Origin of the sequence: Hyphomonas jannaschiana VP2 (genome assembly GCF_000685215.1) — a bacterium.
Classification (GTDB): Bacteria; Pseudomonadota; Alphaproteobacteria; order Caulobacterales; family Hyphomonadaceae; genus Hyphomonas; species Hyphomonas jannaschiana.
In genome coordinates, this window is record NZ_ARYJ01000011.1 from 56,521 (window position 1) to 107,433 (window position 50,913).

Consider the following 50,913-nt stretch of genomic DNA (forward strand, 5'->3'; position numbering starts at 1 on the left):
AAAGATGTCTGGAGCGATCCGACAGATCCGGACTTCCTGAAGAAGTATCTGGACCTTCTGAACCTTCCCAACGTCAACCATGAACCGGGCCTTCCGAACGAGAAAGCCCGGGAGCTGATGGGCAAGTCGCACTTCACGCTGTTGCCGACTTTTGAGGATACGTTTGGATTCTCGGCGATTGAATCCATGGCGGAGTACACGCCGGTTATCGGCACCAGCGTCTGCGCGCTGCCGGAAGTGATCTATCATGGCCGGAACGGTTACCTGCTTCACCTTGATCAGGATGAGCTTGGTGAGTGGGTCCGCCCGGACAAGACGGAACGCCACACCGAGGCCTATACCCGGATCTATCACGACACGATCGAAATGCTTGCCGATGAGGCGCTCGAATATCTCAAACCACTGATCGGAAATCCGGAGGCTCTGGCGGCGATGCGGGCCGATGCCAGGTACACCGCCGAACAAATGTTCAGCGCTGAAGTTGCAGGTCCGCGCTGGGATGATCTGTATGAGCGCGTTTCGCGTGAATCGGTCCGGACACCTGCCGTTTGTGACCCGGTACTGGATCAGTCTTCACCGGAATCACCAGCATTCCTCTTCGAAGACCGGCCTGTCGGCGGCATTTAGATGACGGCTTTACGTCTGATTTGACTGGCGGGCGGCCCAGGCTGACCGGTCAAAGGTGATTTGCGTTCAGATATTATGTGAGGCCTTCTGGCAGAATACGCCGGAGGAAGCCTCATGAATACCTTGCCTTACGCTGCAGCTGTCCTTTGCCTTTCCGCCTGCATGAGCAGTCCGGAAGTGTCTTCCGCCGCTGCCGCACCGGCCGCCTGTGATGCGCCGGTTTATCATCAGTTTGATTTCTGGATTGGAGAGTGGGCCGTTTACGACCCGGCCGGGAATCTCGCCGGAACCAATTCGATCCAGCCCGAAGAAAGCGGGTGTCTGCTGGTGGAGCGCTGGACGAATACGGCGGGTGGAACGGGACAGAGCTATAATTTCTACGATCCCGGCATCGGGAAATGGCGGCAGATCTGGGTGAACGCAGCAGGCGTCATCGACTATGCCGGTGGCTTGACCGAGACAGGTGCCATGTATCTGGAAGGGGAAATCCGAAATCGCGGGGCGGCTTCCGCACCGTTCACCGGAGAGTGGACTGCGAATGCGGATGGATCAGTGACCCAGCATTTCCGGCAACAGAATCCTGAGACCGGAGAATGGTCGGACTGGTTTGTCGGGCGCTACGTTCGCAAGTCTGTAGAGTGACTTAGGCCTGTAGATCGATGCGGTAGCTTTCGATCACCGTGTTGGCGAGCAGCTTCTCGCACATCTCTTTGACGCGGGCATTGGCGTCAGCTTCGCTAAGGCCGTCTTCCAGGTCGAGTTCGATCACCTTGCCGATACGGGCGCTCTCGACTTCCTTGTAGCCCATGCGCGCCAGCGTGTCGGCAACTGCTTTGCCCTGCGGGTCGAGTACGCCGTTCTTGAGGGCAACATGCACGATGGCTTTCATCCGGTGATCTCCTGGAAGGGGGACGAGTCGCGTTCCCTCTAGCGTAATTGCCTGGCTATTGGAACATTCTCAGCAGCATTGGTGCGGTGTGATTTACTTGCCGCTGTTGATGCTGACGACATTATCGGTTTCGCCGGATTCCTTGATGATCCCGAGGCGGCGGGCGACTTCGGCATACGCTTCAGTAACGCCACCGAGATCCCGGCGGAAGCGATCCTTGTCGAGCTTCTCACCGGACTCGAAATCCCACAGTCGGCAGGAATCGGGGCTGATCTCATCTGCCAGAAGAATCCGTGGAATTTCGGCATCGCCTTCGAAATATCGGCCAAACTCCAGCTTGAAGTCGATCAGGCGGATGCCGACAGCGGCAAACAGGCCGGACATGAAATCATTTACGCGAAGAGCGAGCGAGATGAGGTCGTCATACTCCTGGGGGCCGGCCCAGCCGAAGGCGGCAATATGCTCTTCTGTCACGAGGGGATCATGCAGCGCATCGTCCTTGTAATAGAACTCGACGATCGGGCGGGGCAGAACCTGGCCTTCTTCGATGCCAAGGCGCTTGGCAAGCGAGCCGGCGGCAACGTTTCGCACGACGACTTCCAGCGGAATGATCTCGACCTTCTTGATCAGCTGCTCGCGCATATTAAGGCGGCGGATGAAGTGGGTCGGGATTCCTACGCCAGCCAGGCGGGTCATCATGAATTCGCTGATGCGGTTGTTCAGGACGCCTTTGCCATCCAGCACGGCGCGCTTCTGGGCATCAAAAGCCGTCGTATCATCCTTGAAATACTGAATAAGGGTGCCCGGCTCCGGACCCTCATAAAGGATCTTGGCCTTGCCTTCATAAACGACACGCCGTTTGCTCATGGATAAACCCCTTTCATGGGCCCCTGTATGGGGACCGGGACGGCTTCATCCGGCAGGAATCGCCGCAGCCCCCTCCGCTAGCGGCTCCTGTTACGCCAATCCGTCGCGGGAAACAATTATTGCACACACCTTGCCGGGGACTCTATATGCCGCCAAGGTCTACTTATGGGAAAGGTCCTGAGATGAGCACATTCAACGATCGGGAGCGCGCGGAAGAAGCGCGGTTTGCGCTCACCGAGGAGCAACAGTTCAAAGTCATGAACCGCCGCAACAAGCTTCTGGGCTTGTGGGCTGCCGGCCTCATGGGCATGGGCGAAGACGACGCGGAAGCCTATGCGAAAACCGTGGTCCTCTCTGACCTGGAAGAGGCTGGCGATGAGGATGTGTTCCGGAAGGTGCGCGCAGACCTCGACAAGGCCAAAACCGGCACGAGCGACGCGGAAATCCGCGAGCAGATGGCTGTCCTGATCCCTGAAGCCCGTTCGCAGGTCATCGACGAATAGCCTGATTGGGAATACGTTTTCAGTTAAAGCGGCGCTGTCCCAATTGGGGTGGCGCCGTTTTTGTTGTGATCTGCCGAAAAAGGATCAATCGAGCGGTGCCGGGAACTGAGCGCCCTCTTTGAATATGTCTGCGCACCGGCGCGTATTTTCGCCCAGCGGCGTGAATGAGATACAGGAATAGTAGGCCGACCCACGATCTCCGAAATCCGGATCGCCGTGCCACTGGCGAAGCTCTTTTTTGCCGGTCCAGTTGCTGATGACGAGGCGGCCCGGATTGTCCGGAATGAAGGGGTCATTTTCCGGGGTTTGGTAGATCAGCTTGCCGTCGACATACCAGCTGATGCCTTCCGGCATCCAGTCAAAGGCATAAAGGTGGTCTTCTTCTGATGCATCAAAGGGAAGCTTGATGCGCGCGCTGCTGCCGGTCTTGCCGTTGTGGAAGTAGTTCAGCTCGACAATGCTCGTGTCCTTGCCGACAAACTCGATGTCGATTTCATCATGTGGTTTGCCGAAATAGGGGCCGGTATAAGTGAAGAAGGCAGACACGAGACCGGAGCCTTTCGCCGGGCGCATGATGGTTTCGTAGCGGCCGTAGCCATAGGTGCCGATGACCTGGACCTCAGCCAGCGCATAAGGCTTCTTCGGATCGCCTGTGGGTGTCACGTCAAGCCGGAGGCCGTCCGGTCCGGTTGAGACGTTTTCCGGAACCCAGTCGCCGCCCTGAAAGCCTTTGTCGTTGCTGTGCTTTGATATGTAGAACCGTTCCGGTGACAGGCCATTTCCAAGCACTGACACAAACGCGCCATCCGATTCCAGCATCGGGGCGTCCGGTCTGAGTGTGTAAGGGCCTTCCCGGTGTTCTAGAACTTCCGGGACGGGGTTAACCGTACGCACCGGGTTCCATGGCATCACAGGCGACATGTCTGCGACCAGAGGTGCGGCGGACTTCGCCTCCGGACCAGTCTGCATATGGCGCGGGGCTCTTACAGCGGCATAAAGGGCCACGCACAAGGCAAAGACCAGCACCGCCACGATAACGACGGAGCCCGGTTGCCAGTCCTGCAAGTGTTTCTTCAGGCTGTGATCTGTAGTGTCTGTTGCCATTCAATGGTCCGATCTCATTTCGGACCATCGCAAGAAACAGGCCATTAACCTTGTTTCAAAGCAGCCATGTTGCGCATCATGAACAGGGGGATCGAGCCAGCCGGAGTGATTGCCCAGTCGAGTGGTTGATCGTGCGGTTCTGCTGGTACGTCCTCAATCTGTTGAGCGGCATACGCAACGGCGCAGGCAAAGGCCCGTCCCTCGGACCTTAACGATTGCAGCGCCAAATCGTAGTGGCCTTTACCATACCCCAGACGATTGCCCTTTGCGTCAAACGCAAGAAGCGGTGTCAGGATCAGGGTTGGGTGCGCTTCCGGGGCATCCTCTACCGGCTCGCTGAGACCGAAGGGGCGGCGCTCCAGCGGTTCGCCGAAGCTCCACAGGCGCCAGGATATACCCCCTTCAGGTAGCATGCGTGGCAGGCACAATTCAGCCCCGGCGTCCGCAAGCCGCTTCATCAGCGGCATCGGATCCAGTTCCTCATTGATCGGGACATAGCCCGACACGACTGGCCCGTAGCGCTCCAGCAGCTTCATCGGGAACAGGTCCGCGATTTTCTCTGCGGCATCAGGGTCGCGTGCGGCGGCTTCCGCGCGGATGGTGCGCATCCTGTGGCGCAGCTGAATCTTGTCGGGAGGAGGCGTTGTCATGCAGGCAGCCTTAATCAGGTCCGGCCGCGGCGTCACGTCTCTTAAAGCGCCAACGGGGCTGAGTGTGCACAAGAACCGCGAGCGCCGCAGGGCATATTCACTCCCGTCAACCTAGAGACTAGGTGGGTGCCAGGTGAGACAGGGCCACGGCCCCATCCAGATTGCCAGCTCCCTGACGGTAAGTAAGGTCGCCGGAGATCAGTCCCTTCGCGCACGCCGCAGCCCTTGTGCAGGATCAGATGTAGGCGCGAATGCGCCGGATTGTAAGCGGGATTATTCTGACGTGACTGCAATGTCGAAAGCGAGCAGGAGCGTGCGCTGCTGCGGATTGAAATTGTCGTCGGAGATGATCCAGACACGCGCGACGCCGTTTCCAAGGTCCTGCACCGTAATGCCCTCGTAGTTATCAACGGCCAGGGGGCGGGTCAGTTCGATTGCCTTCGCGCCGTCCTGCCAGCTGACCACATTCCGGTTTCCGCGGATGGGGTCGTAGCTGCGAAAGAGCCAGAACGTCTCGTCAGTGTCGCCGATCCGGGCAGCGTCGAAACCCACAAAGGCGTAGCCGGCCGGGTTGGGGGCCATTTCGTCCGTCCAGCCAGCAGAATTGAGGCCTGTCACGGCTCCGATGGGGGACCGGCCGCGCTCGACAGTTTCATAGCCAAACAGGATGTTGCCCTCGGGCGTGATGGCGAGGGCCTCGGCGCCGCGATTTTCGTCGATGAGCCGACCGGCATATGTGGAAGGCAGCCGGCTGATCGGCGCCTCACGGGCCGCGGCACCGCAGGTTTCCAGGGCAAACGCCGAGATGCGATGCGTGCGCTCAAAGCTGACTATGGCCAGACTATTCCGGACTACCAGCCCCTCAGCGTCGCCCATCGACTTGCCTTGAAGGAGCTGTCCGTCTTCTCCCAGCATATAGGTCAGATCGCCTGAACCGTCGGGAGCACCGTCCGCCATGCCGATGCGGACAAATGCACCGTCGTCGACGACGGCGAGCAGGTCGCCGTCGGTGTCGACTGCGAGGTCAGATAAACCGCCGAAGCTGGCATTGTCGGCCGTCAGCTCCCAGCCGCCCGCAAACACCGCGCCTTCCGGCAAACGGCGGGCAACGTCATCGGCTGGGCCGAGATCGATGGCCTGTGCTGTAATTGCGAGCGGAACAGAGGGGACTGCGGCGGTTCCGGCCGGGCAGGAGGTATCTGCAAGTTCTGCCGATATTGTGTCGAAGGTCCAGGCAGCGTCCGCCGCGGGCATGGTGACGCGTGGGGCTTCCGGCATCTCGGCAGTGCCGGCGCATGTCGCAAGCAGAATCAGGGATGCGAACTGTATGGTGCGGCGTAGCATCGGAACCTCAGTGTTCTGGAGTATCTTCCGGTCCCATGCGGCAAAAACGTGAAGGCTTCGCGAACAAGTCTGGATTTCAAATGCGAACCCATTCAGGAGTCAGGGCATGACGCAGATTCCTCTCGCCCGCCGTTCGCCGGTCCAACCGGATGCCTGCAATCTTGCAAAAGCCATTGATGTGGTCGGGGACCGCTGGACGTTGCTCATCCTGCGGGCCGCGCTTTACGGTGTCCGTCGGTTTGACGATTTCCAGGCCGAGCTTGGTTGCCCCAGAACCGTGCTGTCGGGCCGGCTCAAAAAACTGGTTGATGACGGCCTGCTGTCCAAACGCTCTTACAAATCGCCCGGCAAGCGCGCCCGCCCGGAATATGTTCTCTCGCCGATGGGGCTGTCGCTGAGACCGATTCTGATCGGGCTTACACAATGGGGGGATGCCTGGCTGGGACAGGGGGAACCACCGCCCATCAGTTTCACCCGTGCTGGCTCCAAATCGGCCATCCGGGCGGCATTTGTCGATATTGAAGGACGGGAAGTCCGGCCGGATCAGATCCGTCCTGTGCTTCGCGGCTGATTTGTGCAGTGAGGCAGAAATTCGGCCTTGCAAAGCCGTTCGCTATGCGCTTAATCACGCCTCTCGGCAGCCCCGGTTGCCGGATACCCTATAGGACGCGGGCGTAGCTCAGGGGTAGAGCACAACCTTGCCAAGGTTGGGGTCGTGAGTTCGAATCTCATCGCCCGCTCCATTATATTTACAGAGAAATCTGGTCACGAGGGTGACTGCGACGCGCAGTCACTTCGGTGTGTGCCGGTTATGTAAACCGGAAATACAGACTCTGGCTTCAGGATGTGGCTAGAATAAAGGCTCTTGTATCGAATTACCCAGTGAGGCCTTCGGCGATGCCGGACATTCCACTTCCAAATCGGTCTGACGCGATGGCTGACGAACTCACGCAGGAAGACATTTCGGGCTTCGTCGATCAATCACCGGTCCCGACCATGGCGATCGACCGGGACCTCCGGTACATCTATGCCAATCAGGCTTACTGCCAGGCGATTGGTCGGCCGATTGATGAAGTGCTTGGGAAATATGTGTTCGATATTTATCAGGCACCGTCGGATCATGAGCTGTCCTTCAGGCGCAAATGCAGCTTGAGTTTCCAGGGAGAAGTGACGCGCTCGGAAGTCCAGACCAGCGTGTTCACGGACGATGAAGGGCGGTCCAGGACGGTTTATTGGCAAACGACTCAGGAGCCCTTTTTCGGGCGGGACGGACAGGTCCGGTGTGTTGTTCAGCGTGTGGAAGACGTGACCCACCTGGTGGAGCTCCAGAAAAGTCACGATGTGATTGTAACAGAGCTGGACCATCGGGTTAAGAATTTCGTGTCCGTAATCCTGGCAACTGCTAGGATTACAAGTCTGTCCGCTGATTCTGTTGAACAGTATACGGAAGACTTCTGCTCGCGTGTGGACTCAATGGCTCGTATTTACAGCCGCATGTCAGCAGACGGGCTAAAGGGGCTCTCGCTCCGCAGTGTGTTTGAAGATGAGTTGGCGCAGGTGGCTGCCAGGAAGAGTATTCAGTATAGTCTGAAGGGGGACGATGTTCAGTTGACTGTGAAGTCGTCCAAGGACGGCGGTATGGTTATCCACGAATTTGTGACGAATGCCGTCCGCCATGGGTGCTTTTCGCGTCCTGAAGGACGGCTTGATGTCGAATGGGCTGTCGTCGGCAATGAATTGCGGGTCCTGTGGGTGGAGTCAGGGCTGACCGGAATAAAGCCGCCCGACAAGAAGGGGTTCGGAACCCGTCTGACGGACATGTTACCGAATGCAAGAGTGACGCGAACCTATCATGATACGGGCCTTACCATTGAATATATTGTGCCGGTGGAGATCATCACTGATGACGGCGGTCAGGATGAGAACTGGCTGGCAGGCGATCAATAGGCCGATTGCGTCAACAAGGCCTGACTGATCACCGTTTTCACATGATCGGCCCGGAATGGCTTTGGAATGAGAAAAGCGGGTTCATTGGTCCGGCCAGCCAGCAGGCGTTCAGGATACGCCGTGATAACAATGCTGGGCACTTGATGGAACTTCATGATCTCATCCATGGCATCAAGGCCGGATGAGCCGTCTGCAAGCTGGATGTCGACCAGTAGCAATCCAGGTTTCTTCGTGCGCGCTTCTTTCACGGCTTCTTCACGGGTCTGAGCCCTTGCAACCAGCTCGTGTCCGAGGCTCTCGATGATTTCCTTCAGCTGGAATGCGATCATCGGCTCATCTTCAATAATCAGCACATCGGTCGCGAGCGAAGAGGCGAGATCCCGCTCGGCATTCTTCAGCGTGTCTTCCAGTTCCTCCAGCGCGATTCCCAAAATCTGAGCCGCAGCGTCTTTCTCGAATTGTTCGACAGCCGTCAGAAAGAGCGCTCGCCGCGATAGCGAGGAAAGGTTGCCAAGCGAGGGCAGGGGCGAGTCCAGCTCCGGGTGCCGCGCCGGATCAGCAATGATCGAGTCGAGGAGGCCGAATAGGGTTGTGCGGTCTGCCGGAAGCGGAGCGTCTGCAGGCTGAGGTTTGAGAACATGCTCCTGCAGCATGGTTTCAACGCAAAGATCGCCAGCCATCTGATCGCCTGTCATAGCGCGAGCATAGCGGCGCATGAACGGCAATTCCTTGGTTATCAATTCGTAGAGCACGCAGGCGTCCTTTGCCGGTAATTTATTTTATCTTAGATTCCATAAGATACCAAAACGAGAATGGAACCATTTTGTTCCGTTGCGGTGAATGAATCCTGGATTTTACGAACGTATTCTTAACCTCGAACCGTCAAGAATCAGGCAATTGATCGACCAACAGGTGCTCGGGTAGGCTCCCGGTCGATAGAGGCAAATTGTGGGGACAGTTGTTTTGGGGAAGTTGGCAAGGTCGCGGGAGGCGGCAGAGAGGTCGTTCATATGTACGACACCGGAAAAACTCTCACGAGGAGCGCTGGAAGGCGCGATAGGCGACGCTCTGCGCGAGAGCTTTGCGCCGGTTGTCGACGAGCCGATGCCAGAGAAGTTGCAGGACTTGCTGAGCCAGTTACGCGCTGCGGAACAACAGAGGAAGGGACGCTGATTTGACCAGAAAGAACCCGGTTCGTCAGGATGAACTACCGGATTCTGTGAATGAATGGTCGTTTGTTGATGAGCTTGAACGGCTGATTCCGGAGTTGCGAGCGTTCGCCCGCAGTTTGTGCCGCGAGCGGGAGCTTGCGGATGATCTTGTTCAGGACACCTGCCTGAAGGCTTGGCAGGCAGTTGATTCCTTTGATCCGACCGCCCCGATGCGGCCCTGGCTGTTCCGCATTTTGCGGAATGAATTCTATCAGTATTCCCGGCGTTCCTGGCGCTCTGCGCCGCTGGATCAGGAAGTCGCTGAAAATACGCTGGTTGCTCCGGCCAATCTTGATGCCAGGATCGACTTCCGGGTCCTTCAGGCGGCCATGACCGATCTGCCGGATGTGCAGCGTGAAGCGCTTATCCTGGTTGTCGCTGCCGGTTATACTTATGAGGAAGCGGGTGAAATCTGTAATTGTTCTGCAGGCACGATCAAAAGCCGTGTCAGCCGTGCGCGCGAAGCCGTCGTGTACAAGATGGAGCGAGCGGATGTTGGCCAGATTGGCGGCTCGACACGCGATGAGAGCCGCACAGAGAACGGTCATATCGACCTGATTGCTCAGATCGAGTCGATTGCGCGCGGACTGTTTAACGCAGCCTGACGGCACTCAGCCCACGTTCTCCGATCCTTCAAACTGATCAAAAGCCTGATCGGCGCGTGCCAGCCGCTCACGGGCGCGGTCGCGGATATGTTTGACCGCTTCCGTTGGCGGCAGCAGTCCGGCCTCCGCAGCAGCATCTTTCAGCGACGCATAGGCGCGGGACTTTCTGGAACTCGGCGCGCTGGTGCGCCGTCCGAACAGGGAGAACTTGATCGCCATAACCCAATCTCCTTGCATCCCGGCAAAACAGACCATTCGGCATGTCTCGCCTGGGTGAGCAGGCCGCTGTCTCGGGAATGCCCGGGGCTGTCGCGCCGCCCTGCCGCTCTTTTTGAGCTGGCAGCTTAACTTACCCCGAAGAGGCGAGTTTGACGAATTATATTTTGCTCAGATTCCCTGAGGAGGCGAGATCGAGGTTAAATGTTGCGCCGCACAAAGTGCGCTTAGCGCCGGCGTCCCGTGGGGTTATCCGGCGTGATCTCGTCGGAATTTGGCAGGCGCACATTGCCGACCGTGCCAAAGATCTGCTCCCAAAGACCGAGTTCGCGGCCACGGGTCGGCGTCTCGCGGGACGCGTAATTGATCACCTGGCCATCGTCGGCGGAATATTCCAGAATTTCTTCCACCTTGTCGTCCGTGCCGAAGCTGATGGCCGTGATTTTCCGTGTTTTCACTTTGGGGCGGTAGAAGGCAATCCGTTCCTGAAGCTCGGACATATAGATCCAGGTATTGTCGTCGAACAGGCTTTTGGTTGACGGCGATCCCAGCTGTGCCAGCACGGTGGACCGGGTGTCCTCTCCGGGCTGGATGTCTTCCGGCTGCGTTTCGTCCGCCACATAGCCGTGATAGTCGCGGCTGGGTGTCAGGCATGCGGTCAGCGGAAGGGCCATGAGGCCTGCGGCCAGAATTGCGCGTCGCGCCATCGGCAAACTCCTGATAGTGGTCCGCTTCAGACCTAGCGGTAGCGGGACGGTTTTGGCAAGCACGCGCGTGCAGGAGGACAAGTATTGGCAGGATTCTGGAACCTCTTTCGCGGCGGGGCTCAACAGAAGCAGCGGGCGGAATCGCTCTATCGTGGCCTTATGTCGGCAGCGCTGGCGCCTGAAGCCTATGCTGCGAGCGTCGTTGCCGATGATCTTGACCACCGCGTCCAGATGGTAAGCCTGCATGCGGCGGTTCTGGTCTGGCAACTGACGCGCCGTCCGGAAACCCAGCTGAAGCGCCTGCCTCAGCATATCCACACCCGCGTTTTCGACGGTTTCGATGCGTCCTTGCGGGAAACGGGTGTCGGCGATGCCTCGATCGCGCGGAAGGTTCGCAAGATGGGGGAGCATTATTACGGGCTCGGCACGGCCACGGCTGCTTGCTTGTCAGGACCGGAAAGCGAGCGGATCCCGGCCCTTTCGGACTTGCTGAAACGCAATGGCGTCGCGATTCCCGGGCGTGAAGCGGACCTTGCCGGCCATCTTGCTGCGCTGGCGGATGCCTTTGAGGCTGCGCCTTCTGATGCATTTCTTGACGGGCAGGCGCCCTGGGCTGCTTTCCCTGCGACAAACACACCCGGCGTTGCCAAGGTCTGAGGCGCGCCTTAAACAGCCCGGACGGCTCCAGGCAGAGCCCGAATCCGGAAGGCGCAATGACTCGCGGAACGATCCTGTCAGTTGATGCAATGGGAGGGGATCACGCACCGGGCGTGATCGTCGATGGCGTGGCCGTGTTCGTTCGCGAGCGTCCGGATACGCGCATCCTGCTGTTTGGCGACGAGGCGGCGCTGACACCATTGGTGGCGGCGCATACCGGCTTGTCCGACCGCTGTGAAATCATCCACTGTGATCACAAGATTACCAGCGACATGAAACCCAGCCAGGCGCTGCGCCGGGGCAAGGGGTCTTCCATGTGGAACGCTTTGGAGGCGGTGAAGGAAGGCCGGGCCAATGCGTCTGTGTCGGCGGGCAATACTGGCGCGCTGATGGCGATCTCCATGCTGGTACTCCGCAAAATGGATGGCGTTCACCGCCCTGCAATGACCGCGATGTGGCCGACCCTGGCAGGGCGATCGGTTGTCCTTGATGTCGGGGCGAACGTTGAGGCCGATGCTGCCCAGCTGGTGTCCTTCGCGATCATGGGTGAGGCCTATGCCCGCGCCACGCTCGGCAAGGAGCGGCCGACGATTGGCCTCCTGAACATCGGCTCGGAAGAAATGAAGGGGCATGACGAAGTGCGCGAAGCGCATGAAATCCTCCGCACGTCAGGGCTGGATCTCGACTATCGCGGCTTTGTGGAGGGCGATGACATCTCCATGGGCGCTGTCGATGTCGTTGTGACGGATGGCTTCACGGGCAATGTGGCTCTGAAAACAGGTGAGGGCGTGGCCCGCATGCTCGGGACCCGCGTGCGCGAGGCGTTGATGAAGAATCTGTCTACGAAGGCAGGCGCCGTTCTGGCCGCCTCAGGGCTTAAACAGCTCCGTGAGCAGATGAATCCGAGTAACGCCAATGGCGGGGTGCTGCTGGGCCTTGGTGGCGTCTCCGTAAAAAGCCATGGCGGAACCGACGCACAGGGGTTTGCAACTGCTTGCCGTCTGGCCGCTGACCTTGCCACGAGTCATTATCCGGAAGAAGTTGCTGCAAACCTCGCACGCATCCAGAAGAAAGGGGCGGCGGCAGGCTGACTTGGCCGCTCTGTAAGGGATTTAGCATGGCACGGCGTAGTTTCATCCGCGGGACAGGTGGTTATCTTCCCGAGAAAGTTCTGACCAATGATGACATTTCGGCAATGGTCGATACGTCGGATGAGTGGATTCAGGAACGGACCGGCATCAAGCGCCGGCATGTCGCCGCCGAAGGTGAGCTGACATCGGATATTGCGACCGCCGCAGCGCGGTCTGCGCTTGAGGCGGCCGGGATCCCTGTTTCCGAAGTCGACCTGATCGTGCTGGCGACAACCACCCCCGATCAGACCTTCCCGGCGACTGCGACCGCGGTTCAGGCCAAGCTCGGCATGACGGGCGGCGCCGCATTTGACGTGCAGGCTGTGTGTTCCGGTTTTCTCTTTGCCCTGGCGACAGCGGACTCGATGTTGCGGCAGGGCCTGTTCAACACTGCTCTGGTAATCGGTGCGGAAACGTTCACACGGATTCTCGACTGGTCGGACCGGGGGACGTGCGTCCTGTTCGGCGATGGCGGCGGGGCTGCCGTGCTTCAGGCTGAAGACTGGACAGGTGATGAGCTCGCCGGTGTCATCACGCACCACATCCGCACTGACGGCACCAAGTCAGACCTGCTCTATGTCGATGGCGGCGTCAGCTCCACGGGCACGATCGGACATGTGCGCATGGAAGGGAACCGCGTGTTCCGCCATGCCGTCACCAATATTTCTTCGGCCATTCAGGCGATTTATGACGAAACCGGCCTGACCGGTAACGACATTGACTGGTTCGTGCCGCACCAGGCCAATAAGCGCATTCTCGATGGCGTGGCGAAGAAGATGAACATCGCCGAGGAAAAGGTGATCGTCACGGTCCAGGAGCACGCCAACACGTCGGCGGCCTCCATCCCGCTTGCGCTGAACCATGCGGTTCGGTCTGGCCGGGCGAAACCGGGCGACCTGATCCTGTCAGAAGCGATGGGCGGCGGCTTTTCATGGGGCGCGAGCCTGTTCCGCCTTTAAAATCAGGCGACAAGCGCCATTATTTCACGGATATTGGCTGACGGATGCGCTAGTAATCCGTTAACAATCCTTGGCTACATCTTAACCAGATCGGGAGAATCCCATGTCCAACCAGACCATCACCCGCGCCGAAGTGACCGACAAGATCGTCAGCGAAGTCGGTCTGACGCGGCAGGAATCGTCGGACTTGCTCGACCGGACGCTCGATATGATCGGTGCGGCTCTGGAGCATGAAGATGAGGTGAAACTCTCCCGGTTTGGCAATTTCGTGGTGCGGTCCAAAGCTGCGCGCGAGGGCCGTAATCCGAAAACCGGGGAGGAGGCCACGATCGCAGCACGGCGCGTTGTCACCTTCCGCCCTTCGCCGATGCTGAAGGCACAGGTCGACAACAAATAACGATCCAGGAAGGAAATGACATGAGCGCCAGCCGGGCCCGAATCGAAAAATCCGCAACCGCATTCCGGTCTATCGGGGAAGCCGCTTCGGAACTCGGCATCGAGACGCATGTCATCCGCTACTGGGAAAGCAAGTTTCCGCGGGAAGTCCGTCCGGTAAAACGCCCGGATGGCCGCCGCATGTTCCGTCCGCAGGACGTGGATGCACTGCGGGCTATCCAGATCCTGGTGCATGAGCGCGGCATGACGCTGAAGGGCGCGAAGGCGCTGATCGCGGAGCAGGGCATGGCCGCTGTGCTCTCTGGCGAGGCAACGCTCGGCGCCGGTGCCCCCGCCGGCAGCAGCCCGGCGCGTGACCTTCAGGAGACCGTGGCGAAGGCCTTCACCGAAGCGACGCCGGAAGGCCTCACAGATGCGCGCCGCGCCCGTCTGGAAGGCGCACTGTCGGAACTTACGGACATCAAATCCCGTATCGATACTGCCCTTGGGCGGCGCGCAGCCTGAACCCACATAATTCATTGCACACATGGGGCGGCTTGGTTACAAGCCGCTCTCGTCGGAGCGTGGCGCAGTCCGGTTAGCGCACTAGTCTGGGGGACTAGGGGTCGTGGGTTCGAATCCCGCCGCTCCGACCATTTCATTCCGGTCCGGCTTTGCCGGACTTTTTTGATCCAGGGGATCAAAAGGAGGAATGAAATGCCCGAAGCGCAAGCGAGGGCGTGACTCTTCCCGATCAGTCTTTCGACAAATCCACATCTTCCACCTGGCCAACAGCGGCGAGGGCGAAGGCGTATTCCGTGGCAACTTCCTTCAGGCCTTCAAAACGGCCGGAGGCGCCGCCATGGCCGGCTTCCATATTGATCTTGAGGAAATAGGGGCCGCCTTCCGGCGCCTCGTGGCGCAGCTTCGCGGCCCATTTGCTCGGTTCCCAATAGGTCACGCGCGGGTCTGACAGGCCGCCGGTGATGAACATGGCCGGGTAGGCCTGGTTCGTGACATTGTCATAGGGGCTGTAAGCGGCGATCCGGTCGTAATCTTCAGCGCTGATGAGCGGGTTGCCCCATTCGGGCCATTCCGGCGGCGTCAGCGGCAGGCTCTCGTCCGACATGGTGTTGATCACATCCACGAAGGGGACCGCCGCAATGATGCCGGCGAACAGATCCGGATCCATGTTCGCGACAGCGCCCATCAAGAGCCCCCCCGCGGAGCCGCCCATGGCGACCACCTTGTCCGGTGCGGCATAGCCCTTGTCGACGAGATAGTGCCCGGCAGCCACGAAGTCCTTGAAGGTGTTTTCCTTCTTCTCGAGCTTGCCATCGAGATACCACTGGTAGCCCTTCGCCATGCTGCCGCGCGGATGCACGATGGCATAGACGAAGCCGCGATCGACGAGGCTCAGGCGGCTGGTGCGGAAGTCTGCCGGGATGGTGATACCGTAGGAACCATAGCCATAGAGCAGCATCGGGGCTGTCCCGTCGATCGGCGTGTCCTTGCGGTGCAGCAGGGTGACTGGCACCTCCACACCGTCCCAGCTGGGCGCCATGACCCGTTCGGCGACATAGTCGTCCGGGTTGTGGCCAGAGGGCACTTCACGCGTCTTGCGCAGGATGCGCTCATGCGTGTTTAGGTCATAGTCGTAGACCTGATCAGGTGTTGTGGGCGAGGCATAGTCGAAGCGCAGCATCGGCACGTCGTAATCGTAGCCGGAATCGAGGCCCAGATCGTAGGCGGCTTCGTCGAAGCTGATCTCGTGCTCGGCGCCATCGGCGCGGGCGCGCACCACAATGCGAGGCAGGCCATTCTCGCGTTCCATGCGGGAAAGGTAGTCTTTCTGCGCCTGCAGCCCGAGGATCAGCGTGCCGGGGCGGTGGGCAATGACCTCTTCCCACTCATCCCGCGATGTCGCCTCGAAGGGCGCGCGCATGACCTTGAAGTCAACTGCGCCACCGGAATTTGTCGTGATGTAGAACTGGCCGTCCCAGACAACGACCGAATACTCTATGCCGTCTTCGCGCGGGGCAATCGTATGCAGCGTCGGGGCGTGTTCGCGCGAATCAAACCAGTGCCACTCGGATGTTGTGTGGTTCGAGGAGGTCACGAAGATCTTCTCGCGATTAGCGGATTTGGAGACGCCGACAAAGAAGCCGGGGTCCTTCTCCTCATAGATCAGTTTATCTTCCCCGGTTTCCAGATCGCGTTCGTAGACGGCATCCGGCCGGGCGTTTTCGTCCCGGTGGACCCAGAAAATGGACTTGCCGTCTTCGCTCCACTCAAACGAGCCATAGCTGTCGGAGATCGGCGCACCGGCAGGCTCGCCCGTTTCGATATTGGTGATGGTGACCGTATAGAATTCGCTGCCCTGCGTATCGAGGGCATAGGCGATGACGGCATGATCCGGTGAGGTATCAATGCTGCCGAAGGCGAAATAGTCGGTGCCTTCCGCCATCTTGTCGCCGTCGAGCAGAATGGTTTCCTTGGCATCCGGCGAGAAGGCATCGGTCGCGTTCCGGCGGGCGACGATCGGATATTCGCCACCCTCGCGGTATCGGGAATAGTAGGCGAACGGGCCGTCGATCTCGGGAACGGTAGAGTCATCTTCCTTGATCCGGCCCTTCATCTCCTGGAACAGCGCCTCGCGCAGTTCCGTCGTCGGCACCTCGAGATTGGCTTTGGTGTAGGCGTTTTCGGCCTCGAGGTATTCTCGGATGTCGGCGCGCAGGACGGACGGGTCTCGCATTACCTCCTGCCAGCCATCGTCCTTCATCCAGTGATAGGGATCGACCCGTGTGCGTCCGACCTGTGTAATCTCGAAATCGACGCGCTTGGCCACCGGCGTATCGGAAGCTGTTTCGGGGGCCTGCGCGGCCGGGGCAGAGGCCAGGTCAGTTTTCTCGGTCATTGTACATCCTGAGAGAATGGCTGCTGCGGCGGCGCCCGCAAGCAGGAGTGAATTTCGCATGTTTGGCTCCGGTCCAGGGTAATCCTACCTCAGTCGGGAATGGACCAGCGGGAGAGGGGCCTGTCCAGACCTATTCGGCGGGTCGGAAGTCCAGAACGATGCCATTGATGCACCAGCGCTCGCCAGTCGGCGGCGGGCCATCCTTGAAGACGTGTCCCATATGAAGCCCGCAGGTGGCGCAGTGGCATTCGGTGCGCGGGATAATCATCTTGAAGTCGGTCTTGGTGGCTACGGCGCCGGGGGTAATCGGCTGCCAGTAGCTCGGCCAGCCGGTGCCGGAGTCGAACTTGTGTTCCGAAGACCAGAGCGGGGTATCGCAGCCCTTGCAGTGATAGGTGCCGGCCCGCTTTTCGTCATTGTAGTTGCCGGGCGTGAAGGCGCGTTCGGTGCCTTCTTTGACGCCGACACGGTATTCCTCTTCGGTCAGCAGTTCCCGCCACTCGCGGTCCGAACGGTCGATGCGCTGGGTCATGTTGGGTCTCCTTGGCCGGTCAGGAAAATATAGGCGTGGCAGCGGCGTTTTTCACCAGTGCCAGAAGCAGAACGGCCGCCCCGAACACCGGAGCGGCCGAAAAAACGTCACGTCTTCAGTGTCTTACGCGTAGAGGACCGTGATGGACTCTGCGACGAGGGCCGGGCGCTCCTGGCCTTCGATCTCGACTGTGGCCTCCATTTTCATCTGCTTGCCGCCAGCCTTCGGCTCAACCGACAGGCATTTCTGGCGCAGGCGAACCTTGGAGCCGACCGGCACCATGTTCGTGAAGCGGACCTTGTCGGAGCCGTAATTGATGCCGCGGGTCGTGCCGGTCACGCGCATGACTTCGGCGCCCAGCATCGGCAGCAGGGACAGGGTGAGGAAGCCGTGGGCGATCGGGCCGCCCATGGCCTTGGTGGCTTTCTCGACGTCGACGTGGATCCACTGATGGTCGCCGGTTGCGTCGGCGAACAGGTTGACGCGGTCCTGGTCGATCAGGTGCCAGTCGGAGACGCCGACCTCCTGACCTGCAATGGATTCAAGGTCATCGAAGGCGACGACGCGTGGGTTAGCCATGGAGTCCTCCTTAAAAAGTGCTGGCTTGTTTTGGCGCGTCGGCGACGGCGGGGCAAGCCTGACGGTAGGGTAATTGCGGCCGCGAGCCCGGCGATTACGCCATGACTATACCGGACCAGGCCGGACTATGCCGGATCAGGCCATGACGTCAGCCTGCCAGATGATGACCAAGTCTTGCGATAAAATGCTCCACATCGCCGTCGCTGGTGAAGAGGTGCTGGGTGATGCGCAGACGGTCACCCCGGCGCGAGACGAAGATGCCGTCTTCCTTCAGCCGGGCGGTCAGGTCGGCCGGAACACTGTCCGGCAGGCGCGGGCAGAGATAGTGCGCGCCGCGCTCGGCAGCGGGCGGGCATTCGAGCCCGATCCCGGCGAGCTGTTCGGCCAGTGCCGCGTTCCGCGCGCCGAGCGTTTCCTGGATGTTGCCGACACCCCAGTCGAGGATCGTCCGGATTGCCGACTCGAAGGCGGGCAGGAGCGCAAAGTTCGACCGCTCGCCCATGTCGAAGCGCTGGGCGCCGGGGCCGTAATTGTCGGTATAGTCGATCAGGCGCGCAAAATTCGTCGAGCCTTCCCGCGTGATCCAGTTCTGCTCCAGCGGCGTGCCGTTCCGGTGCTGCGGGGCGACATAGAGGAAGCCGGTGGCGTAGGGGGCGAGCAGCCATTTGTAGGCGGCGACCGCCACGAAGTCCGGCTGCACGTCCTTCACGTCGAAGGCCAGCGCGCCGCAGCTCTGTGTCAGGTCCAGCACCAGCGCGGCGCCAACTTCGCGGCACCGCTTGCCGATGGCGGCGAGGTCCAGGATCGCCCCGTCCGTCCAGCGGACATTGGCACAGGCAACGAGACCCGTCTGCGGCCCGATGGCGCCAAGCAGGGCATCCGACAGGGTTTCGTTTCCGTGGGCGCCGCCGGACACGCCCACAGTGCGGATCGTGGCGCCGGTTTCCTTCGCCAGCTGGCGCCAGGTGTAGACGTTGGAGGGGAACTGATCCTCCAGCAGCAGGATTTCCTGATCCTTGGACAGGGGCAGGTTCCGCGCTGCTGTGGCAAGCGAATAGCTGACGGAAGGCGAAAAGGCGATGCCGTCTGTATCGGAGCCGATCAGGTCTGCCAGCAACGGGCGCAGGCGCTCGGTGTCTGCGAAGAACTCCGTATCCGGAATTGTCCAGGGGTGCAGCTTTCGCGCGAGGCCTTTCTGGCCTGCCTCAACGGAGGCTTTCGTCATCGGCCCCATCGTGGCGGTGTTGAAATAGGCGACACCCTCAGGGATGTCGAACAGGTGGCGCTGGTTCGGAATCTGGGTCATGCATCAGGGCTAGCGCGGGCGAGCGCTGCAAGGAAGTGGTAAGATGCCTTCGGCGTGCGTACCTGCGTTGCATAATCGACATGGACGATGCCAAAGCGTGGACCATAGCCCATCGCCCACTCGAAATTGTCGAGCATCGACCAGACGAGATAGCCCCTTATGTCGGCGCCTTCGGCCCGTGCTTCGAGAAGGGCGCCAAGATAACGGTCGAGGTAGGAAATCCGGGCGTCGTCCTTCACTTGGCCCTGGTTGTCCGGTTCGACATCATCAGCCATGCCGTTTTCGGTGACATAGACCGGAACGCTGTAGCGTTTCGAAGTCTCAACCAGAATGTCCCGGAATGCATCCGGCGCCACATGCCAGCCCATGAGGGTTTTCTCTGCGCCTTCTGGCGGGTCCATGGAGCGGAAACCGAACGCGTTTGCACGGGCGGCGGCGTAGTGAGGCGAATAGTGGTTGAGCCCCAGCCAGTCGAGCGGCTCATAGATGGCCGCTTCGTCATCCGGTCGTATCCGGTCGCCCATCCATTCGCGCGTTAGCGGATCGTATTTGCCGAGGAATACGGGATCGGCCGTTGCCCGGTTCATCACGGCGTCCATCCTCGCGGCAGCTTCTCTGTCCTGGTCATTGTCAGAGGCCGGCCGCACGGGTTGCAGGTTCGGAACGGATCCGATCTGAGCGCCGCCGGGTAGCTGGTCGCGCAGGCGCCGTACGGCGGCGCCATGGGACAGGTTCACATGATGGACCGCATCCAGCCAGCGGTCCCGGTCCCTGATGCCCGGCGCATGCACACCGGCGCCATAGCCCAGCATGGTGAACATGTTCGGCTCATTGAAAGTGGCCCAATGCGTGACCCGGTCGCCCAGCCTGTCTGCGAGCAGGCCGGCATAGTCTGCGAATAACGGCACAATTTCCCGGCTGGTCCAGCCAAGCCCGTTTTCGTGGAGGGCGAGCGGAAGGTCCCAGTGATAGAGACAAAGCCAGGGAGCGATGTTGTTGGCCAGCAATTCGTCGACCAGCCGGTCGTAGAAGTCGAGCCCCGCCGCGTTCACCGCGCCGTGCCCTTCAGGCATGATGCGGCTCCATGAAACGGAAAAGCGATAGGCGGTAAAGCCCGCCTGCCGCATCAGGGCGACGTCTTCCTTGTACCGATGGTAATGGTCGCACGCGACATCTCCGGTCGCCCCGCCAATGACTTTTCCAGGCGTATGACTGAAGGCGTCCCAGATGCTTGGTGCGCGGCCGTCTTCATCATGTGCGCCTTCAATCTGGTAGGATGCGGTGGACGCGCCCCACACAAAGTCTTCCGGAAAATCGGAACGTGTGACCATGGCTTTCTCCCCTGAGTTTGCGCCTCTTGGCGTCTCTCAGGGGATGTTGCGCTGCCTTGAGGGCGGCGGCAAGCCTGCGCGATACGCGTGTATCAGACGATGCGGCTGTCTTTCTTGCCCCAGTAGCGGTCGCGGATGAGGCGCTTGTAGAGCTTGCCGGTCGGATGGCGCGGCAGTTCAGGGTCGAAGTCGATGCTTTTCGGGCATTTGAGTTTCGACAAATTCGCCTGCGCAAATTCCATCAGCTCAGCGACAAGTTCCTCGGACGGCGCAATGCCTGGCATCGGCTGGACCACGGCTTTCACGGACTCGCCGAACTCATCGTCCGGCACGCCGATCACGGCAACGTCGGCCACTTTCGGGTGGGTGATGAGGACGTTTTCGGTTTCCTGCGGGTAGATGTTCACGCCGCCGGAGATGATCATGAAGGCTTTGCGGTCCGTCAGGTAGAGATAGCCATCTTCGTCCAGCTTGCCGACATCGCCGAGGGACGACCAGTCCTTGTGCTTCGGATTGAGGGCTGCTTCGTTCTTGTCCGGCGAGTTGTGGTAGTTCGGCGGCGTCGTACCAGCGAAATAGACCTGGCCTTCCTCGCCAACGGGGACTTCGTCTCCGTTCTCGTCGCAGATCTTCACCTCACCATAAACGGCCTTGCCGACGGTGCCCTTGTGGGTCAGCCATTCCGGGCTCTTCGCCCAGGTCATGCCATTGCCTTCGGATCCGGCATAGTATTCGTCGATGATGGGCCCCCACCAGTCGATCATCTGCTCCTTGACCGGGATCGGGCACGGCGCCGCGGCGTGGACAACCCATTTCAGGCTGGACACGTCGTATTTCTTCCGAACCTCTTCAGGCAGCTTGAGCAGCTTCACGAACATGGTCGGCACCATCTGAATGTGGGTGACCTTGTGCTTCTCGATATTGGCGAGCAGTGATTCCGCGTCGAACTTTTCCATGATGACCAGCGTGGCGCCAAGCTTCATGAAGGTCATGCAGTAGCGCAGCGGGGCGGCATGGTAGAGCGGGGCGGGCGACAGGTAGACGCTGTCCGTACCCGCGCCGGAGAAGGCTTGCAGGATCTGGATAAGCACATTCGTGTCATCGATCGGTGTGTCGGGCTCAAGCGGCGGACGGATGCCTTTCGGGCGGCCGGTGGTGCCGGAAGAATAGAGCATATCCGTGCCGGCGGTCTGGTCCGCGATCGGCGTAGCCGGGAACTCGCCCCGAAGCTGTTCCAGCGGTGCGAAGCCGGGCATCGGACCGTCGATGGACCAGTAATGCTCGAGGTTCGTAAGGGCCTTCACCTCTTCCGCGACCGCGCGCTTGGACGCGCCAGCGATGAAGAGTTTCGCGCCGGAGTCCGACAGGATGTATTCCACTTCCGGTGCCGTCAGGCGCGAGGAGATGGCGACATAGTAGAGCCCCGCACGCTGGGCGCCCCAGCAGATCTCGAAATAGCGCGGGGAGTTCTCCGCAAACAGGGCAATCGTGTCACCCGGCTTGCAGCCGGCGGCGCGCAGCGCATGTGCGACCTGGTTCGAACGTGCCTCGAGCTGTCCATAGGTGACCGTCTCGCCAGAGCCGGCCATGATATAGGCGGGCTTGTCCGGATTGGTCTTGGCGTGGTGATGGGGATGCATTCCAGTGTCTCCTCACGAATTCCGGGGGCGCCTGTGCCCGGCCCCTTCGGAATAGTCAGGCGTGACCATACTCACACTGGCGGTGGCGTCCACCGGAGACGTAGCGGAAAGCGTCAGAACTGCCGCAGCCAGTAAGCCATCGGGTGATTGATCTCCGGTCCGCCAGCCTGTTCGGGCCAGGCGAAGTGCGCGGTCACGCCGGGCAGTTTGTGGTAGCCCCGGGCCTGCCAGAAGGTGTCGAGCGGGGCGTAGTCTGATGGCCGTTGCGGATGGTCCTCCGGCCGCTCCACGGCGCAGAAGCAGGCCCGCTTGTAGCTGTGGGCAATGGCATGGGCTTCGCGGGCGTCGAAGAAGGCGTGCCCGATCCCCTTGCCGCGATGCTCCGGCAACAGGACAGACTCCCCGAAATAGAAGGTCGTCGGCAGGTCATAGCCGGCCGTCAGAAGCGGCTGGGAGAATTCGGCATGCTGGTCGTCCATGCCGGAGCCGGTGGCGCAGCCGACGATTTCGCCATCGTCCGTCTCCGCTGCGACGATGAAGGCATCCTTTGCGCGCGCCAGCTTCTGCAGATAGGTCTCCTCATAGGCAAGGGAGCCTTCATAGAGGTAGGGCCAGGCGCGGAAGACATGGATGCGCAGGCGGGCAAGCGCGGGCAGGGCCGCGTCGAGGTCTGCGCCGGAAAGCGGGCGGATCTTCACGAGACCTGCCGGATCCATTCGCTGAGATTGTAGTAGGTCGTCACACGGCGGATGAAGCCGTCCTCGACCTCGAAGAACGCCCCTGCGGGAAGACGGTAGCGCTGCCCATGCGCGGGTGGCAAATCCCCGTCGGTCGTCCTGTAGATGCCGTTGACGATGAACTCGGCCGCCGCGCGTCTCCCATTCCGGGAGACCATGATGGCCATATCGGTCAGCTGCTCGCTGTAGCAGGTGTCCATATGTTCCATGAAAGCGCGGAACTTGTCCTTGCCGCCGCGGGCCGTGCCTTCGTTCACGTCATGGCGGACATCATCCGCCAGGCAGGCCAGCATGCCTTCCCGGTCTCCGGCATTGAAGGCCTCATAATAGCGCTCGATGAGGGCTTCCGTTTTGGTCATCTGGGGAGTCCTGGTTTGCCGGCCTGGTCCGGGTGGGTGTCGACATAAGCCTGTTTCAGCTCGACGGAGCGGCTGTGGTGGCCATCGGGGCTCCAGCCCGGGGCGTTGATCATGCGGCCGAACCATTTGTCCGGGCGCAGACCATCGTTGGCGCAGTCCTTCATCAGGGCGAAGAATTCGTGGAAGGCGACCGTGAAGGGATTGTAGGAGCCGACCGGTTTGACGATGCCATAGACCGGCTTGTCCTCGTCCAGTTCCGGCACAAACGTTCCGAACATCTTGTCCCAGATGATGAAGACACCGGCATAATTGGTGTCGAGGTAACGCGGGTTGGTGGCGTGGTGCACGCGGTGGTGCGACGGCGTGTTCATCACCGCCTCGAACCATTTCGGCATCCTGTTGATGGCCTCGGTGTGGATCCAGAACTGGTAGAGCAGGTTCCAGCCCGCTGCGAAGCCGATCAGGTAAGGGTGGAAGCCGAGTATCACCATCGGAAGGCCGAGAATGTAGAGCCCGGTGAAGGGGCCGAACCAGGGCTGGCGCAGGGCGGTGGTCAGATTGTAGTGCTCGGAAGAGTGGTGCGTGACATGCTCCATCCACCACCAGCGCGCGCGGTGGGCGAAACGGTGCTTCCAGTAATAGATGAAGTCGTAGAGCACGAAACAGGCAAGGAAGCTCCACCAGGTATAGGGCAGGGTGAGTACCCGGTAGGGCCAGGCAATGATCAGCAGCCAGAAGAACAGTGTCGCGGTTGCCGTGTTCACGACGACATTACCGATGCCCATGGCCAGCGAGGTGAAGGCGTCTTTCGTTTCATACCGCCCGTGCAGACGGCCGGATTTGACGCCCCACCATTCCAGGGCGACGGACAACACGAAGAAGGGCGCCGCATAGGTCGTGACGGGGGGGAAGTCGTGGAATTCCATGGGATACCGCCGGACTAGAGCGCGTCGCCCTGGGCTTTTCCGCCAACCTTGTAGACAACGCCTTCCTTCATCACGAAGTCCACATCACTGAGGATGGAGATGTCTTCCAGCGGATCGCCTTTGACAGCCACGAAATCAGCCGAGCAACCGACATCCACACAACCGACGACTCCCGCTTTGCCGAGAGCGTCGGCGGCATTCACCGTCGCGGCCTGCAGTGCCTGCATCGGCGTCATGCCGAAGGTGACCATGCGGGAGAACTGGTTGCCGTTCAGCCCGTGCGGATAAACCCCGGAATCCGAGCCGAACACCATCTTCACCCCGGCATCCACGGCGCGGGTGAAACTGTCACGCTGGATTTTGGAGATGGCGCGCTCCTTGTTGAGCGACTCTTCCAGCACGCCGTTCTTTTCGCCTTCGGAGAGGGTGTATTCGGTGTTGTAGATGTCCATGGACAGCCAGACGCCGCGGTCTTTCGCCAGCTGGATCGTCTCGTCATCGAGGATCGACGCATGTTCGATCGTGTCGATACCGGCCAGGATCGCGTTGCGTATGCCGATCGTGCCATGGGCATGGCTGGCGATCTTCAGGCCGCGGGCATGCGCCTCTTCGGCTGCGGCTGTCAGCTCTTCCAGCGTTCCCTGAGCCGCGCCAAGCGCAGTGCCTTTGGAGAACACGCCGCCGGTGGAGCAGGTCTTGATGAGGTCGACCCCGTATTTGATGTTCTCGCGCACTTTCTCGCGGAACTCCCACGGGCCGGTCGCGACGCCTTCGCCTGAGAGGGCGTATTCCGATGGCAGGAGATTGTTGTCGGAACAGTGTCCGCCGACGATCCCCACCGGCGGGCCGGAGACATACATGCGCGGGCCGGGCACCTCGCCGGCATTAATGGAATCGCGCAGGGCGACATCCCCATAGGAGTCCGCACCGACATTGCGCACGGTGGTAAACCCGGCCAGCAGGGTCAGACGGGCATTCTTCGCGCCTTTCAGGACCTTGCGCTCATCCGACAGGCTGAGGGAGTAATAGGGGCCGTCTGTCGGGTCGCCCGTCAGGTGGACGTGCATGTCGATAAAGCCGGGCATCATCGTCGATCCGCTGCCGAATTCGATGATGTTGCCGCTTTTCGGGGCCTTCAGGGTGGATTTCGTGCCCCTGGCCGTGATCTTGCCATCCGTAATCATGAACGCTGCGTTCCGGATAACTTTGCCATCTGCCGGATCGATGAAGCGGTCTGCCGAGACATATGTGGTTTCGGCCAGGGCCGGGGCAGTCATGGCCGAAGCGATAGCAAGCGCGGCGAAGGCGGGCGTCAGTCTCATGAGGGGCGTCCTGTGCTGGCGAACTGGAAATCAACCGGACTATCCTGTCCGTTCATGCGCCGCGTCAAGCGGATGACGCGGCGGCGCCTGTCGGCCCGGCCGGTCGATTGCGCGCCCTGACCGCTTGACGAACCCTGCGGAACCCCGCCTCACTGGCCGCTGAAGCAAAAGGGAGATCGGCCATGGCCGCAACGTCGCTCAAGACTTTCGAGGAAATCAAGCTGGAGAAGGAAGACGGCATCGCCATCCTGACCCTTCACCGGCCAGACAAGATGAACGCCTTCACCGGCAAGATGATGCAGGAAATGATCGAGGCCTTCGACATCACCGATGCGGATGACGATGTGCGCGTGGTGATCGTGACGGGACATGGCGACCGGGCCTTCTGTGCCGGGGCTGACCTGTCGGCCGGCGCAAAGACGTTCGATTATGACAAGCGCGCCGGTGACGGCGAGGCGGGCCGTACGGCCAGTGAGGACATCCAGCGCGACGGCGGTGGCCGCGTGACGCTCCGCATCTTTGACAGCCTGAAGCCGGTAATTGGTGCCATCAATGGCGCGGCCGTTGGTATCGGCGTGACCATGCAGCTGCCGATGGACATCCGCCTGGCCGCCGATAACGCCCGTTTCGGTTTTGTCTTCAACCGCCGGGGAATCAACCCGGAGGCGGCATCTTCCTACTTCCTGCCGCGGCTCGTCGGCATCCAGCAGGCGCTGGACTGGTGCTACACCGGCCGGATCTTCCCGGCGCAGGAAGCACTCGATGCGGGCTTCGTGAAAGCGGTCTATCCGCAGGCAGAGCTTCTGGACAAAGCGAAAGAACTGGCCCGCGAGATCGCTGACAACACGGCGGCTGTCTCCACCACGCTGACCCGTCACATGATGTGGCGCATGCTGGGCGCGAGCCATCCGATGGAAGCGCACATTGTCGACAGCGCCGCCATCTATTCGCGCGGCAAGACCGAAGATGCCCGCGAGGGCGTGATGAGCTTCCTCGAGAAGCGCAAGCCGACCTATCCGGTGAAAGTCTCCGACGGCATGCCGAACTTCTTCCCGTGGTGGGAAGAACCGGAGTTCAAATGGATTGGCGGTGACGGTTCGTGAGCGATCAGCATTTCGAGTTCGTAAAGACAAATGGCGTCACGCTTCGCGTGGCGACCGCCGGGGACGGGCCGCTTGTCGTGCTCGTCCACGGTTTCCCCGAAAGCTGGTATTCCTGGCGCCACCAGATCAGGGCGCTGAGTGAGGCCGGCTATCGCGTCGCCGCGCCGGATGTCCGTGGCTATGGCGAGTCCGACCGGCCGGAACCGGTGGAGGCCTATGACCTCGAAAGCCTGACGGGCGACATTGCCGGTCTGGCAGAAGCCTTGTCACCGGGGGAGAAAGCGGTCGTCGTCGGCCATGACTGGGGCGCGCCGATTGCCTGGAACACAGCCCGTCTTCATGCGGACAAGTTCCGGGCGGTGGCAGGCCTTTCTGTGCCCTACCTGCCGATGGGCGATGTGATGTTCCTGGACATGGTGCACAAAGTGTTCACCGAGCGCGGCCTGTTCTTCTATCAGGTCTACTTTCAGGACATTGGCCCGCCGGAAGCGGAGCTCGAAGCGGATCCCGCGGCAACGATCCGGAAGTTCTACTATGCGATCTCCGGCGATGCGCCGGACGGCACATGGCCGACGGACAAGAAGCATGGCGACACGCTGCTGCACCGCTTGCCGGAACCGCCGATGCCGCTTCCGTGGCTGAGCGAGGAAGACGTTGCCTATTACGACAGCCAGTTCCGCAAATCCGGCTTCCGTGGGCCGCTGAACCGCTACCGCAATCATGCGCGCGATTATGCGTTCCTGAAGAGCCATCTGGCCAATCCGGTGATCCAGCAGCCATCGCTGTTCGTTGGGGGGACGAAGGACCTGGTGCTGAAAATGTTCCAGGGCGACATCGTTGCGGCGATGAAACCGAACCTGGCGGACCTGCGCGGCTGCCACCTGCTGGAGGGCTGTGGCCACTGGACCCAGCAGGAGCGTCCGGACGCGGTGAACCGCTATCTGATCGACTGGCTGGGCGGGCTGTAAGGCCCGCCTGCCGGCACGATCCGGACGTCCTTCAGAAGTTCACGCGATTGGAGACGGCGCCGTCCACGATCAGGTTCACGCCTGTCGTGTAGGATGAGGCGGGGCTGGCGAGGAATACGGCCGCATTGGCGATCTCCTGCGGTGTTGCACAGCGCCCGGTCGGATTGCGGGAATTGGCCTGTTTGAAGAATTCCGGCTGGTTGGTCTCGATCATGTGCCAGATGCCACCCTCGAAATAGACCATGCCCGGCGAGACGACATTCACGCGCAGGCGCTTGGCCGCATTTTCGCGGGCGAGCCCTTTGGCGAAGTGGATGAGCGACGCTTTGACCGGTCCATAGGAGTCCGCCCGGTCGGCCTGAGCCGCCGACACGGACGCGATGATGACGAAGGCTGCGTCGCCATGCGACTTTGCGGCCTTGTCGAGGAAGGGCTCCGCGGCATTGAACGCGTTCACAGCGCCCAGCACGTCCAGCTGGAAATTCTGGGTCCAGGCTTCCGGCGTGTTGCCCTGTGCCATGGCACCGGCGTTGGAAACGAGAATGTCGATACCCCCCAGCTCGACCCCGGCCTTGCGGATCCAGGATTTCAGGGCATCGGCGTCAGTAATGTCGACAGAGGCGCCGGTCGATTTCACGCCGCGTGACTGAAGCGCTTCCACCGTTTCGGCGACCTGCCCGGCGTTCCGGGCGCAGACGGCGACGTTCGCGCCTTCGCCCGCCAGCGTTTCTGCGATCGCGCGTCCGATGCCGCGTGTGCCGCCAAGAATGACGGCGTTCTTTCCTTTGAGATGCAGATCCATTTCAGTTTCCTCCTGCGGTTACCAGAGGAGTGTGACGGCAAAGGCCCGCGAAACCAACACCTGTCTTTACGTCCAGGCTTGCCAGCACGCCGTTCGGTTGGTTGATGGAAGGCATGCAAAGCCTTCTCCCCATCGCAGCCGACATCGGTGAGCGCCTCAGACAGCGCGGCGAGACCGTCGCGATTTCCGAATCCTCCTCCGGCGGCCTGATCTCCGCAGCGCTGCTGGCTGTGCCCGGCGCCTCGGCCTTTTACCGGGGTGGCGGGGTGATTTACACGCCGCAGGCATTCCGGGGGTTACTCGGTCTGACGAAAGAGGACCTGGGCGACATGCGGTCTTCGACCGAACCCTATGCGCGGCTCTTGTCCCGCACGATACGGGGCAGGCTGCGTGCGGATTGGGGCCTTTGTGAAACCGGTGCTTCCGGGCCGAATGGCAATCCCTATGGCGATGCTGCCGGGCATACCTGTGTGGCGGTCTGCGGCCCGGACCGGTTCGAGGTGTCAAGGACACTGGAGACCGGCCTCAGCGACCGGGAAGACAATATGCGCCGGTTCGCCATCGAGGCGCTGGACCTGCTCCACGCGGCTTTGGCCTGAGCGCTATTCGAGGTCTGCAGCGTAGCCTTTTTGCTCCTTGGTCAGGTCGCCGAAGCGGGTGACGTTGGAGTCGAAGGCGAGTTCCACGCGGCCGATCGGGCCGTGACGCTGTTTGCCGATGATGCATTCGGCTTTGCCGTAAACTTCATCCATCCGCTGGCGCCACTGAGCCCATTTTTCGTTTGAGGCCGGGTCGGTCGGGTCGGCGCCGGGTTCGGTCCGGGCGAGGTAGTATTCCTCACGGTAGACGAACATGACGACGTCGGCGTCCTGCTCGATGGAGCCGGATTCACGCAGGTCGGAGAGCTGCGGGCGCTTGTCGTCACGCTGCTCCACGGCACGGGAGAGCTGGGACAGGGCGATGATGGGGACGTTCAGGTCCTTGGCAAGCGCCTTCAGCGATGTCGTGATCTGGGTGATCTCCTGCACACGGCTGGCATTGGCGCCAGACGTGCTGACGGTGATCAGCTGCAGGTAGTCGATCACGATCATGTCGAGGCCGACGGAGCGCTGCAGGCGGCGGGCGCGCGCGGCCAGCTGGCTGATCGAGATACCGCCGGTGTCGTCGATATAGAGCGGCAGGTTCTGAAGCTCTTCGGTCGCTTCGCGGAGGCGTTCGAAGTCGCTCTTGTCCAGATCACCCTGACGGATGCGGTGGGTCGTGATGCCAGTGCGCTCCGCAATGATACGCGTGGCCAGCTGTTCGTTCGACATCTCCAGTGAGAAGAAGCCAACGATCGCTCCGTCAACGGTCTTCTTGGAACCGTCTTCCTGCATCTCCGCGCGATAGGCAGAGGCCGCGTTGTAGGCGATGTTGGTCGCCAGCGATGTCTTACCCATCGACGGACGTCCGGCGAGGATGATCAGGTCGGACCGGTGCATGCCGCCAAGCTTTTCGTCCAGGTCGCGCAGGCCCGTCGGGATACCGGCAATCTTGCCTTCGCGCTTGTAGGCCGCCTCTGCGGTCTTCAAAGATTCCGTCAGCGCTTCGGCAAAGCTGGTGAAGCCCCGGCCCGAGGCGCCACGCTCTGCGAGATCGAACAGCTGGCGTTCGGCCAGTTCGATCTGGCGCTCGCCGCTTTCTTCAGGGGCAGGAGACAGGGCTCGGCCCTGCAGGTCGCTCCCGATGCTGACCAGAGAGCGGCGCATGGCCAGGTCGCGGATCATGTGCGCGTAGTCGCTGACTTCCGCGCCGAAGGCCGCCGAATCAAGGAGCTGTTCGAGATAGCGGGCGCCGCCGATCTCGGTGAGTTTTTCAGCCTTTTCGAAATGTTCGCGCAGGGTCACACCATCGGCGATGCGGCCCTGCTGGATCATCACCGAGGCGACCTCATAGAGTTCCTGATGCGCCGGAGCGTAAAAATCCGATGAGCGCAGGATGTCGGCGACACGTTGATACGAGTTGTTGTCGAACAGGATCGCACCCAGCACAGCGGCTTCGGCCGACAAATTATGCGGCGGTGCGATGGCGTCTTTCGGGGAACCGGTATCGTCGAGAGGCATGGTATTAACCCTACCTTACCTGAGGTGAGAGTGCACGGTGATAGAGCGGTCAGACCTGTGGATAAATACGTGTCATCGGTGGATGATCCGGGAAGTATCAGATTCGCCAAAGAAAAAGGCCGCACCCGGAAGTGCGGCCTTTCCGATCTTGTCTGCCGGGAAGCTTATTCTTCTTCGGCCGGGCCTTCAGCAGCGCGGTCAGCAGCCGCTTCGGCCAGTTCGCCGGCCTGCTCGTCAGCCATCGCCTGGTTGGCAGCCTGCAGCGAAGCAACAATGTCTTCGCCTTTGGCCTGACGGTCCGCTTCGTCCTGCGAGCGGGCAACGTTTGCCTGCACGGTGACGGTCACTTCCGCGTGGAGGCGGACGGATACGTCGTACATGCCGATCTCTTTGATCGGCTTGTCGAGGCGCACGCCCGAACGCGGCACGGTGTAGCCGGCGGCTTCAGCCGCGTCAGCGATGTCACGCGCGGTGACGGAGCCGTAGAGGTGGCCAGTGTCGCCAGCCTGACGGATCAGCACGAAGATGGCGCCGTCGAGCTTCTGGGATTCGTTCTCAGCAGCTGCGCGGGCTTCGGCGTTGCGGGCTTCGATGGCTTCGCGTTCACGCTCGAAACGGGCGCGGTTGCGGTCATTGGCCATCAGGGCCTTGCCTTTGGGGAGAAGGAAGTTGCGGGCGAAGCCGTTCTTCACTTTCACTTCGTCGCCGATGCCACCGAGGTTTTCGACGCGCTCAAGGAGGATCACTTGCATGTCAGTCTCTCCTTACTTCACTTCGAAGGGAAGCAGGGCGAGCATGCGGGCACGTTTGATGGCCTGGGCAAGCTTGCGCTGGTTCTTCAGGTTCACAGCCGTGATGCGGCTCGGCACGATTTTCCCTTTTTCAGAGATGTAGCGCTGGAGCAGTTTCACGTCTTTGTAGTCGATCGCCTGGGCGTTATCGCCCGAAAAAGGATCGACCTTGCGGCGGCGGCCGAACGGACGGCGGGCCGGGATGTTCGTAATGTTCAGTTTCTGAGCCATGTCCTGTCCCTTTCCTAGTCGCGGCGGCGGTCTTTACGGGAGAGGACCGGCGACGGTTCGTCGGTGAGCTCTTCCACGCGGATGGTCATGTAGCGCATCACATCTTCCGACAGGCGCTGGCGGCGTTCCAGTTCGTGGATCGCTTCAGCCGGTGCGTCGATGTTGATCAGCGAGTAGTGACCCTTGCGCTGCTTCTTGATCGGGTAGGCAAGGTTGCGGAGGCCCCAGTATTCGGTTTTGCCGATGGTGGCGCCTTTTTCCTTGAGGAAGCCGGACAGTTCTTCGACAAAAGAGTCGACCTGGGCCGGCGAGATGTCAGGTCGTGTGATCACGACATGCTCGTAAAAAGCCATGTTTTCATTCCCAAAATCAAAGGGGTGCGGCGCCTGACAGTGGGAAACTGCCGGACGATGGCCCCTCTTCCCCCGGCTCATTCCGGAGTACCAAGGACCGCATCCCTGTCCATGAAGGCGGCTGTAAAGCCTATCTGGCAAGGAATTTCAATAGCTTGCGCACACGCGGTCTCACCTTTAGGCACGGCGAAAATTTCGGGAGAATCGCCGATGACCAAACTCGCTTTCATTTTTCCTGGCCAGGGCAGTCAGGAAATCGGCATGGGCAAGGCCCTTGCGGACGCTTATCCGGCCGCCCGGGAGGTCTTCCAGGCCATCGATGAGGCTCTGGGCCAGAACCTGTCGGACCTGATGTGGAACGGCACGATTGAAGATCTCACACTGACCGCAAACACCCAGCCTGCGCTGATGGCGCATTCGCTGGCAGCGATGAAGGCGCTGGAAGCCGAATTCGGTATCTCGGCGAAGGACGCTGCCTTTGTGGCCGGGCATTCGCTGGGAGAATACTCTGCGCTGGCAGCGGCAGGATCGCTGACGATCGCCGATACGGCGCGCCTGCTGCGTATTCGGGGCAATGCCATGCAGTCCGCCGTACAGCCCGGCGAAGGCGCCATGGCGGCGCTGCTGGGCGCGGATGTGGAGCAGGCAGAAGCCGCCTGCGCCGCTGGTCGTGAGACGGGCGGCGCCTGCGAACTGGCCAACGACAATGCGCCGGGCCAACTGGTGCTGTCCGGTTCCAAAGCGGCGATTGATGCGGCCTGCGAGTGGGCCAAGGCCAATGGCGTAAAGAAGGCGATGCCGCTGAATGTGTCGGCGCCTTTCCATTGTTCCCTGATGCAGCCTGCCGCCGATGCGATGGCCGAAGCGCTGGCGGGCACCGAGATCAAGGCGCCTGTTGTCCCGGTGGTCGCGAATGTCTCTGCTTCGCCGGTGACAGACCCGGAAACCATCCGCCAGAACCTCGTCGCACAGGTCACCGGCCGTGTCCGCTGGACCGAGAGCGTGCAGTTCATGGTCGCACAAGGCGTCGACACGACGGGCGAAGTTGGCAACGGTAAAGTGCTGACGGTCATGCAGCGCCGTATCGAGAAATCACTGAACGGCTTCACCCTCGGGTCTCCCGAGGATCTCGAAGCCTTCGCACAAGCCATGAAGGGATAATCCCATGTTCACACTCACCGGCCGTACGGCCCTCGTCACGGGCGCTTCCGGCGGCATCGGCAGCGCGATTGCGAAAGCCTTGTCGGAAGCCGGCGCGAAAGTCGTCCTGTCCGGCACGCGTGAGGGCGTGCTGAACGAGGTGGCGGCGACGCTGCCAGGCGAAAGTGCCGTGGTGACCTGTAACCTGTCCGACCCGGAGGCCGTGGATGGCCTTGCGGCGAAGGCCGAAGAAGTGGTCGGCCCGCTCGACATCCTGGTCGCGAATGCCGGCATTACGCGCGACAAGCTGCTGATGCAGATGAAGGATGACGACTGGAATGACGTCATCAACATCAATCTCGGCTCCTATTACCGCCTGACGAAGAGCGTTGTGCGGGGCATGATGAAGCGCCGCCACGGCCGCATCATCGGCATCACGTCGGTTGTGGGCGTGACCGGCAACCCGGGCCAGACGAACTATTGTGCGTCGAAAGCCGGGATGATCGGGTTCACCAAATCACTGGCCCAGGAAGTCGCCAGCCGCGGCATTACCGCCAACGCGATCGCACCGGGCTTCATCGAATCACCGATGACGGATGTCCTGCCGGAAGCGCAGAAGAGTTCGCTTCTCGGGAGAATTCCGGCCGGCCGTTTGGGGCAGGGTGGTGATATTGCTGCAGCTGCGGTGTATCTGGCCTCTGACGAAGCCGCCTATGTTACGGGGCAGACACTGCACGTAAATGGCGGCATGGCCATGATCTGATAGGCACAGTTGGTGGCGATACAAGGGCTTGGCGGCTCGGATAACTGTGTGCTAGGCGCAACACAATGGTTCGGATTTCGGGCCATTCCTCAGGCATTTAAGAGAGGTAAGCATGTCTGACGTTCTTGAACGTGTTAAGAAAATCGTTGTCGACAATCTCGACGTGGAAGGTGACAAAGTCGTCGAAAGCGCGAGCTTCATTGACGACCTTGGCGCAGACTCGCTGGACCTCGTCGAGCTGGTCATGGCTTTCGAGGAAGAATTCAATATCGAAATTCCGGACGACGTGCAGGAATCCATCCGCACCGTCGGTGACGCCGTGACCCACATCAAGGCTCACATCTAAGACATCCTGGACAAGAGGGGTCTCCATGTCTGACCGCCGCGTCGTCATCACCGGTATTGGTATTGTTTCGCCGCTTGCGGCGACACGCGAAGCCACATGGGAGCGGCTTATTGCCGGCAAGTCGGGGGCCGGGCGTATTGATACGTTCGATCCCGAAGACATGCCGTGCAAGATCGCTTTTCAGGTTCCGTGGGTGACTGGCCGCGGTGGTGGCGAAGGAGACCCTGAAGCATTCGATTCCGAAAAGTTCGTCTCCAAAAAGGAGATGCGCCGGATCGATGAGTTCATCCTCTACGCCCTCGCGGCTGCAGAGGAGGCTGTTGAAGACGCCAATTGGCGGCCCGAAGACGAAGAAGAGAAGGAACGCACCGGCGTCCTGATCGGTTCGGGCATTGGCGGGCTGGAGTCGATCTACGAAACCGCGATCACGCTGCATGAGCATGGTCCGCGCAAGGTCAGCCCGTTTTTCATCCCTTCTGCCCTGATCAACCTCGCCTCCGGCCAGGTCTCGATCAAATACGGGTTCAAGGGACCTAATCACTCAGTCGTGACGGCTTGTGCCACTGGCGCGCACGCCATCGGGGATTCCTCCCGCCTCATCAAATACGGCGATGCCGATGTGATGATCGCCGGAGGCGCCGAAGCCGTGATCGGCCGTATCGGCATTGCCGGCTTCTGTGCCGCCAAGGCCATGTCGACCAATTTCAACGATACGCCCGAGAAAGCTTCGCGTCCCTATGACAAGGACCGCGACGGTTTCGTCATGGGCGAGGGCGCTGCCGTCCTGGTGCTCGAGGAATATGAGCACGCCAAGGCGCGCGGCGCGAAGATCTATGCCGAAGTCTCGGGTTATGGCCTGACTGGCGACGCTTACCACATCACAGCCCCTGCAGAGGGCGCTGAGGGTGGCTACCGTGCCATGAAAATGGCACTCAAGAATTCCGGCATCGATCCGACCGAGATCGACTATGTCAACGCGCACGGCACCTCGACTCCGAAAGGCGACGAGGGCGAGGCAGGCGCTGTCGAGCGTGCCTTCGGCGACCACGCCAGCAACATGTCCATGTCATCGACGAAGTCGGCTGTGGGGCACCTGCTCGGCGCTGCTGGCGCAATTGAAAGCGCATTCTGTGCGCTGGCAATCCGTGACCAGGTGATGCCGCCGACGCTGAACCTCGACAATCCGAGCTTCGAGACCAAGCTGGACCTGATCCCGCACAAGGCCAAGAAGGGCCGCGTGCGTGCCGCCATGTCGAACAGCTTCGGCTTCGGCGGAACCAACGCGAGCCTTGTCCTGCGCGAGGTGAAGTAAGTCCCTTTCCGGAGTCCTGCACCCCGCTTAGGCTGCGGTGCAGGAAACCCGCTGATTGAGGCTGCGCATGAAATTCCTGAAGGGCCTGCTGTCGCTCATTGTCCTCGTCCTCGTCATTGGCGGGGCCGCTGCCGGTGCCGGCTGGGTCTGGATGCAGGATGCGCTGAACCGTGACGGCCCGCTGGCCGAAGATGTCGTGTTCCATGTCGAACCGGGTGAGGGCCTCGCTGGCGTCGCGGTCCGTCTGGAACAGGAAGGCATCATTCGCAGTGCCAATCTGATCCGACTGAAAGCCAAGCTGGATAACACAGAAACCGACATCAAGACTGGCGAGTTCAAGATCGAACGCGGCGCCAGCATGGTTGAAGTGCTGCACACGCTGATCGAAGGCAAAGGCATTCTTTACAAGATCACCTTGCCAGAGGGGCGCACGACGGCGCAGCTCCTGAAAGTGATTGAGGCCGATCCGGTCCTCGTCGGGGATATGCCGGAAGAGGAGGTGGCGGAGGGCTCCCTCCTGCCGGACACCTACCTGTTTGATCGGGGGATGACGCGCGCCGAGCTGATCCAGCTCATGCAGGACAAGCAGACGGAATTGCTCGAGGAATTGTGGCCGGAGCGGGATCCTGAAATCCCGGTGAAAACACCCTATGAGGCCGTGATCCTGGCTTCCGTTGTCGAGAAGGAAACCGGCCGCGTTGACGAACAGCCGGAAATCGCAGCCCTGTTTACGACGCGCCTGAAGCGCGGCATGCGGCTGGAAAGCGACCCGACGATCATTTACGGCGTGTCGCGCGGTGAACCGCTCTACAATGCGAGAGGTCAGCGCCGCACTTTGCGCCGGTCAGAAATCGACACGAAGACGGACTGGAATACCTACCAGATCGACGGCTTGCCGAAGACACCAATCTGTAATCCCGGTCGTGGTGCGATCGAGGCGGTGCTGAACCCGCCGCATACGGAATACATTTTCTTCGTCGCTGACGGCAAGGGCGGGCACCTGTTCGCCAAGACGCTGGCGGAGCACAATCGCAATGTGGCGGCCTATCGCGCCTATGAGCGGAAAGAAATCGCACGGGAGCGGGCAGGCGAATGAGCGTACTTTCGGGGATGACCGGCTTTGCCCGTGTGGCGGGTGAAGCCGAGTGGGGCAGCTGGGCCTGGGAAGCGAAAAGCGTCAACGGCCGCGGCCTCGATGTGCGCGTGAACTACCCGCCGGGATTCGAAGCGCTGGAGCGCGCCATCAAGACGGCCGCACCGAAATTCTTCAAGCGTGGTTCCCTGCAGGTCGCACTTCGGATCGACCTCGCAAGCGGCGCGGACTCGGCGACAATCAACAATGCGCTTCTGGATGCGCTGGCTGCCGCCGTAGAAAAGCGGACGGGCACGGCTCTGTCGGGCGATGTGTTCGCGAGCCTGATGAACGTCAAGGGCGTCGTGGAGCCCGGTGCGTCCAGCCTTCGCGATCTGGCGGGGGACGAAGCAATCACAACGGTGCTGATCAGTGCCGGCGAGAATGCCCTGCAGGCCCTGCAAGCTGAGCGGCAGCGCGAGGGCGGCGTGCTGGCGGAGCTGCTGGAAGGCCTTGTCGCTGGCATGGAGGCGCACTGGCGAGAAGCCGGTGAGTTGGCGGCCTCCCAGCCTGCCTTGCTCAAGGAACGCCTGACAAAGCAGCTGGACGAGCTCGATCCCGATGGCCGGGTCGACAAGGACCGGATGGCCGCTGAGATCGCCCTCAGCGCCGCCAAGGCGGATGTGCGTGAGGAACTTGACCGGCTGAGCGCGCACTTTGCTTCGGCGCGTGAGCTGCTTGCGGGCGGCTCGCCCGTCGGCCGGAAACTGGATTTCCTGGCCCAGGAGTTGAACCGCGAAGCCAACACGCTCTGCTCGAAATCCATCAGCCTCGATTTGACGAATGCGGGACTCGGTCTCAAAGGACTTATCGACCAGTTCAAGGAGCAGGCGGCCAATGTCGAATAGCGGACACCCAAAAGACAGCGGCACGCGCCGGGGCCTCATGCTGGTGCTGTCCAGCCCGTCCGGCGCCGGCAAGACGACGCTGGCGCGGAAACTGATCGATGAGTTCCATGATGTGAAACTGTCAGTCTCCGCCACGACGCGTGAGCCGCGGCCTGGAGAGGAAGACGGCAAGGATTATTTCTTCCGGAGCGAAAAACAGTTCCAGGAAATGATCGAGCGCCGCGAGTTCCTCGAATGGGCCCATGTGTTCGATAAATATTATGGCACCCCGAAAGCCGACACCGTCGCACGGCTTGAGGCGGGGGAGGACGTTCTCTTCGATGTCGACTGGCAGGGCGCCGATGCGTTGCACGACCAGATGCCGAATGACGTGGTGTCTGTGTTCATTCTGCCGCCCAGCATCAGTGCGCTGGAACAGCGGCTTGCCGCCCGGCCCGGTTCGACACCTGAAATCGTCGCCCGGCGCATGGAAGACGCAAAGCGCGAGATCATGCACTGGCGCCGTTATGACTATGTCATCGTCAATGAAGATCTTGAAGTCGCCTATCAGCGGCTGCGCCGGATCCTCTTGGTCGAGCGTCTTAAACGCCTGCGCCAGCTGGACCTAGAAAACCATGTCCGCCGCCTGCTGGGTGAGGCCTGATCCAGAACAATGCTTGACTTGGGCGCGTCATTGACGACGCTCGCAGGTAGAGCGGCGATTCAACACTCCGACAGGACCCTGAATGACTGACCCCGGTGATCCGAAGCCAGACCTGCCAGAACGCGCTCCTGCGCGGCCTGTGTGGCTGTTCTGGCTGATCCCGATGGCCATGCTGGTCGGCATTGTCTGGTACGTGCTGCGCGGAGACAGATCGCCGGACGCCGCGGCGGAGAATCCGGCGGCTGTATCTGAAGCGCCTCTATCTGAAGCGCCTGACGCCCAATAAAAAAACCCCGCAGCGTGCTGCGGGGTTTTCTTTTATTGGCTCTGCCGGAAGGATCAGGCCTTCGACATGGCCTCTTCGAAGTTCTGGGCGACTTTCTCGATGAAGCCTTCCGTCGTCTGGTAGCCCTGATCCGGGCCGACCAGCAGGGCGAGGTCCTTCGTCATGATACCGGACTCGACGGTCTTCACGATGGTCGCTTCCAGCGTCTGGGCGAACTTGCGTACGTCCGGCGTGCCATCCATCCGGCCGCGATGGTCGAGACCTTGCGTCCAGGCGTAGATCGAGGCGATCGAGTTGGTCGAGGTCGCTTCGCCCTTCTGGTGGTTGCGGTAGTGGCGGGTCACGGTGCCGTGTGCGGCCTCCGCTTCGACCGTGTTGCCATCCGGGCTCATCAGGACCGAGGTCATGAGGCCGAGCGAGCCGTAGCCCTGGGCAACCGTGTCGGACTGGACGTCACCGTCATAGTTCTTACAGGCCCAAACATAGCCGCCGGACCATTTCATGGCAGCCGCCACCATGTCGTCGATCAGGCGGTGCTCATAGGTGCCGCCGAATTCAGCGAACTTGTCGGCGAACTCGTTGTCGAACACTTCCTGGAAGATGTCCTTGAAGCGGCCGTCATAGGCTTTGAGGATCGTGTTCTTGGTCGACAGGTAGACCGGCCACTTGCGCTGCAGGCCATAGTTCATGCTGGCGCGGGCGAAGTCGCGGATCGACTCGTCAAGGTTGTACATGCCCATCGCGATACCGGAGCTCGGGAAGTCGAACACTTCGAATTCCTTGGAGTCGGACCCGTCCTCGGCTTCCCATTTCATGGTCAGCTTGCCTTTGCCCGGCACGAGGAAGTCGGTGGCCTTGTACTGGTCGCCGAAGGCGTGACGGCCGACAACGACCGGCTTGGTCCAGCCCGGCACGAGGCGCGGGATGTTCGAGATCACGATCGGCTCGCGGAACACGACGCCGCCGAGGATGTTACGGATCGTGCCGTTCGGCGAACGCCACATCTTCTTGAGGCCGAACTCTTCAACGCGGGCTTCGTCCGGCGTGATCGTCGCGCACTTCACGGCCACGCCGTATTTCTTGGTGGCATTGGCGGCGTCGATGGTGATCTGGTCGTCGGTTTCATCGCGCTTCTGGATCGACAGGTCGTAATACTTCAGGTCGACGTCCAGGTAGGGGTGGATCAGCTTGTCCTTGATAAGCTGCCAGATGATGCGGGTCATTTCGTCCCCGTCCATCTCGACGATCGGGTTCTTGACCTTGATTTTCGCCATATTTGGAAGTCCTTGCGCTTGTAATTGTCTGGCAGGCCTATAGCAGAGCCCGGGCAGGCGTCAAAACAGGGAATGCTCATCATTATTGCGGTGAACTTCGACGGTTAGATTATCGCAGAGTTCACACGAAAAAGCTTGTGGGCCGGAGGTGTTTGTGAAACTATCTATGGGAGAATAATCCGCAACCAAAGGGAGCGGACACATGAGGTCGATACTTGTGGGCTTTGTGTCGATGGTAATTGCGGCGTCCCTGCAAACGAGCTCAGCACAGGTGACTTGCTTTGGTGCGAACTGTCCCGATGAGGGGCCGGACTATGGAAATTATACGCCTGGCATGAATGGGTCTTTTAACGAATGGGACAGGTTTTCGACGTGGTGGGGTTTATCAGCAGGCTTCCATATGCCTCCTGACTATACGTTTAAGCAGTGTTTGCAGCATTGCTTTGCTCATGCCGAGGAAGCACAAAATGTATGTACACAAACGATGAATCCGGATTTGATCGCGGTTTACGGATGTCATGACGTGTACATGTCGGTTCTGAATAACTGCCAGAACTCATGCCACACGCGGCCTCATCAGTAGAAATTGAATCTGATGTATTGACCAATTGGGCGCAGCGGATACTCACAGGCCGCTATGCCTGAATCTCCAGCAATCATCCTCCATTCCCCGCAACTCGGCGAGAATATCGGGGCTGCGGCCCGCGTGATGCGGAATTTCGGGATGACGGATCTGCGCCTCGTGACACCGCGCGATGGCTGGCCGAATCCGGCGGCAGACACGATGTCAGCGGGCGCCTTCGACGCGGGTGTAGCCGTGTCTGTGTATGAAACACTACAGGATGCTCTTGAAGGGATCACCTGGCTCGCCGCGGCGACGGCGCGGCTGCGGGGGATGGAGAAGCGGGTCGGTGATGCGCAGGATGCGGCGGAGGCGGCGCATGCACGGCTCGGCACCGGGAAATCGGCGATCATGTTCGGGGCGGAGAAGTCCGGCCTGCCGAACGATGCTGTGGCGGTCTCCGACTTCCTGATGACCTATCCGGTGGACGTGGATTTCAAGAGCCTGAACCTTGCCCAGGCCGTCTGCGTGTTCTGCGCGGAGTGGGGGAAGCTCGCCATCGGACCGCGCGCCGACGAGGGGGACAACAAGGCCGGCCTCGGCGATCTCGCCCCGCGTGACGAGCTTTACCGCATGTTTGAGCACTTCGAGGAAGAGCTTGAAAGAGCAGGATATTTCTTCCCCCCGGAGAAGACCGCTCTGATGAAGGACAACCTCCGCGCCGCCTTGATCCGGGCGGACTGGACGCGGCAGGAAGTGCAGACATTCCGGGGCGCGATCAAGGCGCTGGCGCTTGGCCGGGGCAAGGCGCGGGTGATCCGTGACGACTGATCGCGTCGCCATTATCGGTTCCGGCCCGGCCGGCCTGATGGCCGCTGAAGTGCTGTCGGAAGCGGGTGTTGTCGTGGATGTCTACGAGGCGATGCCGAGCGCCGGCCGCAAGTTCCTGATGGCCGGAAAAAGCGGACTGAACATATCCCATACCGGATCAGAGCATGATCTTCTCATGCGATACCATGACTATAGCGGACTATTCCCTGACCAGATCGGAGCATTCGGACCGGATCAGGTGACCCGCTGGATGGAAGGCCTCGGCATGCCCGCGCATGTCGGCCCGACCGGGCGGATCTTCCCGCAATCGATGAAGGCCTCCCCGCTGCTGCGCGCTTGGCTAAGGCGGCTGGCGGACCGGGGCGTGCGGCTTCACCTGAAACACCGCTGGACCGGCTGGGCGCCGGATGGTGCGCTGACATTCCACTCGCCGGAGGGAGAGGTAATGGTCAGCCCCGCCGCGACCGTGTTCGCGCTGGGGGGCGGCAGCTGGCGGCGGCTCGGATCGGACGGGGCATGGGCCAGCCTGTTCGATCAGGCGGGAATCGACGTGACGCCATTCAAGCCCTCCAATTGCGGGTTCACCGTCGATTGGTCGGACAGGATTCGGGAGCGATTTGCGGGTGCGCCGGTGAAAGGCGTGCAGCTTTCGGCAGGCGGGCAGGTGACTCGCGAGGAATTCGCTGTCACGGCACGCGGCGTGGAAAGCGGCGGCGTCTACACGCTGTCTGCCACCTTGCGAGACGAAATCGACGCGGCAGGCAGCGCGACGCTGTGGCTGGACCTGTTGCCGGACATGGATGCGTCAGAGATCGCGAAGCGGCTCGCGGCGGCCCCGGCGAAACAGTCGCTATCCAACCGGCTGCGCAAGGCGTTGAAGCTCACCGGTGTGAAAGCGGCGCTGTTGTTCGAGTGCGCGGACCGCGAAGCCCTGAACGATCCGGCGCGCGCGGCGGAGGCGATCAAGGCGCTGCCACTCAGGCTGACGGGCACCGTGCCGCTGGACGAGGCGATCTCGACGGCGGGCGGCGTCGCGTGGGAGGCGCTCGATGACCAATTAATGCTGAAAGCTAGGCCCGGCCAGTTCTGCGCGGGCGAGATGATTGCCTGGGACGCGCCGACGGGCGGCTATCTCATTACGGCCTGCATGGCGACAGGCCGGGCAGCCGGACGCGGCGTGCTGGAGTGGTTGAAGCGCTAGGACTTATCCTCCACCGCTTGCGGGGGAGGTGCCGAGCGCAGCGAGGCGGAGGGGGCTCTCGCCATGATTTCGGTGTTTCCCCCCTCCGTCAGCCGGCTCCGCCGCCTGCCACCTCCCCCGCTTCGCAGGGGAGGATGAAGTGGGAGCCTATTTGCCCTTCCAGACCGGGGCACGTTTTTCGATGAAGGCTTTCGGGCCTTCCTTGAAGTCTTCCGTGCCGACGATGCTGGCGAAGGCCTTGCCGCTGTCTTTCCAGAGCTCTTCGTCCGTCTTGCTGGTCGCTTCGATGGCGACCGAGCGGCTAGCGGCGACGGCGAGTGGGGCGTTGGCCGTGATGCGGGCAGCGAGCTTTTCCGCTTCAGCCATCACTTCGGCTTCCGGGGCGACCTTGTTGACCATGCCGAGCTCGTAAGCGCGCTGGGCCGGCAGCGGATCACCGGTGAGGATGACTTCCAGTGCCATGGCCTTGCCGATCACACGCGGCAGGCGGAACAGGCCGCCGGCCCCGGCGACAAGCGAACGCTTCACTTCGGGCAGGCCGAAATTCGTGTCTTCGGCGCAGATGATCATGTCGCAGGAGAGGGCAACTTCCGTGCCGCCTGCGAGCGCGGAGCCCGTGATGGCCGCGATCAGCGGTTTCGTGCGCTCGCGCTTTGCAATCCCTGCAAACCCGCCTTTCTTGGTGGAAAGGGCGGCGCCGTTGCCCGCCGAGATTTCTTTCAGGTCCGCCCCGGCGCAGAAGGCCTTGCCGACGGCGGTCAGGATACCCACCCAGACTTCCGGATCGGATTCCATCTGGTCGAGGGCGGCTTCCATCGTCTGGGCCATCTCGCCATTGATGGCGTTGCGGGCTTCCGGACGGTTCATCGTGATGATGGCGACGTGGCCCTTTTTCTCATATTCGACTGGCATTTGGTTTCGCTCCCTGGTGCGCGTGTGATCTGTGGCGTGACGTAACCGCGTTGACGCAGCGTCCGCGCAAGGCCTGCCGCAAGGGTGTTTATTGTGCGGGTGCGAAGGCGTTTTTTTGCTTGGCGAACCTTGGGGAAGTCGTCCCAGCATAAGGGTATGGAACTAAATCTAAGCCCCGAATACGAAGCCTTCCGGCAGGACGTGAACCGTATCCTGACGGAAAATGCCCACCTAGCCCCCGGCCCGGAAGACAGGGGGATGAAACATCCCAAGCGTCTCGCCTGGCAGAAATTCCTGATCGAAAACGGGCTGACCGCCCGCACGATCCCGAAGGAATATGGCGGTTATGGCGCAGAGCCCGATTTGCTGAAATCCCGAATCATCGCGGAAGAGTTTGCGCGGACGGGTATCGCCCGCCCGATGGGCGGGCAGGGCATCTCGATGCTGGTGCCGACCCTGCTGGAGCTGGGCACGCCGGAGCAGAAGGAAGCCTATATCCGCCCGACCCTGCATGGCGAGATGATCTGGTGCCAGGGCTATTCCGAGCCGGGCGCGGGGTCTGACCTTGCGGCGCTGCGTACGGCGGCCGTGGAAGACGGCGACGATTTCATCATCAATGGCCAGAAGATCTGGACCTCCACGGCGAAACAGGCGGACATGATTTTCTGCCTTGTGCGGACGGACCCTGACGCGAAGAAGCATCACGGCATCAGCTATGTCCTGTTCTCCATGGACACGCCAGGCATTGAAGTGCGCCCGCTGGTCGACATGACGGAGAATGCCAACTTCAACGAAGTCTTCTTCACCGATGTGCGCGTGCCGCAGAGCGGGATCGTGTTCGAGAAGAACAAGGGCTGGCAGGTGGCGAACGCCACGCTGACTCATGAACGCGGCATGCTGGGCGACCCGAACGCCACCAAGGCACGGTTCCTCGAACTCGTCGAGCTGATGAAGACCGAGACGCTGAACGGGGAGCGCCTGATCGACAATCCGCTGCTGCGGGACCGGCTGATGAAGCTGCAGGGCGAAGTCTATGCGATGCAGGCCAACGGCCTGCGCGTGACGACGGCCAGCCTGAAGCGGGAAAGCGCGGGGCTCGCCGGCCTGATCGTGAAGCTGCAGGGCTGTGAGCTGAACCACCAGATTGCGGGGCTCGCCATCGATGCATTGGGCGAACTCGGCATTCTCTATGGTGAAGGAGATCATCTGAGGGCGGATGGGTCGTGGCAGTGGCGCTATATGTATGATCTCGGCCTGATCATTGGCGGCGGCACGGCGCAGATCCAGAAGAACATCATCTCCGAACGCGGCCTCGGCATGCCGCGCGAACCCAAGCCGGCAAAGGTGTAAGTCATGGAATTCGCACTCTCAGAAGACCAGCGCATGCTGCAGGATTCGATCAGCGGATTCCTGAAAGACAATGCCTCTCTCGATACGATCCGCAAGATTGCCGACGGGGATGCAGAGGCCAAAGCCGGGCTGGATGCCGGGCTTGCGGAAATGGGCATCATGGGCCTGCACGTTCCGGAAATGATGGGCGGCTCGGGTCTTGGCCTGCTGGAGGCCTGTCTCGTGCAGGAGGCGCTCGGCTACACTGTGGCGCCGTCCGGCTTCCTTGCGGCGACCGTCGCGGCTGACCTGTTGCCGAACTATCAGGAAGACTATCCGCGCGGCATCGCAGACGGGGAAATGGTGTTCGGTCTTGCCCTGACAGAGCTTTCCTCGCGCCGCGATGGTGCCGGGGTGACAGTGGACAATGGCCGCCTCACCGGGACCAGCCTGCTGGCCGATGTTCCGGACGGCGCGACCCATGTCCTTCTGGCTGACACGAGCGGCAGTTTCCATGTCGCAGACAGCTGGTCAGCCGAGCCGATGCGTACAATCGACCGGACACGCACGTTCCAGCAGCTCACCTTCGACGGTACGATGGCGGAAACCAGCACACAGCCGGACGCGTCTGCGCTGGCTGCCGCCCGCCTGCTGATCGCTGCTGATACGCTGGGTGCGGCGCAGGCCATGCTCGACAAGGCGGTGGAGTATGCGAAGGAACGCAAACAGTTCGGCCGGGTGATCGGTTCGTTCCAGGCGGTGAAGCATCTCTGTGCCGAAATGGCCGCGAAGCTGGAGCCCGCAAGGGCCCTCGTCTGGCATGCGGCCTATGCGATGGACACCAAAGATCCGGAAGCCCTGGTCATGGCAAACCTCGCCAAGGCGCACCTTGCCGAAGTCGGCACGTTTGTAGCGAAAACGGCGACGGAAGTGCATGGCGGCATGGGCTTCACGGACCTGCTGGGCCTGCATTACTGGTTCAAGCGGATCGGCGTGAACCGGCAGCTGTTCGGCAGCCCGGAACAGGTCCGTCAGACCGCGGCCGAGCTGCAGGGTTTCGTCGCGGCCTGACCCGGTTGGCTCAGGCCTGACGGCGTAGCAGCGGTGCTGGCTCCATACGCAGGGCCTGCGCCGGGTTCTGCCGGAAGCAGGGATGCGCCTCTGCATTGAGCAGGCCACGCAGCCAGTCGAGCACCGTCGTGCAGCGTTCCAGCCGCCGCGCGCGTTCAGGGAAGGACAGCCAGATGTCGTCCCGGATCTCTGGCAGGGGGCAGATGCGGAAAATATCCGTGTGCGATGCTTCAACAAAAGTCGGCAGGGCGCAAAGAGAGGCGCCGGACCGGCATTCCGCCAGGGCGGACGCAAGGCTGTTGGTCACCGGTGAGCGTTCGCAAAACTGCCGGAGCGGGGTTGCCGGTGTCAGGCTTCCGGCAATCCGGTCGGCCAGCCCAAGGGGAAAGACACATCGTACGGTGTCGATGTCCTCAAGACTGGCTGGCCCATGTTCGGCCGCCGGATGCGTTGGCGCGGCATAGATGGCGTAGTGCACTTTGCCGAGGCGCCGCGTCACAAGGTCTGACTGCACCGGGCGGTCAAGCGTCGTCAGTATATCTGCGCGATTGAGCGCCTCCGCCGTGGGCGGGGTCCAAGCGCTGGTTCGCAGGTCGATGCCAGGATGACTGCGCAGGAAGACCGGCAGTTGCGGCATGAGCCACCAGGCCAGCAAGGCCTCATCCACATCCAGGCGGACAATACCGGTCTGTGTCCCTTGCCGGTCTGCCACATCGATCTCCACCGCTTCCATCACGTCGGCCATCACATCGGCATGGCGAAGCAGAATGCTGCCGGCTTCCGTCAGTTCGATGCCGCGCGTGGAGCGATGGAACAGCTGTGTGTTGAGGTCTGCTTCCAGGTCTGAGACGCGGCGGCTGATCGTTGGCACAGAGCCGCCGAGCCGGATCGCTGCAGCGCTCATGCTGCCGAGATGGGCGACCGTCCGGAAGACCCGGATTTTGTCCCAGTCAAATAGCTCAGCCTGCATTGCGTCCCCTTGCAGGGCTGAAACGCCCCCTTTCTTCCACGGCTAAAGCCCCCTCCCGCAAAACCTGAAAAACTCAATTTAAGCGTGTAGTGGAGAGTCGGCATGAAAGCAACGAGAAATGGTAAAATGTCTACAATACACGTAGACATTGTGTTGGTTGAGCAGCGTGCACGGGAGTTGGGCTTCCGGCATGCGACCATCCGGGAGCTGGGCGATGGCATCCGCCTGGCCGAGTCCCTGATGAACTCAAAAATCGCCACAGCGGACGCCGTGATGCGTATGGATGTCGTTACCGGGATGACGGCCTGGGTCACGGGCAACCCGATTGAGGGCGTGTTCCTTGTCCTGCCGCTTTCGCCTGCAGGTGAGCAGGCCGTGCGGGATGGGACTTACTGCCCTGCAGACCCGGCACCGGCGCATCTGGCCTGGCACGGGCGGGATGTCGCTGGGGTCTATATCGGCGTCTATGCCGGCGCGACGAAGGAAGCGCGGCGTGCCGTGATGACGGCGGCGGCCGTGATGCGGGTGGAGCAGTTCGCGGCCGTGCCCACCTTCGCCCGCGGTGCCACGGATGACGGCAAGCGGTCCATGGCCTCCCTCGGCTTTTCGCCGCTTGAAGGCGGCCTGCCTGATCTCTGGGTGCAGGAAGCGCTCTCGACCGGGTCGGAGGCTGCCTGATGACACGGCCGGAGGTGGGGAAACTGGGATTGCGGCGACCAGTGCCGGACTCAGCCTGGGAGCGCTACAGCGCCCGGCCAGTGCGTTCGCTGGACGAGTTGCAGATGGTGGCGGCCATCCGCGCGGCGGTGTTCATGTCGGAACAGGCCTGTCCGTATGAAGAGGAATATGACGGCAACGACCTTTGCAGCACGCATTTCCTTCTGTTCGACGGGGCAGAGCCGGTGGGCACACTGCGCGTGCGCTGGTTTGCAGACTTTGCAAAACTGGAGCGGATTGCGCTGTTGCCGCGCGAACGGGGGCGCATGGGCCTGCGCGTCCTGCTGGCGGAGATGTTCGAACTGGTGGCGCGCAAGGGCTACCGGCGCATGCTCGGCCAGATTCAGGCGCGGCTCTGGCCGGTCTGGTCACGCACGTTCAATTGCCGTCTCCTGCCGGGCCGGGCACCGTTCTGGTTTTCGGACTATGAGTATCGCGAGATCGAGATCTTCGTCCCCGAACACCCGGCCGCCCTGCCGATGGAAGCGGACCCCTACATGATCATCCGCCCCGAAGGCGCCTGGGACACGCCCGGCGTACTGGATGCCTCCGCGCAACGGGCACCGGGGCAGGATGAGGCGGCGTGAGTTTTCGTATTGTCTGGAAAAAATGGTGCCCGGGGGCGGAATCGAACCACCGACACGCGGATTTTCAATCCGCTGCTCTACCCCTGAGCTACCCGGGCGGGCCGTGGGGAAGGGCGCTATCTAACGGAGCCCTGCGGGCTTGTCTATGCCGATTTCAGTCTTCTGCTGACATATCCCCGGCCTCGCCGGAATGGGGGCCGGGACGCGGGGAGTCCTCGTCGTCTTCGACAGGCGGGCCGGGAATGGCGTAACCGTCATTCAGCCACTTGCCGAGGTCTACATCTGCGCAGCGTTTGGAGCAGAAGGGCCGGTACTCTGCAGAGACCGGTTTCTTGCGGCACTGGGCGCATTTGGGCTGGCGCTTTTCAGGGGGCACGGGCTGGCTCATGGGACTGTGGCAACGATAGGGGATTTCGGATCGGTCGAGTCGTAAGTGAAGCGGTCGCCGTACTTTTCCGCAAGGGCTTGTCTGAGTTCGTCTCCCTCCTTGTTCAGCCAGGCAAGGGCGTGGCCCGGCAGGTCAAGGCGCAGCCTGTCCATGCGCTTCGCCCGCGCTTCCTGCTCCAGCCGCCGGAACCCGTCGAAACAGACTGTCCGGGATGATTTTGAACCTGACGGATCAAGCAGGCGTTCCGCGATGGGGGTCTCTGCCCATTCGACCGACGCCTGCAGGAGCCCGAGATCGGAGGGTAACAGCGCCCGCACCCGCTGATCGGAAATGCTCCGGAAGACGGTATTGAAACGGTCGCGTACCTGTTTGCCTGACTCGCGGTTCAACGGGCTGACGCAATCCATCACAATGAGGCCGCCGAGATTCCGGAGCCGGATCTGGCGGGCGAGTTCGGCCGCGGCGTCGAGATTGACCTTGAGCGCCCGGTTGGCGGCGCGCCCCGTGTCAGACCGGCCGGACGTATCGACATCGACGGCGACCAGCGCGCGCGTACGCTCCAGCGTGATATTGCCACCGCCCGGCAGGTTCACTGTCTCTGAGATGACCATGTCAAAGGCCATGGCGACGGTCTCGTCACCCGGTTCGACCCGTTCAACAGCAGCAGTGCCCCAAGGATCGAGGAAGCGAAAGTCCTTCGATTTCCCTGCCAGGGCCACCCGCGGCAGCTTACTGCCTTCACGGGTTTCGGCGACCACCCGGACTTCAAGCGATTGCCCCTCTGTCAGACCGTGCCCTTCTTGCAGGCGCAGGAAGGCATCGCCCGCGTGGCCGTCCAGTTCGACAAAACCGCCGCCCTGGCTCAACGAAATTGTGCGCAGGCGCCCGGTCATTAACTGGCCGATCTGAACCGGCCGGTTTTCCGTCAGGCGCGTGAGCCGGACGGCGATCGGGCGGCCGGTCTCATCAAGGGCGACTTCGCGCGTCTCCGCGGCGCACACTTCCTGAAGGATGCGAGCCGCGGGCATGGGCTCAGCCGAGCTCCTTGATGAGGGCGGCTGTGACCGGATCGTCTGCCGTGGTGTCGCCGGACAAGGCAGGCTTCAGACGCGTCGCCATCGTCTTGCCGCGCTCGACGCCCCACTGGTCGAACGGGTTCAGGCCCCAGAGCTTGCCGGCGAAATAGGTCCGGTGTTCGTATAGCGCAACGAGGCTGCCGAACGCTTCCGGGCCAAAGGATTTGTGATGAAGGAAGGATGAGGCGCGGCCGCCTGCGTGCACTTTTTGCTTCGCCACTGCGTCAGACAGGTCGGGTTCTTCCGCGCGGACTTCTTCCAGGGAGCGGCCGTTCGCCAGCACTTCAGCCTGGGCAAGGGCGTGAGCCGTCAGGGCGGTGACACCTTCCGGGTCGCGGTCGAAGTCCGGGGCGAGGATGAACTCGCACGGCACGCTGCGCGAGCCCTGGTGAAGCCATTGGTGATAAGAGTGCTGGCCGACAGATCCTTCGCCACCCCAAAGGGCCGGTGCGGTGGAGTAGGGCGATGGAACGCCGCCAGGGCCGACGGACTTGCCGTTCGATTCCATTTCCAGCTGCTGCAGGTAGGTCGGCAGCATCCGCAGGCGGTGGGAATAGGCGAGCATGACCCGCATGCTGCGTTCGAGGCAGGACGCGTTCCAGAAGTCGAGCAGGGCGAGGCGCATCGGCAGGTTTTCAGCAAGTGGGGCCGTGCGGGTGTGCGCGTCCATCTCTGCCGCGCCTTTCAGAATGGCCTCAAATGTCCCGGCCTTCAGATAGATCATGCAGGCAAGGGAGGCTGCAGACCAAAGCGAGAAGCGTCCGCCGACCGACAAAGGCATGTCGAACAAATAGCCGTCATTACCGCCGAACCAGGCTTTAGCCCGCTCCGGATTGGCGGTGACAAGGGCAATCTGGCGGCTGGCCTCGGCGCCGAGTGAGGATTCCATCCATTCGCGGGCCCGGCCGAGATTATAAAGCGTCTCTTCTGTACCAAAGGATTTGGAGACCCCGACGACCAGCGTGCTGGCTGGATCGAGTCCCGCCAGGGCGTGCTCCAGGTCCCAAGGGTCGACATTGGCGCAGAAGCGCAGCTCCATGCCGGGCGTTGCGAGGTCTGCAAAGGCGTCTGCGATCAGGCGGGGGCCGAAATCGGAACCGCCGATGCCAATGTGCAGAACGGCCTTGTAAGGGGTGCCGGCAAGGGTGCGGATCTCGCCTTCCTGCACGCGCCGTGCGAATTCGAGCGCGGGCAGGACGCTCTGGCGGACGGCTTCGGGTTCACCTTCCAGCGGGGCCTGTGCGCGCAGGGCCCAGTGCAGCGCCGGGCGTTTCTCGGACGGGTTCACGATGTCCCCATTGAAAAGCTGTTCTGCGGCCGTTTCCAGCGCGGCACTCGCGCCATGGGCGAGCAGGGCGGCGTCTGCTCCGGTGTCCAGATAGTGACGCGAGAGGTCGGCCGTCCATCCGGCGGCAGAGAGCGCAGCCTGTCCGGCCCGCGCCGTGGCCAGGTCCTTCAGCGACGCGGCCTTGAGAGATGCGGCGAGGGCACCTAAATCAGCGCTCATGTGACGGGTCCTTTCCGTTGATGGAAGTCACGGCTTACCCATGGTTCGGCGCCTCACGCAAGATGTGGCCCGTATAGGTGCAGACGAACGCAATTGTGCGCTTGAATCCCGCGCCACACATGGGTATGAGGCCCGTTTAACAGGCCGGAGGCCTGATTTGGTATCCCGTCCGGCGGGCCGGACAGAACACGAATTCAAGGAGAGGCCCGATGGGCAAGGCAAAGT

The 50,913-nt window shown here is 61.4% G+C and carries 58 protein-coding genes, 3 tRNA genes and 1 other RNA gene (1 of these 62 only partly in view); 31 read left to right on the forward strand and 31 right to left on the reverse strand.

Translation table 11 applies throughout. The features are described 5' to 3' along the window. Positions 1-627, forward strand: the 3' portion of a protein-coding gene (locus tag HJA_RS18165) for a glycosyltransferase family 4 protein (RefSeq protein WP_162177076.1). Its footprint begins 393 nt before the window's first position; the window shows 627 of its 1,020 coding nt (coding positions 394-1,020); its start codon lies beyond the left edge, outside the window; it ends in the stop codon at positions 625-627. A 114-nt stretch (positions 628-741) separates the two neighbouring features. Further along, positions 742-1,269 (forward strand): hypothetical protein, encoded by a 528-nt coding sequence (locus HJA_RS18170; protein ID WP_051597739.1) that lies wholly within the window; start codon positions 742-744, stop codon positions 1,267-1,269. A 1-nt stretch (position 1,270) separates the two neighbouring features. On the opposite strand, the gene purS is transcribed toward HJA_RS18170, so the two are convergent. Together purS and purC are read right to left on the reverse strand one after the other, a co-directional pair. Further along, complete coding sequence (gene purS, locus HJA_RS14545; protein WP_035583578.1) at positions 1,271-1,516, reverse strand: phosphoribosylformylglycinamidine synthase subunit PurS; 246 nt, start codon at positions 1,514-1,516, stop codon at positions 1,271-1,273. Between the two features lie 93 nt (positions 1,517-1,609). Further along, positions 1,610-2,383, reverse strand: coding sequence for a phosphoribosylaminoimidazolesuccinocarboxamide synthase (gene purC, locus HJA_RS14550; RefSeq protein WP_035583580.1), 774 nt, complete (start codon positions 2,381-2,383; stop codon positions 1,610-1,612). A gap of 182 nt (positions 2,384-2,565) precedes the next feature. On the opposite strand from purC, the gene HJA_RS14555 reads away from it, so the two are divergent. Next, a complete protein-coding gene (locus HJA_RS14555; RefSeq protein ID WP_035583582.1) occupies positions 2,566-2,886 on the forward strand; it encodes a DUF1476 domain-containing protein in 321 nt (106 codons plus the stop codon). An 84-nt stretch (positions 2,887-2,970) separates the two neighbouring features. Here HJA_RS14555 and HJA_RS18175 read toward each other — a convergent pair whose 3' ends face one another. The 4 genes from HJA_RS18175 to HJA_RS14570 all read right to left on the reverse strand — a co-directional run bounded on the left by HJA_RS18175 (position 2,971) and on the right by HJA_RS14570 (position 5,984). Then, positions 2,971-3,990: a family 16 glycosylhydrolase gene (locus tag HJA_RS18175; RefSeq protein ID WP_081814737.1), complete on the reverse strand. Its 1,020-nt coding sequence runs from the start codon at positions 3,988-3,990 to the stop codon at positions 2,971-2,973. A 44-nt stretch (positions 3,991-4,034) separates the two neighbouring features. Beyond that, a complete protein-coding gene (locus HJA_RS14565; protein ID WP_035583702.1) occupies positions 4,035-4,640 on the reverse strand; it encodes a 5-formyltetrahydrofolate cyclo-ligase in 606 nt (201 codons plus the stop codon). Positions 4,641-4,708: 68 nt separating this feature from the next. Then, a non-coding RNA gene (gene ssrS / locus HJA_RS18415) (6S RNA) lies at positions 4,709-4,868 on the reverse strand. A 45-nt stretch (positions 4,869-4,913) separates the two neighbouring features. Next, entirely contained in the window at positions 4,914-5,984 is a 1,071-nt protein-coding gene (locus HJA_RS14570) for an esterase-like activity of phytase family protein (protein ID WP_035583584.1), read from the reverse strand. Between the two features lie 106 nt (positions 5,985-6,090). Here HJA_RS14570 and HJA_RS14575 point away from each other — a divergent pair, with 106 nt between their 5' ends. The 3 genes from HJA_RS14575 to HJA_RS14585 all read left to right on the forward strand — a co-directional run bounded on the left by HJA_RS14575 (position 6,091) and on the right by HJA_RS14585 (position 7,931). Beyond that, on the forward strand, positions 6,091-6,555 hold the full coding sequence (locus tag HJA_RS14575; protein ID WP_035583586.1) for a winged helix-turn-helix transcriptional regulator: 465 nt from the start codon (positions 6,091-6,093) through the stop codon (positions 6,553-6,555). 97 nt (positions 6,556-6,652) lie between these two features. After that, a tRNA-Gly gene (locus HJA_RS14580) sits at positions 6,653-6,727 on the forward strand. 190 nt (positions 6,728-6,917) lie between these two features. Then, complete coding sequence (locus tag HJA_RS14585; protein WP_162177077.1) at positions 6,918-7,931, forward strand: sensor histidine kinase; 1,014 nt, start codon at positions 6,918-6,920, stop codon at positions 7,929-7,931. Here HJA_RS14585 and HJA_RS14590 read toward each other — a convergent pair. Continuing rightward, complete coding sequence (locus HJA_RS14590) at positions 7,925-8,683, reverse strand: PhyR family response regulator anti-anti-sigma factor (RefSeq protein WP_035583591.1); 759 nt, start codon at positions 8,681-8,683, stop codon at positions 7,925-7,927. The two genes, HJA_RS14585 and HJA_RS14590, sit on opposite strands and share 7 nt — an antisense overlap. Positions 8,684-8,879: 196 nt before the next feature. Between HJA_RS14590 and HJA_RS18890 the strand changes: the two genes are divergently transcribed. Both HJA_RS18890 and HJA_RS14600 read left to right on the forward strand, forming a co-directional pair. Continuing rightward, positions 8,880-9,104 (forward strand): NepR family anti-sigma factor, encoded by a 225-nt coding sequence (locus HJA_RS18890; protein ID WP_375210084.1) that lies wholly within the window; start codon positions 8,880-8,882, stop codon positions 9,102-9,104. A 1-nt stretch (position 9,105) separates the two neighbouring features. Further along, positions 9,106-9,747: a sigma-70 family RNA polymerase sigma factor gene (locus HJA_RS14600; RefSeq protein WP_051597741.1), complete on the forward strand. Its 642-nt coding sequence runs from the start codon at positions 9,106-9,108 to the stop codon at positions 9,745-9,747. Between the two features lie 6 nt (positions 9,748-9,753). Here the strand turns inward: HJA_RS14600 and HJA_RS14605 are convergent, their stop codons facing one another. Then, the gene (locus HJA_RS14605) at positions 9,754-9,966 is read right to left on the reverse strand and encodes a hypothetical protein (RefSeq protein WP_035583594.1); all 213 of its coding nucleotides are present in this window, start codon (positions 9,964-9,966) and stop codon (positions 9,754-9,756) included. 224 nt (positions 9,967-10,190) lie between these two features. Beyond that, a complete protein-coding gene (locus tag HJA_RS14610) occupies positions 10,191-10,670 on the reverse strand; it encodes an outer membrane protein assembly factor BamE (protein ID WP_035583596.1) in 480 nt (159 codons plus the stop codon). Positions 10,671-10,754: 84 nt separating this feature from the next. On the opposite strand from HJA_RS14610, the gene HJA_RS18180 reads away from it, so the two are divergent. The 6 genes from HJA_RS18180 (at position 10,755) to HJA_RS14640 (ending at position 14,447) form a co-directional block, all read left to right on the forward strand. Beyond that, positions 10,755-11,327, forward strand: coding sequence for a ubiquinol-cytochrome C chaperone family protein (locus tag HJA_RS18180; RefSeq protein WP_051597742.1), 573 nt, complete (start codon positions 10,755-10,757; stop codon positions 11,325-11,327). Between the two features lie 56 nt (positions 11,328-11,383). Then, on the forward strand, positions 11,384-12,418 hold the full coding sequence (plsX, locus tag HJA_RS14620; RefSeq protein WP_035583598.1) for a phosphate acyltransferase PlsX: 1,035 nt from the start codon (positions 11,384-11,386) through the stop codon (positions 12,416-12,418). A gap of 26 nt (positions 12,419-12,444) precedes the next feature. Beyond that, complete coding sequence (locus HJA_RS14625; RefSeq protein ID WP_035583600.1) at positions 12,445-13,416, forward strand: beta-ketoacyl-ACP synthase III; 972 nt, start codon at positions 12,445-12,447, stop codon at positions 13,414-13,416. A 103-nt stretch (positions 13,417-13,519) separates the two neighbouring features. Continuing rightward, entirely contained in the window at positions 13,520-13,813 is a 294-nt protein-coding gene (locus tag HJA_RS14630; RefSeq protein WP_035583602.1) for an integration host factor subunit alpha, read from the forward strand. 20 nt (positions 13,814-13,833) lie between these two features. Continuing rightward, the gene (locus HJA_RS14635; RefSeq protein WP_051597743.1) at positions 13,834-14,316 is read left to right on the forward strand and encodes a MerR family transcriptional regulator; all 483 of its coding nucleotides are present in this window, start codon (positions 13,834-13,836) and stop codon (positions 14,314-14,316) included. A gap of 53 nt (positions 14,317-14,369) precedes the next feature. Further along, positions 14,370-14,447, forward strand: a tRNA-Pro gene (locus tag HJA_RS14640). 98 nt (positions 14,448-14,545) lie between these two features. Here the strand turns inward: HJA_RS14640 and HJA_RS14645 are convergent. From HJA_RS14645 to HJA_RS14690, 10 genes are all read right to left on the reverse strand, one after another. Continuing rightward, entirely contained in the window at positions 14,546-16,711 is a 2,166-nt protein-coding gene (locus HJA_RS14645) for a S9 family peptidase (protein WP_051597744.1), read from the reverse strand. Between the two features lie 130 nt (positions 16,712-16,841). Continuing rightward, on the reverse strand, positions 16,842-17,243 hold the full coding sequence (gene msrB / locus HJA_RS14650; protein ID WP_035583604.1) for a peptide-methionine (R)-S-oxide reductase MsrB: 402 nt from the start codon (positions 17,241-17,243) through the stop codon (positions 16,842-16,844). 123 nt (positions 17,244-17,366) lie between these two features. Continuing rightward, positions 17,367-17,822: a MaoC family dehydratase gene (locus HJA_RS14655; RefSeq protein WP_034762806.1), complete on the reverse strand. Its 456-nt coding sequence runs from the start codon at positions 17,820-17,822 to the stop codon at positions 17,367-17,369. A gap of 148 nt (positions 17,823-17,970) precedes the next feature. Continuing rightward, a complete protein-coding gene (locus HJA_RS14660) occupies positions 17,971-19,128 on the reverse strand; it encodes an aminotransferase class V-fold PLP-dependent enzyme (RefSeq protein WP_035583606.1) in 1,158 nt (385 codons plus the stop codon). Beyond that, a complete protein-coding gene (locus tag HJA_RS14665) occupies positions 19,125-20,459 on the reverse strand; it encodes a GH1 family beta-glucosidase (protein ID WP_035583608.1) in 1,335 nt (444 codons plus the stop codon). The genes HJA_RS14660 and HJA_RS14665 overlap by 4 nt, the downstream gene beginning before the upstream one ends. Before the next feature lie 92 nt (positions 20,460-20,551). After that, a complete protein-coding gene (locus HJA_RS14670) occupies positions 20,552-22,099 on the reverse strand; it encodes an acyl-CoA synthetase (protein ID WP_035583610.1) in 1,548 nt (515 codons plus the stop codon). Positions 22,100-22,212: 113 nt separating this feature from the next. Continuing rightward, positions 22,213-22,815: a GNAT family N-acetyltransferase gene (locus HJA_RS14675; protein ID WP_035583611.1), complete on the reverse strand. Its 603-nt coding sequence runs from the start codon at positions 22,813-22,815 to the stop codon at positions 22,213-22,215. Next, positions 22,794-23,195 (reverse strand): ketosteroid isomerase-related protein, encoded by a 402-nt coding sequence (locus HJA_RS14680; protein ID WP_035583613.1) that lies wholly within the window; start codon positions 23,193-23,195, stop codon positions 22,794-22,796. The genes HJA_RS14675 and HJA_RS14680 overlap by 22 nt, the downstream gene beginning before the upstream one ends. Further along, a complete protein-coding gene (locus HJA_RS14685) occupies positions 23,192-24,121 on the reverse strand; it encodes a sterol desaturase family protein (RefSeq protein WP_035583615.1) in 930 nt (309 codons plus the stop codon). The genes HJA_RS14680 and HJA_RS14685 overlap by 4 nt, the downstream gene beginning before the upstream one ends. Before the next feature lie 14 nt (positions 24,122-24,135). Further along, positions 24,136-25,443 (reverse strand): Xaa-Pro dipeptidase, encoded by a 1,308-nt coding sequence (locus HJA_RS14690; protein WP_035583617.1) that lies wholly within the window; start codon positions 25,441-25,443, stop codon positions 24,136-24,138. A 182-nt stretch (positions 25,444-25,625) separates the two neighbouring features. On the opposite strand from HJA_RS14690, the gene HJA_RS14695 reads away from it, so the two are divergent. Both HJA_RS14695 and HJA_RS14700 read left to right on the forward strand, forming a co-directional pair. Continuing rightward, the gene (locus HJA_RS14695; protein ID WP_035583619.1) at positions 25,626-26,546 is read left to right on the forward strand and encodes a crotonase/enoyl-CoA hydratase family protein; all 921 of its coding nucleotides are present in this window, start codon (positions 25,626-25,628) and stop codon (positions 26,544-26,546) included. Continuing rightward, on the forward strand, positions 26,543-27,514 hold the full coding sequence (locus HJA_RS14700) for an alpha/beta fold hydrolase (protein WP_035583621.1): 972 nt from the start codon (positions 26,543-26,545) through the stop codon (positions 27,512-27,514). The genes HJA_RS14695 and HJA_RS14700 overlap by 4 nt, the downstream gene beginning before the upstream one ends. A gap of 31 nt (positions 27,515-27,545) precedes the next feature. On the opposite strand, the gene HJA_RS14705 is transcribed toward HJA_RS14700, so the two are convergent. Then, positions 27,546-28,316: an SDR family NAD(P)-dependent oxidoreductase gene (locus tag HJA_RS14705; protein ID WP_035583623.1), complete on the reverse strand. Its 771-nt coding sequence runs from the start codon at positions 28,314-28,316 to the stop codon at positions 27,546-27,548. Positions 28,317-28,429: 113 nt separating this feature from the next. On the opposite strand from HJA_RS14705, the gene HJA_RS14710 reads away from it, so the two are divergent. Further along, positions 28,430-28,915: a CinA family protein gene (locus HJA_RS14710; RefSeq protein WP_035583625.1), complete on the forward strand. Its 486-nt coding sequence runs from the start codon at positions 28,430-28,432 to the stop codon at positions 28,913-28,915. A gap of 3 nt (positions 28,916-28,918) precedes the next feature. Here the strand turns inward: HJA_RS14710 and HJA_RS14715 are convergent, their stop codons facing one another. The 4 genes from HJA_RS14715 to rpsF all read right to left on the reverse strand — a co-directional run bounded on the left by HJA_RS14715 (position 28,919) and on the right by rpsF (position 31,793). Further along, entirely contained in the window at positions 28,919-30,418 is a 1,500-nt protein-coding gene (locus HJA_RS14715; protein ID WP_035583627.1) for a replicative DNA helicase, read from the reverse strand. Positions 30,419-30,582: 164 nt separating this feature from the next. Then, a complete protein-coding gene (rplI, locus tag HJA_RS14720; protein WP_035583629.1) occupies positions 30,583-31,170 on the reverse strand; it encodes a 50S ribosomal protein L9 in 588 nt (195 codons plus the stop codon). Between the two features lie 12 nt (positions 31,171-31,182). Next, entirely contained in the window at positions 31,183-31,440 is a 258-nt protein-coding gene (rpsR, locus tag HJA_RS14725; RefSeq protein ID WP_034762771.1) for a 30S ribosomal protein S18, read from the reverse strand. Between the two features lie 14 nt (positions 31,441-31,454). Continuing rightward, positions 31,455-31,793, reverse strand: a complete 339-nt coding sequence (gene rpsF / locus HJA_RS14730) for a 30S ribosomal protein S6 (RefSeq protein ID WP_035583631.1) — start codon at positions 31,791-31,793, stop codon at positions 31,455-31,457. 210 nt (positions 31,794-32,003) lie between these two features. Here rpsF and fabD point away from each other — a divergent pair, with 210 nt between their 5' ends. The 8 genes from fabD to HJA_RS14770 all read left to right on the forward strand — a co-directional run bounded on the left by fabD (position 32,004) and on the right by HJA_RS14770 (position 38,263). Next, complete coding sequence (gene fabD / locus HJA_RS14735; protein WP_035583633.1) at positions 32,004-32,954, forward strand: ACP S-malonyltransferase; 951 nt, start codon at positions 32,004-32,006, stop codon at positions 32,952-32,954. Positions 32,955-32,958: 4 nt separating this feature from the next. After that, positions 32,959-33,696 carry a 3-oxoacyl-[acyl-carrier-protein] reductase gene (gene fabG, locus HJA_RS14740; protein WP_035583636.1) on the forward strand — a complete coding sequence of 246 codons (738 nt, stop codon included), beginning with the start codon at positions 32,959-32,961 and terminating at the stop codon, positions 33,694-33,696. A gap of 112 nt (positions 33,697-33,808) precedes the next feature. Further along, on the forward strand, positions 33,809-34,042 hold the full coding sequence (locus HJA_RS14745; protein ID WP_034762761.1) for an acyl carrier protein: 234 nt from the start codon (positions 33,809-33,811) through the stop codon (positions 34,040-34,042). Positions 34,043-34,067: 25 nt separating this feature from the next. Continuing rightward, entirely contained in the window at positions 34,068-35,354 is a 1,287-nt protein-coding gene (gene fabF / locus HJA_RS14750) for a beta-ketoacyl-ACP synthase II (RefSeq protein ID WP_035583638.1), read from the forward strand. A gap of 67 nt (positions 35,355-35,421) precedes the next feature. After that, positions 35,422-36,450 (forward strand): endolytic transglycosylase MltG, encoded by a 1,029-nt coding sequence (gene mltG / locus HJA_RS14755; protein ID WP_035583639.1) that lies wholly within the window; start codon positions 35,422-35,424, stop codon positions 36,448-36,450. Beyond that, the gene (locus HJA_RS14760) at positions 36,447-37,334 is read left to right on the forward strand and encodes a YicC/YloC family endoribonuclease (RefSeq protein WP_035583641.1); all 888 of its coding nucleotides are present in this window, start codon (positions 36,447-36,449) and stop codon (positions 37,332-37,334) included. Before mltG ends, HJA_RS14760 begins: the two co-directional genes overlap by 4 nt. Then, positions 37,324-37,977, forward strand: coding sequence for a guanylate kinase (gene gmk / locus HJA_RS14765; protein WP_035583643.1), 654 nt, complete (start codon positions 37,324-37,326; stop codon positions 37,975-37,977). Before HJA_RS14760 ends, gmk begins: the two co-directional genes overlap by 11 nt. Before the next feature lie 82 nt (positions 37,978-38,059). After that, positions 38,060-38,263, forward strand: a complete 204-nt coding sequence (locus HJA_RS14770) for a hypothetical protein (protein ID WP_035583645.1) — start codon at positions 38,060-38,062, stop codon at positions 38,261-38,263. Between the two features lie 53 nt (positions 38,264-38,316). Here the strand turns inward: HJA_RS14770 and HJA_RS14775 are convergent, their stop codons facing one another. Further along, the gene (locus HJA_RS14775) at positions 38,317-39,537 is read right to left on the reverse strand and encodes an NADP-dependent isocitrate dehydrogenase (protein ID WP_035583647.1); all 1,221 of its coding nucleotides are present in this window, start codon (positions 39,535-39,537) and stop codon (positions 38,317-38,319) included. A 637-nt stretch (positions 39,538-40,174) separates the two neighbouring features. Between HJA_RS14775 and HJA_RS14780 the strand changes: the two genes are divergently transcribed. After that, positions 40,175-40,930 (forward strand): RNA methyltransferase, encoded by a 756-nt coding sequence (locus tag HJA_RS14780; protein ID WP_035583649.1) that lies wholly within the window; start codon positions 40,175-40,177, stop codon positions 40,928-40,930. After that, a complete protein-coding gene (locus tag HJA_RS14785; RefSeq protein WP_035583651.1) occupies positions 40,920-42,131 on the forward strand; it encodes a TIGR03862 family flavoprotein in 1,212 nt (403 codons plus the stop codon). The genes HJA_RS14780 and HJA_RS14785 overlap by 11 nt, the downstream gene beginning before the upstream one ends. 147 nt (positions 42,132-42,278) lie before the next feature. Here HJA_RS14785 and HJA_RS14790 read toward each other — a convergent pair whose 3' ends face one another. Continuing rightward, positions 42,279-43,043 (reverse strand): crotonase/enoyl-CoA hydratase family protein, encoded by a 765-nt coding sequence (locus HJA_RS14790; protein ID WP_035583653.1) that lies wholly within the window; start codon positions 43,041-43,043, stop codon positions 42,279-42,281. A gap of 156 nt (positions 43,044-43,199) precedes the next feature. On the opposite strand from HJA_RS14790, the gene HJA_RS14795 reads away from it, so the two are divergent. Together HJA_RS14795 and HJA_RS14800 are read left to right on the forward strand one after the other, a co-directional pair. Beyond that, positions 43,200-44,393, forward strand: a complete 1,194-nt coding sequence (locus HJA_RS14795) for an acyl-CoA dehydrogenase family protein (protein WP_035583655.1) — start codon at positions 43,200-43,202, stop codon at positions 44,391-44,393. A 3-nt stretch (positions 44,394-44,396) separates the two neighbouring features. Continuing rightward, complete coding sequence (locus tag HJA_RS14800) at positions 44,397-45,443, forward strand: acyl-CoA dehydrogenase family protein (protein WP_035583657.1); 1,047 nt, start codon at positions 44,397-44,399, stop codon at positions 45,441-45,443. Between the two features lie 10 nt (positions 45,444-45,453). Here HJA_RS14800 and HJA_RS14805 read toward each other — a convergent pair whose 3' ends face one another. Continuing rightward, a complete protein-coding gene (locus HJA_RS14805; RefSeq protein WP_035583660.1) occupies positions 45,454-46,413 on the reverse strand; it encodes a LysR family transcriptional regulator in 960 nt (319 codons plus the stop codon). Positions 46,414-46,539: 126 nt separating this feature from the next. Here HJA_RS14805 and HJA_RS14810 point away from each other — a divergent pair, with 126 nt between their 5' ends. Both HJA_RS14810 and HJA_RS14815 read left to right on the forward strand, forming a co-directional pair. Next, positions 46,540-47,091 (forward strand): hypothetical protein, encoded by a 552-nt coding sequence (locus HJA_RS14810; protein WP_155840031.1) that lies wholly within the window; start codon positions 46,540-46,542, stop codon positions 47,089-47,091. Continuing rightward, positions 47,091-47,717 carry a GNAT family N-acetyltransferase gene (locus HJA_RS14815; RefSeq protein WP_035583664.1) on the forward strand — a complete coding sequence of 209 codons (627 nt, stop codon included), beginning with the start codon at positions 47,091-47,093 and terminating at the stop codon, positions 47,715-47,717. Before HJA_RS14810 ends, HJA_RS14815 begins: the two co-directional genes overlap by 1 nt. A 23-nt stretch (positions 47,718-47,740) precedes the next feature. Here the strand turns inward: HJA_RS14815 and HJA_RS14820 are convergent. The 4 genes from HJA_RS14820 to HJA_RS14835 form a co-directional block, all read right to left on the reverse strand. Continuing rightward, a tRNA-Phe gene (locus tag HJA_RS14820) sits at positions 47,741-47,815 on the reverse strand. Between the two features lie 56 nt (positions 47,816-47,871). Beyond that, positions 47,872-48,093 (reverse strand): DNA gyrase inhibitor YacG, encoded by a 222-nt coding sequence (locus tag HJA_RS14825; protein ID WP_241764378.1) that lies wholly within the window; start codon positions 48,091-48,093, stop codon positions 47,872-47,874. 8 nt (positions 48,094-48,101) lie between these two features. Further along, positions 48,102-49,133 (reverse strand): ribonuclease E/G, encoded by a 1,032-nt coding sequence (locus tag HJA_RS14830; protein WP_035583665.1) that lies wholly within the window; start codon positions 49,131-49,133, stop codon positions 48,102-48,104. 4 nt (positions 49,134-49,137) lie between these two features. Continuing rightward, positions 49,138-50,688: a glucose-6-phosphate isomerase gene (locus tag HJA_RS14835; protein ID WP_035583669.1), complete on the reverse strand. Its 1,551-nt coding sequence runs from the start codon at positions 50,686-50,688 to the stop codon at positions 49,138-49,140. Positions 50,689-50,913 lie beyond the last annotated feature (225 nt).

What these genes read in the sequence shown, in the direction of transcription:
- HJA_RS14610 (WP_035583596.1), bottom strand. Translation starts at nt 10,670, where the DNA reads ATGGCGCGACGCGCAATTCTGGCCGCAGGCCTCATGGCCCTTCCGCTG.
- HJA_RS14805 (WP_035583660.1), bottom strand. Translation starts at nt 46,413, where the DNA reads ATGCAGGCTGAGCTATTTGACTGGGACAAAATCCGGGTCTTCCGGACG.
- HJA_RS18175 (WP_081814737.1), bottom strand. Translation starts at nt 3,990, where the DNA reads ATGGCAACAGACACTACAGATCACAGCCTGAAGAAACACTTGCAGGAC.
- HJA_RS14630 (WP_035583602.1), top strand. Translation starts at nt 13,520, where the DNA reads ATGTCCAACCAGACCATCACCCGCGCCGAAGTGACCGACAAGATCGTC.
- gmk (WP_035583643.1), top strand. Translation starts at nt 37,324, where the DNA reads ATGTCGAATAGCGGACACCCAAAAGACAGCGGCACGCGCCGGGGCCTC.
- HJA_RS14835 (WP_035583669.1), bottom strand. Translation starts at nt 50,688, where the DNA reads ATGAGCGCTGATTTAGGTGCCCTCGCCGCATCTCTCAAGGCCGCGTCG.
- fabG (WP_035583636.1), top strand. Translation starts at nt 32,959, where the DNA reads ATGTTCACACTCACCGGCCGTACGGCCCTCGTCACGGGCGCTTCCGGC.
- HJA_RS14710 (WP_035583625.1), top strand. Translation starts at nt 28,430, where the DNA reads ATGCAAAGCCTTCTCCCCATCGCAGCCGACATCGGTGAGCGCCTCAGA.
- HJA_RS14655 (WP_034762806.1), bottom strand. Translation starts at nt 17,822, where the DNA reads ATGGCTAACCCACGCGTCGTCGCCTTCGATGACCTTGAATCCATTGCA.
- purS (WP_035583578.1), bottom strand. Translation starts at nt 1,516, where the DNA reads ATGAAAGCCATCGTGCATGTTGCCCTCAAGAACGGCGTACTCGACCCG.
- rpsR (WP_034762771.1), bottom strand. Translation starts at nt 31,440, where the DNA reads ATGGCTCAGAAACTGAACATTACGAACATCCCGGCCCGCCGTCCGTTC.
- HJA_RS14670 (WP_035583610.1), bottom strand. Translation starts at nt 22,099, where the DNA reads ATGCATCCCCATCACCACGCCAAGACCAATCCGGACAAGCCCGCCTAT.
- mltG (WP_035583639.1), top strand. Translation starts at nt 35,422, where the DNA reads ATGAAATTCCTGAAGGGCCTGCTGTCGCTCATTGTCCTCGTCCTCGTC.
- HJA_RS14570 (WP_035583584.1), bottom strand. Translation starts at nt 5,984, where the DNA reads ATGCTACGCCGCACCATACAGTTCGCATCCCTGATTCTGCTTGCGACA.
- HJA_RS14695 (WP_035583619.1), top strand. Translation starts at nt 25,626, where the DNA reads ATGGCCGCAACGTCGCTCAAGACTTTCGAGGAAATCAAGCTGGAGAAG.
- HJA_RS14605 (WP_035583594.1), bottom strand. Translation starts at nt 9,966, where the DNA reads ATGGCGATCAAGTTCTCCCTGTTCGGACGGCGCACCAGCGCGCCGAGT.
- HJA_RS14715 (WP_035583627.1), bottom strand. Translation starts at nt 30,418, where the DNA reads ATGCCTCTCGACGATACCGGTTCCCCGAAAGACGCCATCGCACCGCCG.
- HJA_RS14800 (WP_035583657.1), top strand. Translation starts at nt 44,397, where the DNA reads ATGGAATTCGCACTCTCAGAAGACCAGCGCATGCTGCAGGATTCGATC.
- HJA_RS18170 (WP_051597739.1), top strand. Translation starts at nt 742, where the DNA reads ATGAATACCTTGCCTTACGCTGCAGCTGTCCTTTGCCTTTCCGCCTGC.
- HJA_RS14775 (WP_035583647.1), bottom strand. Translation starts at nt 39,537, where the DNA reads ATGGCGAAAATCAAGGTCAAGAACCCGATCGTCGAGATGGACGGGGAC.
- HJA_RS14575 (WP_035583586.1), top strand. Translation starts at nt 6,091, where the DNA reads ATGACGCAGATTCCTCTCGCCCGCCGTTCGCCGGTCCAACCGGATGCC.
- HJA_RS14810 (WP_155840031.1), top strand. Translation starts at nt 46,540, where the DNA reads ATGTCTACAATACACGTAGACATTGTGTTGGTTGAGCAGCGTGCACGG.
- HJA_RS14685 (WP_035583615.1), bottom strand. Translation starts at nt 24,121, where the DNA reads ATGGAATTCCACGACTTCCCCCCCGTCACGACCTATGCGGCGCCCTTC.
- HJA_RS14625 (WP_035583600.1), top strand. Translation starts at nt 12,445, where the DNA reads ATGGCACGGCGTAGTTTCATCCGCGGGACAGGTGGTTATCTTCCCGAG.
- HJA_RS14705 (WP_035583623.1), bottom strand. Translation starts at nt 28,316, where the DNA reads ATGGATCTGCATCTCAAAGGAAAGAACGCCGTCATTCTTGGCGGCACA.
- HJA_RS14795 (WP_035583655.1), top strand. Translation starts at nt 43,200, where the DNA reads ATGGAACTAAATCTAAGCCCCGAATACGAAGCCTTCCGGCAGGACGTG.
- rplI (WP_035583629.1), bottom strand. Translation starts at nt 31,170, where the DNA reads ATGCAAGTGATCCTCCTTGAGCGCGTCGAAAACCTCGGTGGCATCGGC.
- HJA_RS14745 (WP_034762761.1), top strand. Translation starts at nt 33,809, where the DNA reads ATGTCTGACGTTCTTGAACGTGTTAAGAAAATCGTTGTCGACAATCTC.
- msrB (WP_035583604.1), bottom strand. Translation starts at nt 17,243, where the DNA reads ATGACCCAGCGCATCGACCGTTCGGACCGCGAGTGGCGGGAACTGCTG.
- fabD (WP_035583633.1), top strand. Translation starts at nt 32,004, where the DNA reads ATGACCAAACTCGCTTTCATTTTTCCTGGCCAGGGCAGTCAGGAAATC.
- rpsF (WP_035583631.1), bottom strand. Translation starts at nt 31,793, where the DNA reads ATGGCTTTTTACGAGCATGTCGTGATCACACGACCTGACATCTCGCCG.
- HJA_RS14555 (WP_035583582.1), top strand. Translation starts at nt 2,566, where the DNA reads ATGAGCACATTCAACGATCGGGAGCGCGCGGAAGAAGCGCGGTTTGCG.
- purC (WP_035583580.1), bottom strand. Translation starts at nt 2,383, where the DNA reads ATGAGCAAACGGCGTGTCGTTTATGAAGGCAAGGCCAAGATCCTTTAT.
- HJA_RS14760 (WP_035583641.1), top strand. Translation starts at nt 36,447, where the DNA reads ATGAGCGTACTTTCGGGGATGACCGGCTTTGCCCGTGTGGCGGGTGAA.
- HJA_RS14585 (WP_162177077.1), top strand. Translation starts at nt 6,918, where the DNA reads ATGGCTGACGAACTCACGCAGGAAGACATTTCGGGCTTCGTCGATCAA.
- HJA_RS14690 (WP_035583617.1), bottom strand. Translation starts at nt 25,443, where the DNA reads ATGAGACTGACGCCCGCCTTCGCCGCGCTTGCTATCGCTTCGGCCATG.
- HJA_RS14665 (WP_035583608.1), bottom strand. Translation starts at nt 20,459, where the DNA reads ATGGTCACACGTTCCGATTTTCCGGAAGACTTTGTGTGGGGCGCGTCC.
- HJA_RS14780 (WP_035583649.1), top strand. Translation starts at nt 40,175, where the DNA reads ATGCCTGAATCTCCAGCAATCATCCTCCATTCCCCGCAACTCGGCGAG.
- HJA_RS14645 (WP_051597744.1), bottom strand. Translation starts at nt 16,711, where the DNA reads ATGACCGAGAAAACTGACCTGGCCTCTGCCCCGGCCGCGCAGGCCCCC.
- HJA_RS14680 (WP_035583613.1), bottom strand. Translation starts at nt 23,195, where the DNA reads ATGACCAAAACGGAAGCCCTCATCGAGCGCTATTATGAGGCCTTCAAT.
- plsX (WP_035583598.1), top strand. Translation starts at nt 11,384, where the DNA reads ATGACTCGCGGAACGATCCTGTCAGTTGATGCAATGGGAGGGGATCAC.
- HJA_RS14790 (WP_035583653.1), bottom strand. Translation starts at nt 43,043, where the DNA reads ATGCCAGTCGAATATGAGAAAAAGGGCCACGTCGCCATCATCACGATG.
- HJA_RS14815 (WP_035583664.1), top strand. Translation starts at nt 47,091, where the DNA reads ATGACACGGCCGGAGGTGGGGAAACTGGGATTGCGGCGACCAGTGCCG.
- HJA_RS14660 (WP_035583606.1), bottom strand. Translation starts at nt 19,128, where the DNA reads ATGACCCAGATTCCGAACCAGCGCCACCTGTTCGACATCCCTGAGGGT.
- HJA_RS14830 (WP_035583665.1), bottom strand. Translation starts at nt 49,133, where the DNA reads ATGCCCGCGGCTCGCATCCTTCAGGAAGTGTGCGCCGCGGAGACGCGC.
- fabF (WP_035583638.1), top strand. Translation starts at nt 34,068, where the DNA reads ATGTCTGACCGCCGCGTCGTCATCACCGGTATTGGTATTGTTTCGCCG.
- HJA_RS14565 (WP_035583702.1), bottom strand. Translation starts at nt 4,640, where the DNA reads ATGACAACGCCTCCTCCCGACAAGATTCAGCTGCGCCACAGGATGCGC.
- HJA_RS14635 (WP_051597743.1), top strand. Translation starts at nt 13,834, where the DNA reads ATGAGCGCCAGCCGGGCCCGAATCGAAAAATCCGCAACCGCATTCCGG.
- HJA_RS14770 (WP_035583645.1), top strand. Translation starts at nt 38,060, where the DNA reads ATGACTGACCCCGGTGATCCGAAGCCAGACCTGCCAGAACGCGCTCCT.
- HJA_RS14675 (WP_035583611.1), bottom strand. Translation starts at nt 22,815, where the DNA reads ATGGATCCGGCAGGTCTCGTGAAGATCCGCCCGCTTTCCGGCGCAGAC.